Origin of the sequence: Streptomyces sp. NPDC059994, assembly GCF_042737755.1 — a bacterium.
Lineage (GTDB): Bacteria > Actinomycetota > Actinomycetes > Streptomycetales > Streptomycetaceae > Streptomyces.
In genome coordinates this window covers 1-41,670 of sequence record NZ_JBHWUR010000066.1, presented here as the reverse complement: position 1 = coordinate 41,670, position 41,670 = coordinate 1, and the positions used below count along the sequence as shown (strand labels likewise).

Sequence of the window (41,670 nt, the reverse complement as noted above, 5' to 3'; positions counted from 1 at the left end):
CGGGTGTCCCCCGGGCCGCCCGCCTCGGGCGTGCGTGTACGAACGGTCAGACGGACGGCGCGGGTTCGGGCTCCGGGGCCCCGGCCTCCGCGGTCTCGGCGAGCCAGGAGAAGACCCGGTCGTGGAAGAGCGTCATGGAGCCGGAGTGACAGTGCGCCCCCCCGCCCCCGTCCGCGGTGAAGACATGGAGGGTCTTGGGGGAGTTGAGGCCCGTGTACACCTTCTTCGCGTGTTCCAGACCGGCGAAGAACATGTCCTCCTCGGCGTCGAGCACCAGGACCGGACAGCGCACCTGCCCGACCACGTCCGCGAGGCCGAACGCGGGCATCCGGCGCAGCAGTTGGGCCGGGCTCTGGGCCCCGAACGTCCACATCGCCTGCCGCAGCAGCCAGCGCGTGAAGGTCTGCTGGACGGCGATCCCGTACATCACGGGGTTGGCGAAGTCGTCGCAGCCCTGCTCCACCCACTCGTGGACGAACGGCGGCAGCCACACCACGTCCCCGAGCTGCCAGACCGCGTCATGGGCGACGCACCCCGCGAGCCGGTGCTCGAACGCGGCGGCCCGGACGGCGAGCAGCCCGCCGAGGCTGGTCCCCACCAGCGTGACCTGTTCGGGGTCCACCCCGGGCTGCGCCAGCGCGAAGTCCACCACGGGCGTGACCACCTCCTCCCAGTCCGGCCGGAAGGTGAGCCCCTGCTCGCGCAGCACCGAGCCCTGCCCGGGCCCCTCGAAGCAGAGGACGTGGTAGCCGCGCGCCTGGGCGGCGGCCGCGATGAAGAAGTAGCCCTCCTCAAGGGTGGAGTCGATGCCGCCGTGGTGGATCAGGGTCGGGCGCGGCCCCGTGGAGTCGTCCGCGCGGTAGAAGTACCCCGGCAGCGAGCCGTCCCCGTACGGGATGCGGACGAACTCCGGCGGGCGCTCCATGAGCCCGGCCGCCGCGGCGAAGGTCTCCTTGGAGAGCCGCATCAGCCGCGCCGCCTCGGGGTCGTGCAGCGGGTCGTCGCGCAGGAAGAACTCGGCGGTGCGGTAATACGTGTGGGCGCGCAGCAGGGCGCCTCGGGCGTCGACGGTACGGCGCCCGGCGAGCGCGGCCGCGGCGAGGCCGTGGACGCGCTCGGCCAGTGCGGTCCACTCGCGCCGCCAGGCGTCCGTGTCGCCGCCGGGGATGCGCGAGGCGACGGCGATGATCTCGCCGAGCTGGGCGCCGCCGAAGTCGGCGTAGCCGGCCGCCCGTAAGGCCTGGTAGTCGAAGGCGGGGTCGTCGAAGAGGAACTTCATGGTTGCGGCTCCTGGGTGGGGAGGCGGTTCGGTGCCCGTCCGCGCGGCGGACGGGCGGATGGCGCTGCGCTCGCGCGCGGCCGACCAGTGCGTGCGCCCGGCGTCCGGTTTCCCGTTCCGGTGGGCGCGGCCCGTCTACCGGGGTGCGGGGTGGGTCCGGGTGCCGTCGAGGAAGGTGTCCACGATCGCCTCCGCGAACGCGGCGGACTCCACCGGACGCTGACGGAGGATCAGCCGTGCGAGCATCGGCCCCGTCAGCAGCTCGATGGCCTGGTCGACGTCGAGGCCGGGGCGCAGCTCCCCGCTGTCGAGCCCGTCGCGCAGCACCTGCCGCATGGCGTCCCTCCGTGCGGCGACCGCCGTGTCCTCGTACGCCTCCACCAGCTGCGGCCGGTGCACCGCCTCGCCGAGGAGGCCGGCGAGCAGGCGGTGCAGATTGGTGTCCTGGCCGCGGTGGCGGATCTGGTCGACCAGATCCACGAGACGCTCCCGCAGGGGCAGTCCGTCCGAGGGGGTGACGGGGACGTCGAGGCTGCTCAGGGCAGCGAGCACCAGCTCTTCCTTGTTGCGCCAGCGGCGGTAGATGGTGGCGCGGGCGACTCCGGCCCGCTGGGCCACCAGATCCATCGACAGCGCGCTGAAGCTGCATCCCTCGCCGAGCAGGCCCAGGGTGCTCTCCAGGATCGCCCGGTCGGCCGCGGGGTCACGCCGGCGCCCGCCGCGGGCGGTGCGCTGCGCGGGCGGCGCGGGGGCGGGCCCGTCCCCGGTCCCGTGGACGGGCCGGAGGCCGGCGGGCGCGGCGCCCTCGCCCTCCGGTGGAACGGGTGGTGGCATGCTCAGACCTCCGAGGAGTGGCGGACCCTGGCCGCTTCTTCCGCACCGGCGGGTTCGCCGGGCGTACGGGCGGGCAGCAGGAGCAGGCTGACGAGGGCGCCGAGGAAGGTGACCCCGGCGGCGACCAGCGCGGTGAGGTGCATCGCGGAGACGAACGAGTCGACGGCGTGGCCCGCGAGGCCGGCGCCGCGCGGGCCGAGCGCGTCGGCCACGGCGAGGCTGCTCTGCACGGACTCCCCGGCCTTGTCGCGCAGTTGGTCCGGCACGGCTCCCAGGTGGTCCGACATCCGGGAGCGGTACGCGGTGGACAGGACCGAGCCGAGGACCGCGACGCCGAGCGCCCCGCCCACCTGGCGGAAGGTGGTGTTGACGGCCGAGCCGGTGCCCGCGCGCCGACGGGGCAGGGCCGACATGACGGCGGCCGTGGCGGGCGGCATCACACAGGCGATGCCCACGCCCAGGACGAAGAAGACGGATTCGAGCAGCCACAGCGAGGTGTGCTCGTCGACGGTGGCGACGACGACGAACGCCAGGGTGGTCAGCAGCATCCCGGTGGCGCACACCGGGCGGACCCCGATCCGCTTGGCCGCGAGCGTGGCGGGCGGCGAGAACGCCAACTGGGCCACGGCCAGCGGCAGCAGACAGTATCCGGCCTGCAGGGGCGTCCAGCCGCGCACGCTCTGCAGATAGAAGACCAGGAAGAAGGTGGCGCCGAGCAGCGCGAAGAACACCAGGCCGATCACGGTCACGGCGGCCGAGAAGCGCGGGATGCGGAACAGCGCGATGTCGAGGGCCGGGCGCTCGGCCCGCCGTTCCCAGACGACGAACGCCGCCAGCACGGCGAGCCCGCCGAGCATCGTCCCCCACACCCGCCCCGCCGCCCAGTCGTCCGACTCGCCGCCCTGGATCACGCCGTACACCAGCAGGGTCAGACCCGCCACGGACAGGGCGACGCCCACCGGGTCGAAGCCGCCGCGCCCGGGGTCCCTGGACTCCGGCACGACGACCAGCGCGGCGACCGTGCCGATCACCACGATCGGGATGTTGATGAGGAAGACCGAGCCCCACCAGAAGTGCTCCAGGAGCGCGCCGCCGGTGATGGGCCCGACGGCGACCGCCAGACCGGCCGCGCCGGCCCAGATGCCGACGGCCTTGGCGTGTTCGGCGGGCGGGAAGACGTTCATGATGATCGCCAGGGTCGCGGGCATCACCAGCGCGCCGCCGACACCGAGCCCGGCGCGCGCGGCGATCAGTTCGCCGGCGCTGCCCGCGTACGCGGACCAGAGCGAGGCGCCGCCGAAGACGACGAGCCCGGTCACGAGCGTACGTTTGCGGCCCCAGCGGTCGGCCAGCACTCCGGTGCTGAACAGGAGGGCCGCGAAGACGAGGGTGTACGAGTCCACCGACCACTGCAGCGCGCTGGAGGAGGCGCCCAGGCCCTGTGGTGCGGGCTCGGCGAGCGTCTTGAGCGCGACGTTCAGGATCGATGTGTCGAGGACCACGAGCAGGAGGCTCACCACGAGCACGCCCAGTACCCACCAGCGGTGGGCGGCGGCCTGGTGCTGCTCGGCATTGCGATGTTCGAGCTGAGTGGTCACGGGTGCCGCTCCTCGGAAGGAAGAGGGTGTTGCGTGAACTGCCGTCTGCGGCTGTGCGGTTCACGACGCTAGACCCGTCCACCAATCGAGTCAATGCCGTATCGAAACACTGCTGACTCATATCTCGGCCGCGGCAGAGGAGCCCAAGAACCTGCGGCACTGGGTGCCAACTTCTCCTCCGTACAAGTGTGAACACCCCTCACACTCCCCCTCTCCACCGCACCCTGCGGGAAGACCCGAAGCTGCGACGTGCACCTCAAGGCTGCCTTTACACGTCCTTTTCACTTCCCACCAACGATGGGTCAGCAGATGGCACTTGGTGCCGCGCCAGCCCCAACAGACCGACCCGGCCAGACCGACAGGGGAAGAGATGCACAGGACGTTGACCGAGGCCGTACGCGCCGGAGCCGAGCAGCACCCCGACCGGCTCGCGTTCGTGTACCTGCACGAGGACGGCCGGACCATGCGGCCCGAGGAGCTCACCTACGCGGAGCTGGACCGCCGCGCCCGGCTGATCGCCACCCGGCTGCGCCAGGAGTCGCTGGGCGACCCGGCCCGCCCGGTGCTGCTGCTCTACCCGCCCACGCTCGACTTCGTCACCGCGTTCCTCGGCTGCTTCTACGCCGGGCGCACGGCCATCCCGGCCCCGCTGCCGGACGAGCCGGGCGAGCGTCTCGCCCGGGTCAGCGGCATCCTGCGGGACGCCGCAGTGGGCGCGGTCCTGACGCTCCCCGAGCACCGCCAGGGTCTCGCCGCCTGGCTGGCCGCCTCCGGGGAGCAGGACGTGGTGTGCCTGGCGCCCGAGGACGACGGCGAGGACCCCACGCCGTGGTTCCCGCCGCAGGTCCGCGCCGACGACATCGCCTTCCTCCAGTACAGCTCGGGCTCCACCAGCCAGCCCAAGGGCGTCATGGTCACGCACGCCAACCTGGCCGCCAACCAGGAGGCCATCCACCGCGCCATGCTCACCGAGCCCGGCGTCGTCACCGGCAGCTGGCTGCCGCTCTACCACGACATGGGCCTCATCGGGATGACGCTGCACCCGCTGTGGATGGGCGGCACGAGCGTCCAGATGTCGCCCATCTCCTTCATCAAACAGCCGTACCGGTGGCTGCGGATGATCCACGACTACCGCGTCGAGGGCACCGCCTCGCCCGACTTCGGGTACGAGCTCTGCGCCCGCCGCACCACCGACGAGCAGGCCGAGGGGCTCGACCTGTCCAGCCTGCGGGTGGCGCTCAACGGGGCGGAGCCGGTGCGCGCCGCCACCATCCGCACCTTCACCGCGCGCTTCGCCGCCCAGGGGCTGCGCCCCGAGGCGCTGTTCCCCTGCTACGGGCTGGCCGAGAACACCCTGCTCGCCTCCGCCGGGGACACCACCGCCCGGCACGTCGAACTCGCCGTCGACGCGCACCTCCTGGAGCAGCACGAGCTGCGACCCGCCCGCCCCGACCGCACCTCCAGGACCCTGGTCGGCTGCGGCGCGCCGGCCGGGAGCGAGGTGCTCGTGGTCGACCCCATGACGCGCCAGGCGCTGGCGGACGGCCAGGTCGGCGAGATCTGGCTGCGCGGCCCTTCGGTGGCGCGCGGCTACTGGAACCGCCCGGAGGCCACCGACGAGACCTTCCGCGCCGAGACCGCGGACGGCCGCTCCGGCTATCTGCGCACCGGCGACCTCGGCGGTCTGGTCGGCGGGGAGCTCTTCGTCACCGGCCGCATCAAGGAGATGCTCATCCACCACGGCCGCAACCTCTACCCGCAGGACATCGAGCAGGCTGTGCAGGACTCGGGGCCCGCCCTGCGGCGCGGCGGCGGGGCGGTGTTCACCGTCGGGGACGAGGAGGGCGACCGCTCGCACGTCGTGGTGGTGCAGGAGGTCCGCCCGAACAAGCAGGGCGAGTCCGACCTGCCCGGCCTCGCCGCCGCGGTCCAGACGGTGCTGAGCCGCAGATTCCAGCTTCCCGCCGCCAGTGTGGTCCTGGTGCGCCCCGGCGCGGTCCGCAAGACCACCAGCGGCAAGACACAGCGCACCCTGATGCGCCGGCTGTTCATCGACGGCGCCCTGCCCGTACTCCACCAGCGCCTGGAACGGCCGGTCGCGGCACTGGTCGCCCGGTCGGCCGAGGCCGCCGGGCAGTCCGCTCCGCCGGCCACCCTCGGCCGCTGAGCCCGCCCGGCCCTCCGAGCGACGCCCCCAAGGAAGAGGTACCTCATGTCCATCGCCCCCGACACCCGCACCGCGATCCGGCCGCAGACCCCCGTACTGGCCCCCGCGGACCTGGAGAAGTGGCTCACCGACCGGGTGGCCTTCCATCTGCACCGGCCCGTTCGGGAGATCGACCCGACGACCCCGCTCGCCGACTACGGCATCGACTCGGTGGCCGCCATCGGCATCTGCGGCGAGATAGAGGAACGCCACCTCCTGGCGGTCCCGCCGACCCTCGCCTACGACTTCCCGACGGTACGCGCCATCGCCGGGCACCTGGCCGAGCTGCTCGCCGTCGGTGCTGCCGAGGCCGGCTCATGAGCGCACCCGAACCGGTCGCGGTCGTCGGGCTCGACTGCCGCTTCCCCGGGGCCCGGGACGCAGGCGAGTTCTGGAAGCTGCTGATGGAGGGCGGGGACGGCACCCGGCGCGTCCCCGAGGAGCGCTGGGAGGCGGACCGCTACCGGCTCGCCGAGACGGCCGCCCCGGGCGAGGCCCGGACCCCGGGCCGCTCCAACACCGTGCGCGGCGGGTTCATCGACGACCCGGACGCCTTCGACCCCGCCTTCTTCGGGATCTCGCCCCGCGAGGCGGCCGCCATGGACCCGCAGCAGCGGCTGCTGCTCCAGTGCTCGTGGCGCGCCATCGAGGACGCGACGATGGCCCCCGAGGACCTGGCCGGCACGGATACGGGCGTGTTCGTGGGGGTGATGGCCAACGAGTGGGCCCACCTCCAACTGGCCGACTACGACCGGATCACCGCCCGGCACGGCTCCGGCAACGGCTACTTCATGGGCGCCAACCGCGTCTCGTACCACTTGGACCTCAAGGGCCCCAGCCTCGCCGTCGACACGGCCTGCTCGTCCTCGCTCGTCGCCCTGCACCTCGCCTCCGGCGCGCTGCGCGCGGGCGACTGCGACTACGCGCTCGCCGGTGGCACCAACCTGATCATGACGCCGGTCCTCAACATCTTCTACACCCAGGCGGGCCTGTCCGCGCCCGACGGCCGCTGCAAGCCGTTCAGCGCCTCGGCCGACGGCATCGGCCGCGCCGAGGGCGTCGCCGTACTCGTCCTGCGCCGGCTCGCCGACGCCCTCGCCGACCGCCAGCCCGTCTACGCCGTGCTGCGCGGCACCGGCGTCAACCAGGACGGCCGCAGCAACGGGATCACCGCGCCCAACCGCTGGGCCCAGCAGCAGCTCATCGAGCGGGTCTGGCGCTCGGCCGACGTCGGCGCCGACGACATCGGCTTCATCGAGGCGCATGGCACCGGCACCCTCCTCGGCGACATGATGGAGGCCCAGGCGCTCGGCCACCTCACCAGCGGCCGCAGCGGCGGCAGCGTCGCGCTCGGCTCGGTCAAGAGCAACTTCGGGCACGCCGAGGGCGCCGCCGGGATCGCCGGGGTCGTCAAGACCGTCCTCGCGCTGCACCACCGCACCGTGCCGCCCAGCCGCTTCGCCGACGACGAGAACCCGGGGCTCCAACTGCCCGAGCGGCGCCTCACGCTGCTCAAGTCCCCCCTGCGGCTGCCGTCCGGCACCGTGCACGCCGCCGTCAGCAGCTTCGGCATGGGCGGCACCAACGCGCACGCCGTGCTCTCCTCACCGCCGCGCGCGGTCCACCGCTCCGGCGGGAGAGTCCCGGGCGTGTTCACCGTGTCCGCCCGCTCCGCGCGCCAGCTGCGCCCCAATCTGCTGGCGCAGGCCGACGCGCTGGCCCGGCTGCCCGAGGACCGGCTCGCCCAGCTGTGCTGGACCAGCAACCGCGTCAAGTCCCGGCTGCCGCACCGCGTCGCCGTCGCCTCGGGCGATCTGGCGGGTCTGGTGGCCGGGCTGCGCGAGGCGGCCGGACGCACCCGCGACGAGGAGGGCGGGGTGCGGCGCACGGCGCCCACGGTGGCGTTCGCGTTCACCGGGCAGGGCGCCCAGCACCCCGGCATGGCCGCCTCCTGGTACGCCTCCTCCCCCGTCTACGCCCGCCTCTTCGACGAGATCGACGAGCACCTCGCCGTCCACCTCGGCCGCTCGGTGCGCGACGCGGTCCTGGCGGGCGACCCCGGGGTGGACCGCACGGGCCTGGCCCAGCCCGCGCTCTTCGCGGTCGAGTACGCGATCGCGGGCACCCTGGCCGACGCCGGGATCCGGCCCGCCGCCGTCATCGGTCACAGCATCGGCGAGTTCGCCGCCGCGTGCACGGCCGGAGTGCTCGAACCCGCCGACGCGGCCCGCCTCGTCGCCCGCCGGGGCGCGCTCATGGAGGCGCTCCCGGACGGCGGCGGCATGCTCGCCGTACCACTGCCCGAGGCGGAGGTGGAGGCGCTGCTCACCGATCCCGCGCGGGTGTGCGTCGCGGCCGTCAACGGCCCGCGCAGCACCGTGGTCGCCGGTGAGCTCGACGAACTCGCCCTGCTGCGCGCCAGGTTGGCCGACCGGGGCGTCACCGCCCGCCCGCTGACCGTGTCGCACGCCTTCCACTCCCCGCTGATGCGGCCCGCCGTCGAGCCGTTCCGGCGCGAGGGCGCGGACGTGGCGGCGGGCGCCCCCTCGGTGCCGGTCTTCTCGACCGTGTACGGACGGATCATGGGCGGCGAGGAGCGCATGGACGCCGCGTACTGGGCGCGCCAGATCACCGCGCCGGTGCGGTTCGCCGACGCCGCCGCCGAACTGTTCTCGTCCGGTGTCACCCACATCGTGGAGATCGGCCCGCGCGCCGTGCTCACCCCCATGCTCGCCCGGCTCAGGCCGGCCGACGCGGACCCGGTGAGCTGCCTCGCCGCCCACCCGGGCGAGCGCGCGCCCCGCCATCCGCTGCACCATCTGCTCGGGGAGCTGTGGAGCGCCGGGGCCGACCCCACCTGGGACAGCCTGTACCCGGAGGCGGACCGCGTGCCGCGCCGGCTGCCGCCGTACGTCTTCGACGACAGCTTCCGCGCCTGGCGCTCCGCCACCGCCCCCGAACTGCCCGCGCCCCACCTACCCGCCCTGGGCGCGGCAGCCGCGGAACCGCCGACGGCGGACCTCGCGGAAACGTGCCCGCCGGCCCAGGACGGTGGTTCCCCCCACGGGGTGCCCGAGGTGACGCACCGTCTGGTGTGCCGGGTCGGCGGGCACGACCCCTCGGCGGTACGGGCCCACTCCCGCCTCGCCGAGGACCTCGGCTTCGACTCGATCCAGGTCATGGAGCTCAAGACCCGCATCGAGGACGAGCTGCCCGAGCTCGGCAGCCTGCCCGTCGAGGAGCTGCTGGCGAGCCTGGAGACGGTGGGCGACCTCAGCCGCTATCTGGGCGAGCGACTCCTCGTACCGACCGCACCCTCCGCCCCGGAAGGACCGCGCACATGAGCCCGTCATCCGCCCCCGTCGCCCACCTGGTCTCGGTCGGCACCTGCCTGCCGGGGGAACCGGTGGACAACGCCACCCTGGCCAAGCTCGTCGGTGTCGACGAGCAGTGGGCCGAGATGTTCATCGGCAACGTCAGCAGGCACTTCGCCGTCGACCTGGCGACCGGCCAGGTCCGCCACTGCCTCGCGGACATCGCGGCGACCGCGGCGGACCGGGCCCTGGCGGCGGCGGGCCTGGAGGCCGTCGACATCGACTGCGTCGTCATGGGCACCGCGACCCCGGACCAGCTGATGCCCGCCACCGTCAACCTGGTGGCGGACCGCCTCGGCATCGACAACGTCCCCACCTACCAGCTCCAGTCGGGCTGCGCCGGGGCCATACAGGCGCTCGACGTGGCCCGCACCATGCTCCTCGCCGGGCGCTGCTCGACGGTCCTGGTGATCGGCGGCGACGTCTGCGCCAAGCATCTGGAGACGGACTTCGACCCCGGCTCGCGCACCCCCGCCGAGCTGGTCAACTACATCCTGTTCGGCGACGGGGCCGGCGCGGCCGTGCTCAGCGCCGAGTCCTTCGGGCAGCGCGTCGAGATCCGCCAGATCCTCAACCGCCTGGTGGGCCTGGGCAAGGCGCCCGGCCAGGTCATCGACTGGTTCGGCCTGGGCGACCGGCACAGCGACCGGACGGCGATCTCCGAGGACTACAAGGCGATCGAGGCGGCGGTGCCGGTGCTTGCGACCCAGATGTTCTGGGAGCTCATCGGGGACGTGGGCTGGACGGCCGACCAGGTGGACTATCTGCTCCCGCCCCAGCTCTCCGGCCGTATGAGCGACCGCATCTCCGACTCGATGCCCGCCCCGCTCGCCCAGCGCGTCAACGTGGTGCGCACCGTGGGCAACAACGGCAACGCGCTGCCCTTCCTGCAGCTCGCCGAACTGTTCGACAAGTGGCAGGGCGGCGGGCGGGCCGTCACCGTCGCCGTGGAGTCCAGCAAGTGGATCAAGACCGGCATCGCCCTGGAGCGCGCATGACCACGATCGCGACCAATACCCCTCCAAAGGAGGGCAGTTGGCGGGACCCGGAGGCGCTGCGCACCCTGCGCGCCCGGTACGCCGCCGGGCGGCTTGAGGCCGAGTACCCCTCGGTACGGCCCCTGCTCGCCCGCCTCCCGGAGCGGCAACTGCCCGCCGCGGGACAGCTGCTCGCCCGGCTCGACCACGAAGAGGTCGCCCGCCACCACGCCGATGTGCCCGTGGTGACCGTCGCCGTCACCGGCCAGTCCACCGTCGCCCCGCTGGTCGCCCCGCTCACCGCGGAGCTGGCGCGCCACGGGCTGCTGCTCGACCCGGTGGTCTCGCCGTACGGCTCGTACCTGGCGGACCTGCTCGGGCCCGGCGGCTCCGGCACCGGGCCGCGGCCCCGTCTCACGCTGTGCCTGCTGGACGCGCACACCGTCTTCGAGGAGGTGCCGCTGCCCTGGCGGGTCGAGGACGTCGAGGCCGCGGCCCGGTCCCGGCTCGCCCTGATCGGCCGGGCCGTCCGCGCCCATCAGGACGGCGGACGCGGCCCGTTGGTCCTCAACACGGTTCCGCTGCTGCACCGCCATGCCCGTCAGCTGGTCGATCTGCGTTCCCGGGCCCGACTGGGCGTCGTCTGGCGCGAGTTCAACAGCGGACTGCTCACCCTCGCAGCGGAGCACCCCGGCCTGATCGTCGTCGACCTCGACCCGCTGGTCGCCGAGGGGACACCCGCGTACGAGCCGCGCACGGGTCTGTACGCCAAGGCGCGCCTCGCCGAGGGGCTGCTCGCGAGCTACGCCCGCGACGTCGGCCACCTCGTCACGGGGCTGCTCGGCCGGACCCGCAAGTGCCTCGTCCTGGACCTGGACGGGACGCTGTGGGGCGGGGTGCTCGGCGAGGACGGCGTGGACGGCATCGAGCTCGGCAGCGGGTTCCGCGGCGAGGCGTTCGCCGAGTTCCAGCGGGTGGTGGCCCAGCTCGGCTCGCAGGGGGTGCTGCTCGCCGTCAGCAGCAAGAACGACGAGGACAGAGTGCGCGAGGCGCTGCGCGAACACCCCTCGATGCTGCTGCGCGAGGACGACTTCGTCCGCGTCAACGCCAACTGGTCGGCCAAGCACGACAATCTGCGCGACATCGCGGAGCGGCTCGGGATCGGTCTGGACAGCTTCGTCTTCGTCGACGACAGCACCTTCGAGTGCGGTCTGGTCCGCGAGCAGCTGCCGCAGATCGCGGTGGTCCGGGTCGACGAGGAGCCGGCTCTGCACCCGGCCGCGCTGCTCGCGGACGGCTGGTTCGACCTGCCCGTTCTCACCGACGAGGACCGTGAGCGGGCGGGCCGCTACCGCACCGAGGCCAAGCGGCAGGAGTTCCGCGAGGACACCGGCTCGTACCAGGACTATCTGGACGGTCTCGGCATCGAGGTGACGGTGCGCCCGCCGGAGCCCGCGGAGCTGACCCGGGTCTCCCAGCTCACCCTGCGCACCAACCAGTTCCATCTCGCCCCCGAGCGCCTCCAGCTGCCGCAGGTGCGCGAGTGGGCCGAGCGTCCGGACCGCGGTGTGCTGGTGGTGCGCGCCCGCGACCGGTTCGGCGACCACGGCCTGGTCGGCGCGGTGTTCCTGCGCCGCGACGCGGAGGACCTGCACATCGACAACTACGTGCTGAGCTGCCGGGTGTTCTCGCGCGGCATCGAGAGCGCCTGCCTGGCGGCCGTCCTGGAGCACGCGGCGGCGTCCGGCGCGCGCGGCGCGCTCGCCCGCCACCGGCCCACCCCGCGCAACGCCGCCTTCGCCTCCTTCTACATCGACCACGGCTTCGTCCCCACGGGCGTCGCCCCCGACGACCCCACCACCGTCGTCTTCCGCCACGCCCTGCGCGACATCACGCCCGCCCCCGCCCATCTGCGGCTGCACACCGCCTTCGAGGAGAGCTGACCATGACCGCCACCGCCATCGCCGACGCCACCGGGTTCTGCGCGCTCCTGGAGGACGAACTCGGTATCCGCGTCGCCCCCGAGGACCTCGACCGCCCCCTCGACGAAGTGGCCGAGTGGGACTCGGTCCATCTGCTGCGCCTGGTCACCGTGGTGGAGAGCGTCACCGGCCGCCGCATCCCGGTGGCCGACCTCCTGGAGGCCGTGACCTTCCAGCAGATGTACGAGGCGGTACGCGCGTGAGCGGCCCCGCCACGGCCGCCCCGGTGGGCTGCCTCGTCCGGGCGCCGCGCGAGGACGCCCCGCTGCGGCTGTTCTGCTTCCACCACGCGGGCGGCGGGGCGTCGTTCTACGCCCCGTGGCCCGCCCGGGTGATACCCGGAGTCGACGTCCTGCCGGTGCAGTTGCCCGGCCGCGAGTCCCGGTTCCGCGAACCGCGGTTCCACGACGCGGGGACCCTGACCGAAGCCCTGGCCGAGGAGCTCGCCCCGTGGCTGGACCGTCCGTACGCCGTGTACGGGCACAGCATGGGCGCGCTGATCGGCTTCGCGGTGGTGGCGGCCCGGATGCGGGCCGGGGGCCGGGCGCCGCTCGCGATGTTCCTCGGCGCGTACGCGGCCCCGCACCTCACCCCGCCCCTGCCGCCCGCCGATCTGCACGACGACGCCGGCCTCGCCCGCCTCCTGGTGGACATCGGCGGGCTGCACCCGCGGTTCCTGGGCCGCGACGACTGGCTGCGCGCGCTGCTGCCCATCGTCCGGGACGACCTGCGGATCTGCGCCAGCCACCGGGAGGCGGGGCTGCCGGACCCGGACGAGGCGGAGCAGCGGCTGCCGCTCGACATCCGGGCCTTCGCGGGCGCGGACGACGCGCTGGTGGACCCCGGCGCGGTGTACGCCTGGGAGCGGTACGCGCGCGACTTCCGGCTGACCACCGTGCCGGGCGGCCACTTCTTCCCGCGCGACGCCCCCGAGCCGTTCTTCGAGGAGCTCAACCGCTCCCTGGCCGGGCTGCTCACCGAGGCGCGGCGGGCCCCCGCGTGACGGGCCGCCTCACCGCGGGCCCACCACGCGCGGCACCCCGGCCATGCGCCGCCGGGCCTCCTCCGCGTTCTTCTCGTACAGCGTGCGCTGCTCGTCCACGCCGGGCATGACCCACAGCGGGCGCGAGGAGCCGTCGGCGAAGGCGAGCCCTTCGGTGTCGGGCCGCAGCCCCGTCACGGTGAGCGCGAACGGCTCCTGGTAGTCGATGGCGCCTTCGGCGGTGAGGCGGAAGGGGCGGTCGTGGCCCGGGTAGATCACATCGGCCGCCCCGATCACCCGGTCGATGCTGCGGGCCGCGAGACCGGCGTCCCAGAAGACCAGCGGGTTGCGGCGCGTCGTGGCCACGTACGCGAAGTGCAGGGCGTCGCCGGTGATCGCGGCCACTCCGGCGTCGGTGTCGACCAGGACGCCGATGCTGCCGGGCGAGTGCCCGGGCAGGCCGATGACGCGGACGCCGGGCACGATCTCCTCGCCGTCCGCCACCTCCCGGATGGGCAGCTGTTCGAGCAGCAGTCCGGTCCAGGCGGGGGTCGCCCAGTCGTTGGAGTGCGGCGCGTGGGCGTAGCGCCGCTCGTCACCGTGGAGGAGCAGCTCGGCGCGCGGGAACAGGTCGATGTTCTGTACGTGGTCCCAGTGGGCGTGGGTGAGCACCACGGTGTCGATGTCCGCCGCTGTGAGGCCGTGTGCCGCGAGCGCCGCCCACAGATGGGGGCGGCGTCCGACGTGGGCGGCGTCGACGAGGATGGTGCGGGGACGGCCGGTGGCGTCGGCGCCCCGGACGAGGAAGACCCCGCAGAAGGCGGGGTAGCCCTGGTCGGTGTCGATGGCGAAGCCGGGCAGGAGAATGTCGATCGTCGGCATGGAACTCCCTTGTGTGTGGCCGCTGTTGACGCGAGGGCGGCCGTGTTCCGGTGTCAGCCGTCGGCCGCCTCGTGGACGGCGGCGCGCAGCGCTTCGAGGCTGTGCGGGTTGGCGAGGGTGGAGAGGTCGCCGGGCGCGTCCTGGGTGACGCAGTCGCGGATCAGCCGGCGCATCACCTTGCCGGTGCGGGTCCGTGGCAGTTCGGGCAGGGCGACCACACGGCTGGGCCGGAAGGCGGGCCCGAGGGCGTCGGCCACGCGCGCGCGGATCCGGTCGGCCTCCGGCGCGGACAGCGTCCCGTGTGCGGGTACCACGAAGCACCAGAGCGCCTCGCCCTTGACCGGGTGCGGGATCCCGACCGCCGCCGCCTCGGCCACGGCGGGGTCCCCGAGCGCGGCCTCCTCGACCTCGGCGGGGCCGAGCCGTTTGCCCGCCACCTTCATCACGTCGTCGAGGCGGCCGTGCACGAACCACTCCCCGTCGGACCGGGACGCGAGGTCGCCGTGGGACCAGCGGCCGGGCCTGCGGCTGAAGTAGGTGTGGGCGAACCGCTCGGGCGCGCGCCACAGGCCCCGGGTCATACCCGGCCAGGACTGGCGCACCACCAGTTCACCCATCACGCCCTCGCCGGCCTCGGCGCCGTCCGCGTCCTCGATGACCGCGTCGATGCCCAGACAGGGGCCGGTGAAGCCGCACGGCGTCTGGGGGACGGTCGGCGCGGACGCCAGGAGCGAGCCGCCCACCTCCGTGCCGCCGCTGATGTTGATGACGGGGCAGCGGCCGCCGCCGACCTCGTGGAAGTACCAGCGCCAGGCGTCCTCGGTCCAGGGCTCGCCGGTGGAGCCGAGGATCCGCACCCGGGACGCGGCGGACCCGGGCCCTGCGGTGGTCATCATCGCCCGCGCGAGGCTGGGCGAGCTGCCGAAGACGCTGACCCGGTTCTCGTCCAGGAGCCGCCACAGCCGGGCCGGGTCGGGGTGGTCGACGGCGCCTTCGTACGCGAGGACGCAGGCGCCCGCGAGGGTGCAGCCGACGGCGACCAGGGCGAACATGATCCACCCGGGGTCGGTGACCCAGAAGGCCACGTCGTCGGGGCGCACGTCGAGGTTGTAGCGGACCTCGGAGCCGACCTGCACGGGAAACCCGCCGTGGGTGTGGATGGCGCCTTTGGGGCGTCCGGTGGTGCCGGACGTGTAGAGGAGGAGGAAGGGCGCGCTGGCGGGCAGCGGCACGGTCTCGGCGGGCTGCGCCTCGGTGAGCGCCTGCCAGGTGGTGGTGGCCGCGCCGGACGGCGGCGCGCTGTCGGGCGGTTCGTCCGCGACGACCACCAGGTGGCGTACGTCGGGGACCTTGCCGGCCGCCGCGCGGGCGACGGGCAGCATCTCGTACCGCTTGCCGCGCCGGGTCGTGGCCCCGGCCGTCACCAGCACCCGGGCCCCTGCGTCGGCGAGCCGTACCGCCAGCGCCTCGGTGCCGAAGCCGGAGAACATCGGGACGAGGACAGCGCCGATCCGGGCGCAGGCGAAGAGCAGGACGAAGGCCTCGGGACCGGGTGGCAGATAGCCCGCCACCCGGTCCCCCTCCCTCACTCCCAGGCCGCGGAGTCCCGTGGCGACCCGGGCGCTGAGCCGCGCCGTCCCGCGGTAGCCGAGCCGTCCCCGCGTGCCGTCCTCGCGCTCCCAGCGCAGGGCCGTCGCGTCCGGACGGCCGCGGCGCACATGGCGCTCCAGACAGGACTCGACCAGGTTGGTCCGCCCGCCGGGGAACCAGCGCGTGGCGGCGATCCCGCCCCGCCCGTCGCGGGCGCAGAGCGGCTGCTCGTGCCAGACGATGCCCATGTCGCGGGCGGCGCTGGTCCAGTACCACTCGGGGTCCGCGATGGAGCGGCGCTGCAGTTCGCGGTATCCGTCCAGGCCGTGGGCCCGGCAGAACCGGGCGACGTTGCTGTGCTCGGTCAGCTCCCGGCCGGGGTACCAGGCGTACTCGCCCATCAGTACGCCTCCGGGTTCTCGATGAGCGCGGCGATGCCCTGGCCGCCGCCGATGCACAGCGCGACGACCGCGAACCGCGCGCCGGTGCGGCGCAGTTCGTGGGCGGCCTTGAGCAGCAGGATCGTTCCCGTCGCGCCGATCGGGTGGCCGAGCGCGATCGCCCCGCCGTTCGGGTTGACCCGGTCGGGGTCCAGCTTGAGGTCGTCGAGTACGGCGAGGACCTGCGCGGCGAACGCCTCGTTGAGCTCGACCACCGCGATGTCGTCGAGGTCGAGCCCCGCGCGCCGCAGCAGCTTCCTGATGGCGCCGGCGGGCGCGAATCCCATGATCTCCGGCTCCAGGGCGGTGACCACCACATCGCGCAGCAGGCACAGGGGGACGGTGCCCGGGCGCAGATCCGTGGCGCGCGTCATCAGTACGGCGGCGGCCCCGTCGTTGAGCCCGGCCGAGTTCCCGGCGGTGACCGTGCCGTCGGGGGCGAACGCGGGGTCGAGTCGGGCGAGCCGTTCCACGGTGGTGCCGGGGCGCGGGTGTTCGTCCCGCTCGACCGTGCCGTCCGGGGTGAGCACGGGAACGATCTGACCGGCGAACCGTCCCTGCGCCACGGCCTCGGCGGCCCGCTGCTGGCTCCGGGCGGCCCAACTGTCCTGGCGCGCCCGGGAGATGGCGAACCGCGCCGCCACGGCCTCGCCCGTGAGCCCCATCGGGCCGTGCGCGAAGGGGTCGGTGACCAGCGAGAACGTCCCGTCGATACGGGGTGGTCCGGGAAGCTCGTCGGCGGCGCGCTCGCTGTAGTCGAGCAGCGGCTGACGGGTCATCGACTCATTGCCGCCGGCCACCATGACCTGCGCCTCGCCGAGGGCGAGCGTCTGCGCGGCGGACCAGACCGCCTGGAGGCCGGAGCCGCACAGCCGGTTGACGTTGTACGCGCGGACGTCGACCGGAAGTCCTGCGGCCAGCGCCGCGCGGCGCGCGTTGAACGCGTCCGGCCCCACCTGGCCGACGCAGCCCAGGACGACCTCGTCGACTTCGTGCAGGCCGATACCGGCCCGCAGCAGCGCCTCCTGGATCACCAGGGCGCCGAGCCGGTGCGCCGGGACCGACCGCAGCGCCCCCTTGAACCGCCCGACGGGCGTACGCGCCCCGTGGACCACGGCGATGTCGGACAGCATCAGATCCCCCGCTCGTCGAGCCAGTCGAACACCTGCTGGTGGAAGTGGAGGGCCGCGCCCTCCTGGCAGTGCTCACCGGAGCCGTCGGCGGCGGCGAACCGGATGAGGTCCTTCTCGGCGCGCAGCGCGGCGTGGACCCGCTGCGCCTCGCCGCGCGCGACCACGTCGTTCTCGGCGTCCAGGACCAGGGTCGGGCAGGTGATGTGCTCGGCCACGCCGTCGAGGTTGTACGGCATACAGGCGCGCAGGGCCTCGGCCGGGGTCTTGGCCCCGAAGGCCCACATGCCGTGCCGCAGGAACCAGCGCAGCTGGGTGCTGTGGGACATGGCGACCCCCAGGGCGGGCCCGGCCACCTCGTCGCGGCTCTCGGCGACCCATTCGGCCAGGTGCGCCGGGATGCCCGTGAGGGGCAGCCGGTAGAAGTCGTAGATGCCGTTGTGCAGGACGCAGGCCGCGAAGCGCCGTTCGAAGGCGGCGGCCCGGGCGCCGAGGAGCCCGCCGAAGCTGGTGCCGAAGAGGACGAGCCGGCCGGCGTCGACCCCGGGCAGGCTGAGTGCGTGCTCCACCACCGGGGTGACCACCGACTCCCAGTCCGGCCGGAAGGCCAGGCCCTGCTCGCGGCGCACGGACTGCTGGCCGGGCCCCTCGAAGGCGAGGACGTGGTAGCCGCGCCGCAGGGCGCCCGCGCCGACCATGAAGTACAGCTCCTCCAGCGTGGAGTCGTACCCCCCGTGGTGGATCAGCGTCGGCCGGGGCTCGTCCGTGGCCCCGGCCAGGAAGAGGTAACCCGGCAGGGTCGTGCCCTCGTACGGGATGCGCAGAGGGATCACCGGGGTGTCGAACAGCGCGGCGGCGCGGGCGAACGTCTCGCGCGAGTGCAGGGCGAGGCGGTCCGACTCCCGGTCGTGGTCGCGGTCGTCGAGGCGGAAGAAGTCGGCCGTGCGGTAGTAGTTGGAGGCCCGCAGCAGCGCCTCGCGCGCGCTCACCCGGTGCCCGGCGGCCAGTGCGTCGTCGCCGGTGCGGTGCAGCCGTGCGGCGGTGGCCGCCCAGGCGCGGCACCAGGCGGCCTCGTTGCCGTCGGGGACGTCCTGGCAGGTGACGAGCACCTCCCCGAGATCGGCACCGCCGCAGGCGGCGTGTCCCGCCGTGCGCAGCGCCTGGAAGGAGAACGCCTTGTCGTCGAAGAGGAACTTCACCGCGGCCCTCCCGCTGAACCCACTGAACGGAACGGAACCGTTCCGGCTCGTAGGGCGCGAACGTACACCCGCCGCATCACGGAACGCAACCGTTCCGTTCCGTGTTAATCTCCGATCATGGCCAGCCTCCGTGACAGCGAACTGCGGCGCCCGCCCGCCGGCGCGGGCGTCCTGCGCGAGTCCGTGACCGCGACGATCCGCCGGGCGATGTTCGAAGAGCTGGCGGAGTGCGGGTACGCACGGATGTCGATGGAGGCCGTGACCCGCCGCGCGGGCGTCGGCAAGGCGGCGCTCTACCGCCGCTGGCCGTCGAAGGAGGCCATGGTCGTCGAGCTGGTCTCCGAGGCGGCAGCCGCGCACATCCCCACGACGACGGACTCGGGGTCGCTGCACGGCGACGTCGAGCGGTTCGTCCGGGAGACCCTGCGCGCGCTGCGGCACCCCCTGGTGGGCCGGATCATCCCCGACCTGCTTGCCGAGTCGGCGCGCAGCGCCTCACTCCACGACGCGCTCCACCACGCCGTCCTCGCCCCGCGCCGCGCGGCGGTCGCGACCCTCCTGGACCGCGCGACGGTACGGGGCGAGCTGCCGCCCGACATCGACACGGGCCTGGCCACCGACCTGTTCGGCGCGCCGCTGTACTTCCGCATGCTGGCGGCGGGCGGCCCGACGGACGACGCCTATCTCAGGCGGCTGACCCACGCCATCGTCGCGGCGGTCGCCGCGAGCCGCTGACCGCCCCGCGACCGCTCACCCGGGCAGCTGCTCGGCCTCGGCGTCGCAGCACCCGCCGCGCCGCATCAGCCGCCCCACCGAGAGCCACTCGCTGTCGGCGCCCGCGTGCCGCGGCGGCTGCTCGAACGCGGCCACCAACTCCTCGGTCCCGTACGGCACTCCGCCCCGCAGCACCGAGACCGTCCGTACCATCGTGCCGAAGTCCTCGAACGGGTCGCCGTCCACCACGGTCAGGTCGGCGATCTTCCCCTCCTCCACGGTGCCGAGGTGCCGCTCGACCCCGAAGAGGCGGGCCGGGAGCACGGTCGCTGTGCGCAGGGCCGCCGCCGGGGAGAGACCACCCCGGTGCAGCGCGCGCAGGCCCAGGTGCAGGGAGAGGCCGACGGGCACGATCGGCGCGTCCGTCCCGAGAGCGACCAGGCCGCCCGCCGCGAGCACCCGGCGGTAGACGTCGGTCTCCGTGCGCAGCGTGGCCAGTTGGGCCGCCGTCGGCGGCACGCCCGCCGACTGCCGCACCAGCGCGGAGTCCCACGGCGGCATCACCACGGTGACCCGGGGGTCCGCCGCGAGCCCGGGATCGGCCCCGATCAGCGGCGCCGAGGTGAACGGCGTGGCGATGAGCGCGAAGTTGACGCCGCGCGCGGAGTAGACCTCCACCACGTCCTCGTACGCGCGCCCCGACGCGGTGGTGGCGTGCCCGGACTCGGCGCGCTGGGTGGCCTGCAGATGGGTCGTCAGGTCCTGTTCCAGCTGTACACCGGGCGAGAGCAGATGGCTTCCGGCGCGCACCCCGAGGCGTTCGTGCGCGAACCGGGCCGCCTCCTCCATCACCCAGCCCGGCGCCCGCACATAGGTCTTGACGAAGTCCCAGTCGAGCGCGGCAGCCCGCTCAAGCGACCGCCGCAGTCCTTCCCTGGTGCGATGGGCGCGCCCCATGCTGTACGCCACCCGGGAGCCGTCCAGCAGCTCCCCCGTGGTGAGCAGCCGGGGCCCTGCGAGCTGCCCGGCGGCCACCGCCTCACGGATGCGGGCCTGTTCGTACGCGAATCCGCCGAGGGATACGGCCGTGGTGATCCCGTAGGTGAGCTGGCTCGCGGTCTGACGGCCGCCATAGGTGCTCTGCCAGGGGTGGGTGTGGGTGTCCCACAGGCCGGGCACGACCGTACGCTCCGAGGCGTCGATCCGCCGCAGCGCCCCACGGGCGCGGTGCGGCTCGACGGCCGCGATGCGCCCGTCGCGTACGACGATGTCGACGTCGTCGCGGACCTTCTCGCCGGTGCCGTCCCACAGCCGCCCGGCGTGCACCACCGTGTCGGCGGGCGCCGGCCTGTGCGCGTCCAGCGGCACCCGGACGGTGCGCGCGGGCCCGCCGTCGACGCCGATGAGCCGCAGGCGCGAACCGGACAGATACAGCAGTGTCTTGGAGTCGCCCGACCAGGACGGGTGGTCGGCGGGCTCGTCGGTCAGGGTGCGCGGCGGGCCCTGCGGGGTTCCGTCGGGGCCGACGGGCAGCAGACAGAGCGCCGACTCGACGATCACCGCCATCCAGCGTCCGTCGGGCGACCAGACGGGCCCCGAGTCGTACCGGTCGGAGACGGAGACATGCGGCGCCACCGCGTGGAGGCGGGCGGTGCCGGTCTCCGTGTCGACGACCCGGATGAGGTTGTAGCCCTCCCTGAAGCGCGCGTTGAGGCGGTTGCGGTCGCAGAGCGCGAGATGGCGGCCGTCGGGCGACCAGCTGGGGCGGCCGGGCAGCCCGCCGCCGCCGAGGGGCGCCGCCAGGGCGCGTTCGGTGCCGGACGCCAGGTCGCGTACGAGGAGGTGGCCGGTCAGGTCGAGGCAGGCGAGCCGCTTGCCGTCCGGCGAGAGCGCCGGGTGCACACGCCCGCCCGTCGCGAGCGCGCTCTCCTCACCGGTGGCCAGATCTCGACGGTGGATACCGAGCAGCCCGTCGCGGTCGTCGGCATACAGCAGCGCCCGCCCGTCGCGGCTCCAGACGGGACCGAGCAGATAGCGCGTCGGCGCCGACTCGCGCAGCCGCTCGGGCGGCCGGGCGCCCGAAGTGTCCGCCAGCCACAGTGTGTTGAGGGCGGCGAACGCGACGCGCCGCCCGTCGGGCGAGAGCGCGGGCAGATGGATGCCCCGGACCGGCCGCACGCGCCCCTCGCCGAGGTCGTACTCCTTGACCCGGTAGCGCGGCCGCTCCACGGGCAGCACGCCCTCGAACGGGATCGCCTCCGCCTCCCCCGGCCGGTCGGGCCGTACCAGCGTGAAGCGCCCGTCGACGGTCAGCAGCAGCTCGCCGGCCGCCGTCCAGCGCGGGGGTACCGGCGCGATGTCCCCGGCGACGGCGACCGGCTTGCCGTCGACGACGAGCACACAGGAGCCGTTCGGCGCGGCGGTGGTGCGCAGATGGGCGAGCCGACGGCCGTCGGGCGCGAGGACCGGGCACATGACCTGGGCGGCTTCGCTCTCGGTGTACACGACGCCGACGGGGCCATTTCCTTCGGCCGGAACGGCAGCGATGGTCCGCGCTTCCACACCGACCCCGAGGGCGGTGGTGACGACCTTCGCGCGGACGAACAGGATCCTCGCCCCGTCCGGGGACCAGGTGGGGTCGAAGTCCTCCCAGGCCCCGTCCTGGAGCGGCCCGTCCTGGCCGGGAAGCCCGGTGAGCCGGGTGAGCCGCCCCGTCCGCAGGTCCAGTACATGGACGCGGTACGAGCTGCCCGCCACCGGGTCGCCCGCGCGCTCGGACGCGAACGCGATCCGCGTCCCGTCGGGCGACCAGGCCGGCCCCCGGTCGTCCCAGGGGCCCTCGGTTCGCCGCCGCACGTCCGAGCCGTCCGGCCGCATGGTCCATACGTGGTAGCCGCCGCCCTCATAGGCGCAGAAGGCGATGAGCGACCCGTCCGGAGAGTGGACCGGCCGACCGGGTTCCAGCCCCGCCGGGGTGAGCGGCACGGCCCTGCCGCCATGCCGGGGCAGTGACCACAGCACGCTCTGGACCTCGGCGACCACCCGGTCCCCGGCGGGCGCGAGGCTCGCGGAGCCGTTGGTGGCCGCACTGAACGCCAACGAGAGCCCACCGCGCTGCCGGGCCGCCGCCGGCATCGTCCCGACGGCGGTGACGGCCCCGGCCGCACCGGCGGCGGCGAGCAGTTGACGGCGGGAGAGGGAGCTCGCGGCGACGCCGCTCGGGTCACGGTCCATGCCCCCACACGCTGGCGCACCACGCATCTCGTGGGCAACCCTGCCATTCAGGCCAGACGGGTTGGGATGGAGGAGCAGGTGAAGGCGAGCGGTCAGATGCGCCAGGACCGTATCCGGTCGGCCGCGTCGTAGGCGTCGGTGTGGCCCGCGTCTATGTCGCGGGCGAGGTCGATGAGGGCGCCGTACGGGGCGTCCAGGCCCTCGCCCGCCGCGTTCATGTACGCGACCACCACCGCCGCGCCGAAGAGCGCGTTGCGGGCGGGCAGGGGGCGCAGCCGGATGATCGCGTGCATCAGGGCGCCCGCCCGCCAGGAGTTGTCGACGGTCGCCTCGACCCGGGGGGTGTTGACGCGGTGGCGGCCGACGGCGGCCACCAGGCTGGAGAAGTCATGGACCGTGGGCTGCTTGGGCAGCACTTCCGTCTGGCGTTCGAGCAGCCATCGGATGTCGATGTGGAACTCCACCGTCAGGCGGCCCGCCCCGAGGAGTCCCGCTGGTCGGGGGCGTCGTCCGGGAAGGCCGCGTCGAAGGCGTCGCCCTGTTCGGCGATGAAGGAGCGGAAGACCTCCGCCGCGCCTTCGAGCCGTGGATCGCGCACCGCCTCGTACGCGGCCTGCGTGATGAGCGCGGTCACCGTCGACCCCTCGGCCTCCGCGCGCTCCTTCAGCAGCGCGTGCAGCTGGTCGTCGACCCGGATCGTCACTGACTTCGACATGCTTCGACCGTACAGCAGGCCGTACAGCGCGAGACCGCTTCCACCGAAACGGGCCCCACGGCCGTCCTGTCAGGTCACTCGGACACCGAGCGGACCACCACCAACGAGCCCTCGCAGCAGGGCTGCTCGCGCAGCGTGCCGAGGCGCGCGTCCCAGGCGCCGCTGTCCAGGTCGCGGCGCAGGTCGCGGGCGAACCGCTCGCACACCGTCTCGTCCACAAGGCTCCAGGCCGAGCACGCCTGCCGGGCACCGGGGTCGAGCAGCATCTCCGGGCGGGCGTAGTACGCGCCTCGTCGAAGGCCGGTGGCGGAGGCGCCCAGTGGTCAAGCCCCGTACAGGCGTCAGGAGTTCGCCGCATATCGCCAGAAATCCTGCATGGCGACAGGAGGCGGAGTGGGGCCGGTCAGCTCCAGCTGCGTCAGCAGGATCGCCGCCGTGCCGGTGGACGGGACGATGTGCGCCGCCGTTCCGGTGCCGCCCATCCAGCCGAACCGTCCCGGCACGTTCCAGGGCTCGACCGCCTCGACGTCGACCGCTCCGCCGAAGCCCCAGCCCTGCCCCTCCAGGAACAGCCTGCTCGCCTCGCGCTGGGCCGGGGTGAGGTGGTCGGTCGTCATCTGCCGTACGGAGTCGGGCGACAGGACGCGGTGGCCGTCGAGCGTGCCCCCGGCGAGCAGCATCCGGGCGAAGGCGTACAGATCGTCGACGGTCGAGACGAGCCCGCCGGCCCCGGACGGGAACGCGGGCGGGGTGCTCCACTGCCCGTCCTGCGCGTCGACCAGCTCCAGGCCGTCGGAGTCCGGGGCCCCGGCCCGGTAGTAGCCGGTGAAGCGGCCGAGGTCGGCGGCCGGGACCGCGAACCCGGTGTCGGTCATACCCAGCGGCTCGAAGATCCGCTCGGCCAGGAACTCGGGCAGCGGACGCCCGCCGACCCTGGCGATCAGTACGCCCTGGATGTCCGAGCACGCGTTGTACAGCCAGGCCTCGCCGGGCTGGTACAGCAGCGGGATCCGGGCGAGCGCAGCCATCCACGCGTCCGGCGCCGCGACGGCCTGCGGCTGCGGCGGGCCCTGCAGCAGGTCGGTGAAGAGCGGCGCGACCGCCGGGAGCGAGAAGTCGGCCGGGAAGCCGTATCCGGCGCGGAAGGTGAGCAGATCGGCCACCGTGATGGGACGGAGGGCCGGGACCATGTCGTCGACCGGGCTCTCGGGCGTACGGACCACGCTGGGCGCCGCCAGCTCCGGCAGCCACTCCGCCACCGGCGAGTCCAGCGCGATCCGGCCGTCCTCGACCAGCGTCATCACCGCCGCCGCCACGATCGGCTTGGTCAGCGACGCGATACGGAAGATCGAGTCCCGGGCCATGGGCGCGCCGCCCTCGACGTCGGTGTGCCCGACGGCCTCCATCTCCACCCGGTCACCCCGGGCCACCAGGCCCACGGCTCCGGGCGCACAGCCGTCGCCGCCCACGTGCTTCTTGAGGATGTCGTGCAGATCGCTCATCGGTCCACCTTCGGCAGTCGGAAGTCGTCAGCGGTCAGTCGTGAGGAAGACCGGCGGCGGCGCGCGAACTCATCGGTCCCTCAGCCATCGGATCCGCACCGACCCCTCCCACCTGCGCAGACGGCTAAGATCACGAGGATTTTTCACAAACGGGGAAGGAATGCGACCTGTGCGCGTTTGGGGCGGGGGCATCGCGCTGGCGACCGCGGGGGCGGCGCTCGCGGTGATGCTGTCGGGGTGCGGAAGCGGCGAGTCCGAGCAGGACGGTCCGGACGGCGGCGGTGCGAAGGGCGGCACGGGCGCGCCCGAACCGGAGCGGGCCGACGACGAAGGAGCGGCCTCCGGCAAAGGATCCGCGAAAGGGTCCGGCAAAGGAGCGGAGGTCCGCGCCGCGTTGACGGCCGCGGCCAGGAAGACCGGCGAGCAGGCCTCGTACAAGACGCTCCAGACGGGGGCGCCGGGCTCCGGCCGCTCCGAGATGCTGTTCCAGAAGTCGCAGTCCGCGAGCGTCATCAAGTCGTGGAGCAAGCCGTCCTCGGCCCATCCGAGCGGCTTCAGCCAGGTGATCTCGCTCGGCGGGAAGACCTATGTCCACACGGACGAGGTGCCCGGCAAGAGCTGGTACACCATGGACGACACCGCGTACGCGGGCGCCGACAAGGGCTCGGGCGAATCGCGGGCGGCGGGATACGTCCCCGAGTTCGCGGGCGCGCTCGCCGCGTCCCCGTCCACCCGGCGCCTTGGCGAGGAGCGGGTCGGCGGGCGTCCCGCCGACCACTACCGCGGCACGGTGGTCGTGGACGAACTGGCCGCGTACACCGGGCCCGCCATCGACAAGGGCGTCCGCGACAGCTATGTCGCGAGCACCCGGCAGCAGGGCATGAGCTCGGTCGTCATCGACCTGTGGGTCGGCAAGGACGGTCTGGTCCTCAAGTCGCGCGAGGAGGGCCGGGGTTCGAAGGGCCCCGGGCTCGTCGTCGAGGAGTACTCGGACTTCGGCGCGGTCCCGGCGATCACGCCGCCTGCGGCGGACACCGTCGCCAGCTGGGAGGAGTTCGTCGACGGCCTGTCGCAGCGGTCGTAGGCGGTACGGGAGCGCGTGAGGGGTGCTGCCGGGCCCGGCCGGTCCGGCGGCACCCCTCCTCAGTTGCCGCGTCGGGATGTGGTCAGCGGTTGAAGACGCTGGTGCGGCTCCCTTCGACGGCCGCCGTGCCGTCCAGTGGGGTGTGGTTCGCGAGTCCGCACAGCTGCGCGGGTGTCAGGCCCGCCAGCGCCTTGAAGTCGCGGTTCAGATGCGCCTGGTCGTAGTAGCCGCACGCCGCCGCGAGTTCGGCGAGCGACCCGTGCGAGCCGTACGGCAGCGTCAGCGCACGCTGGAACCGCAGGATCCGGGCGACGGACTGCAACGGCAGACCGATCTGCTCCCGGAAGAGCACCTGCAGGCGCCGGCCACCGCGGCCGGTGGCCCCGGCCAGTTCGCCCAGCGTCATCCCGCCGTGGCGTGCGCTCAGCCTGCTCCAGGCCTCGGCGACCACGGGGGACGGCACGGGACCGTCGGCCAGCAGGCTCGCCAGGGCGTCGTCGAGGAGCGCCCAGCGCGCCTCCCAGTCGGGTGCCGCGGCGAGCCGTTCGGTCAGCCTCTCCGTCCATCTCTTGCCCAGCAACTCGTCCGGGTGCACGGTCTCGTTCGCCAGATGGTGCATGGATACGCCCAGGCACATATAGGCGCCGAGCGGGGTGAAATCCACTTCGACGGCTTGTCCGGATCCCCGGTAGCCGCCGAGGACGGGTGACGTCCGCAGACCTCCGACCAGCGAGTACCACGCCCCGCCCGCCGATTCGCTCTCACCGGCGCCGAACAGGTGCAGCGGGTCGCCCCAGCCGACGATCATGGTCACCGTGGCGCCGGGGAGGGTCAGCCTGGCGGGCATCCCTCCCGGTGTGCGCCGGCCCCGGTACTTGACCACCTGGCCCCGCAGCCAGTCGGGTGCCGCCCGTTCCACACTCTCCCCTCGGTCTTCCTCCCCTCGGTCTTCGGTAATCAAGGATGCTTTGGCCTCCACCTGCAACCCTCTCCTCACCATGCGCGTGTTCCGCCGACCGGAATCCGGCAAGGCAGTGCGCCTTCTTACAAGACCAGCGGTCGGCCTCGGCAGCAGTCTGTGATGGCAGAGGCGGTGAAGGCCAGGAACAGCCGAACCCCTGGCCGAATATCGGCCATCGCCAGGATGCCGGGGGCATATGCCTCTGATCTACGGCCAGTCGAGCGGCGGTACGACAGGCCCGAGGGGGGCCGGCTCAGGTCGGTCCGTTTCCCTGTTGTCACCCGCCCACGGGGGTGGCGGGTGACAACAGGAAAGCGGACCGGGACACGGGAAGCGGAACCGCACGGCGGGGCCCGGCGTCCCTTCGGGCATCCGTGTGATCACGATCTGCCCCGGAGGACCTCCACCCATGGCCGGAACGGCTGCCCGCTACCTCTACCTCGCGCGCCACGGCGAGGCCCTGCCGGACGAGAGCGGGCTGACGGAGAACGGGCGGCGCCAGGCCGTCCTGCTCGGCCGACGGCTCCGGGACAGTCCGCTCTCCTCGGTGCTGCACAGTCCGCTCGCGCGCGCGGCGGAGACCGCGCGCCTGATCCACGGTGAACTCGACGGCGTCCCCATGGAACCGTCGGACCTGGCCGGGGACTACATCCCGTACGTGCCCCGCAGGGAGGAGCTGCCGCCCGATTACGCCGACTCGCTGCTCGAACGGCTCGCCCAGTTCCCGGCCGAGATGAGCGAGCTCGGGCGCGAGCGGGCGCCCGCCGCCCTCGCCCGGTTCGCCCGGCCCGTGGAGGGCGACGAGCCCCGCCACGAGCTGGTCGTCACCCACAACTTCCTCATCGGCTGGCTCGTCCGGGCCGCGCTCGACGGTCCGAAGTGGCGCTGGCAGGGCCTCAACCACGCCAACGCGGCACTGACCGTGATCCGGTACGCGCCCGACCGCCCGGCCTCCGTCGTCTTCTTCAACGACATGGGGCATCTGCCCGCGGAACTCCGCTGGACCGGCTTCCCACCGGAGTTCCGCGTCTGAGCGGCCGCCCCCGGCCAGCCGCCGTATCCCGCGAAGATCTTCGAGAACCCGCACCGAAGCGGTAACTCTCGTTCACCGCAGGGTCGTTGTTCTCGAACGGCACGCTCCCGCGGAGACAGCCGAAGGGGCCGTCGAGCCCCGCCGCTGACACTCGGGCGGGCAGCCCGTCCAGCGAGCCGCCGCACCCGGGGCTGCCCGGCACCTGGAGGCCGACCTCGGGACGCGCGTACACATAGGCGTCGACCTGTGGGATCGCATACGTCTGCTCGTACGCGACGTGCGCGGCCATCTCCGGCGAACCGACCGGGAAGGGCGCGTCGTTGGGCAGGGCGACCGCCTGGTACCCGGCGCGCGGGGCGCCGTCGGCCGTGTCCGCCAGGAAGGCGGCGTCGATGACGGGACGGCCGGACCCGCCGAGCTCCACCACGGTGTACGGCGTGCGCTCGCCGTCGAGTTCGGCGAGAATCGCGCCGACGGGCGACAGCGCGCTTCCTCTTGTGGGGCTTTCCAGCATCTTGTGTGACACATGACGTGCACCGGTTGCTCGCGGCCGGCGGGGGCGCGGCGGTACGGATTCCCCGCGGCTGCGCGCCGATGGCGTCTGCCTATGATCGTTCGAGGGTTCGATCGAGGTGCTGGTCGAACCGCACCGCACGCGACCACGGAGGCTGAACGGGCATGGCTGAGCGACAGGTTGTCATCGTCACCGGAGGCGGGACCGGGATCGGCGCCGCCACCGCCCGGCTGCTCGCCGACGCCGGACACCGGGTGGTCGTGTCCGGGCGCCGCCCCGAGCCCCTGCGCGAGATCGCCGAGGAGACCGGCGCGCTGGCCCACCCCTGCGACATCGGCGACCCGGACGCCGTGCGGGGCCTGGTGGACGCGGCGGTCGCGGCGTACGGCCGGCTGGACGGCGTGGTGCTCAACGCCGGGACCGGGCGCAGCGGGGCCGTCGGTGACACCTCGGTGGAGGACTGGGACCTGGTGATGCGCACCAATCTCACCGGCCCGTTCCTGCTGCTGCGCAGCGCGCTGCCGCATCTGGTCGAGGCCCGCGGGTCCGTGGTCGCGGTCGCCTCGGTGTCCGCGCTGCGCAACGGGGTGGGCAACGCCGCGTACGCCACGTCGAAGGCCGCGCTGCTCCAGCTGTGCAGCTCCCTCGCGGTCGACTACGGGCCGAAGGGGCTGCGCGCCAACACCGTGTGCCCGAGCTGGGTGCGTACGGAGATGGCCGACCGGCGCATGGCGCGCTTCGCCGAGGAGGAGGGCCTCGCGGACGTCGACGCGGCGTACGAGACGGCCACCCGGCTGCTGCCCGCCCAGCGCCCTGGTGAGCCGCGTGAAGTCGCCGAGGCCATCGCGTGGCTGCTCTCCCCCGCGGCGTCGTTCGTCAACGGCGCGACGCTCACCGTCGACGGCGGGGTGACGGCGCTCGACCCCGGGACCGTGCCCTTCGGGTTCCACGTCGAGCGCCGCGGGGACGCGACCGGCTGAGGCCGCACCTGACCATCGGTCAGGCAAGCCCGGTGAGCAGCTCCTCGCGGCTGTTGACACCCGTCTTGCGGTGGATCCTCCCGAGGTGGTCGTTGACGTGCGCGGCGGCGGTCGAGCCGGCGGGCGATGCGCTTGGTGGGCAGGCCGTGGAGCACTTCCTGCATGACGGTCCGCTCCCGGGTTGTCGTCCCGTACCGGACGGAGACGGCCGGCAACAGCAGGCCGCCCGGGGCCGGTTTTGCGGCTGTCGACCCGTACATGGCCGTCGCCCGCGTCCTGGAACCGCAACTGCTGGGCGGTGGTCGCGTTGCAGCCGTACTGCTGGACGGCGGCGCCGTCGGCGGTACCGGCCGACGTCGCGCCCACGCACTCGCCGCTGTGCTGGGCGGACACGGTGACCCACCCCGTCGGCAGCGGCGCGGCTTCTGCCCTGGGGCGGCAACGGCACCAGTGGTCAAGGCGGCGGCGAGCGCGCCGACGGCCACCAGCGATGCGGCTCCGCCACGCGCGCTCCGACGGTCGTGTGGAGTGGGGGTTGCGGGAATGGCCATGGCCTCACCCATTCTTCAAGGCGTGAAGTTAGGGCTCCACCATGGACACGTCAATGGTTCAGACCTCGAACATCTGATCCGAACAGGGGCTTGACAGATTGTTGGCTCGCCACTCAAGTCACGTAGTGAAATAAGAGGGTTCCGCTAAGGTGTAGACCAATTCAGCCCGACTTTGGCGCGCTTGCGTTCAATACGTGAACGAACATTCCACCTTTTCCATCACCACGTCGCGTTCCTTGAATGCACTGACCGACGGGCAGACCACATGGACGCCTCCCGACGGGCACTGCCCACCTGAGCTGCGAGACTACAATTCCCCTCCTCGTCAAATTGACGAACCATCAGCAATCGCCCAGCAAAGCAAAAAGCAGCCGTTAGCCCGTTTCACCCCGTATTGCCGGGCAGATTAGGCCCGTCCCGCCCGTATCCGAAAATTCCGTTGTCATCTCGTTAAGGGCTAACTTCTTGACGTCTCCGCAAGGGCAGGGTTGGCTTCCAGCCACCTCGGCCGAAATTTATGCGGCCATGTCAGGGAGGTTGTTTTTAAGTGAGCACGCGTACCGGCCGTGGAGCGATGACCGTGGGTGTCGTCGCGATGGCCGTCACCCTCGCCGCATGCGGCGGCGGGAGCAAGTCCGGCGACGGGTCCAACGGAGCCGCCAAGAAGAGGGACCTCAAGATAGGTCTGCTGCTGCCGGAGAAGCAGGCTGCTCGCTACGAGAAGTCGGACAAACCGCTGATCGAGAAGATGGTCGGCGAGCTGACCAGCGGCAAGGGCCAGGTCGTCTACGCGAACGCGGAGCAGGACGCGGCGCGCCAGAACCAGCAGGTCGACGCCATGATCGCCAAGAAGGTCGACGCGCTCATCATCGACGCGGTGGACTCCAAGGCCATCGGTGGCGCGGTGCAGCGGGCCAAGGACGCGGGCATCCCCGTCGTCGCCTTCGACCGGCTCGCCGAGGGCCCTGTCGACGCGTACGTCTCGTTCGACAACGAGGACGTCGGTCATGTGCAGGCCAGGGCCCTGCTGGACAACCTGGGCGAGAAGGCCAAGGACGGCCAGATCGTGATGATGAACGGTGCCCGCACCGACCCGAACGCCGCCCAGTTCAAGAAGGGCGCGCACAGCGAGCTGGACGGCAAGGTGAACATCGGGAAGGAGTACGACACCAAGGAGTGGAAGCCGGAGAACGCCGCCGCCAACATGCGCAGCGCGATCTCGGCCCTGGGCAAGGACAAGATCATCGGTGTCTACTCCGCCAACGACGGCATGGCCGGCGGCATCATCAGCGCCCTCAAGGCCGCGGGTGTCTCCAAGCTGCCGCCGATCACCGGCCAGGACACCGAACTCGCCGGGGTCCAGCGCATCGTGGCGGGCGAGCAGTACATGAGCGTCTACAAGTCGTACGCGGAGGAGAGCCCGATCGCCGCGCAGATGGCGGTCGCGCTGGCCAAGGGGCAGAGCCTCATCTCCATCGCCAACTCCAAGACCAACAGCCCGACCAAGAGCGACATCCCCACCGCGCTCGTCCCGGTCGTCGCCGTGATCAAGGAGAACATCCGCTCCACCGTCGTCAGCGACGGCCTCTACACCATCGACGAGATCTGCACGGCCAAGTACAAGGCCGCCTGCAAGTCCGCCGGACTGCAGTAACGGGCGCAGCCGCACCGCCCGACCGTAAAGACCTCTGCCCGGCCCGCATGACGCGGGCCGGGCAGAGGTCTTCGGGTCCGTTCTACGGGCCTCCGGGGCGGTCAGCCGCCGTACGCGGCCTTGGGCGGGCGGCGCAGCCGGGGCTCCGGGCGCGCCGCGCCAGAGGCGCACGGCTCGAACCCGAAGGGCGCCAGCAACTCGGCCTGGAAGGACGCGGGAGCCGTGGCGTAGGCCGGCAGGGACGCCTCGTCCACGATGCGCAGGACCGGGTCCAGGACGACTTCGAGGGCCGCCGGGTGGGCGGTCGGGGCGATGCCGACGGCCGCGAGCAGCCAGTGGTCCTCCTCGCCCGGTATCCGTCCGTCGTGGTCGCGCGCGGGCATCAGGGTCGGCCGCAGCCCGTGCAGTCGCAGCAGGGCTCTGTGCTCCTCCTCGTCGATGGAGACACCCGGCGGGATCCACACCGCAGCCGCCTCGGGCGCTCCGGAGCCCGACTCGGCCACCCACACCTTGCCGGTCTCCAGACCGAAATGCGCGAGGATGAGCCGGAGTTGGGCCTGTGAGGCCGAGACGAGAGCGGCGGTCTCGGGCGGCAGCCCGTGGTCGCCGGAGAGCAGGCGCACTATCGCGTTCACATCCTGCAGGGACGCACGCCGAGCGCTGACCCTGTGCGCAAAAGTGAGGGCCATAAGCCGTGCCTTTCGCTGTGGTGCGTGAGGACGACAGTGGCCTCACGCACCTCTTTGGCTTCTCTTTACCGAGGCTACCCGCCCAAGGGTAAGGGCATCGTATGAATCGGGGACCCCTCAGCCGACCGGGAATTGTGCGCCGGAGGAGGCGCCCGGGGCGTGCGGCGGCACCTGGGCGCCATCGCTGCTCGCCGCCGATCCGTCGAACCGGGCGGACTGCCCGGTCCGCACATGCGGTCGGCCCCGGTCCGACCGGCGGCGACCTGCGGCGACGGGCTCCCGGACGGGAATGGCGCCACTCCGCCCCGCTCGTGACGCCAGCATTGACGCCACTTCTGGCGCCATTCATCACTTCGGGTACTTGATATAGCGCCAAGATGGTGCCACTCTGGCGTCATGGACCTTACGCCCTACGTCGACAACCTCCGCCACGAGCTCGCGGTCGCCGCGGATGCCGGTGGGGACGAAGCCCGCGCGCTGGCGGAGCGGCTGACCACCCCGCTGGAGTCGGCCGTCAGGCTCACGCTGCTCAACGCGCTGTCCGCGGCCACGGACGAGATCACCCGGGATCTGGCGCCGGGCTCGGTCGACGTGCGGCTGCGCGGGCTCGACCCCGAGTTCGTGGTCACCGCGCCACCGGTCCTGGAGGCGTACGAGGAGGTCGGGCAGCGGGAAAGCGCGCCGAGCGGGGGGCGGGTGCCCGTGGCGGCCCCGGCCGGCGGCGACGACGGCGGTACGGCTCGGATCAACTTCCGTCTGCCCGCCCACCTCAAGACACGCGTCGAGGACGCCGCCGGCCAGGAGAGCCTCTCGGTCAACGCCTGGCTGGTCCGGGCCGTGGCCACCGCCCTGGAGCCCGGCGACGGCGGCCCCGCCCCCACTCGCAGCCGCCACCGGGGCGGCCAGGGCTTCACCGGCTGGGTGCGCTAGGGCCCGCCCGGAGATCCGGTCGGCTTCGGCACTGGACGCCTTTCGGTGCGAGCAGGCCGGAACCACTTCACCCTTCACCCGTCCGACCGGCGGGACCACACACCAGAGCCAAGAAGACGGGACAGCCATGCCGCACTTCGACACACCCCAACCGATCTCCGTCATCCTCGAATTCGACATCGGCTCGGCCCTGATCACCGCGGGCAAGCGCACGGACACGGTCGTGGAGGTGCTCCCCCGCGACGGTGCCGCCGAGGCCGACGTACGGACCGCGCAGCAGACACAGGTGACCTATTCGGGCGGCAAGCTGGTGGTCAAGGGACCCAAGAAGCGCTCCCTGTTCAGCCGCAGCGGATCGCTCGACATCAGCATCGAGCTCCCCGCCGGTTCCCGGCTCCAAGGGACCGCGCCACTGGGAGACTTCGTCACCGAGGGGCTGCTCGGGGACTGCACCCTCAAGACCTCGGCCGGTGACATCCAGGTCGAGCACGCGGCGGCCGTCCAGCTGAAGACCGCCCACGGCGACATCCGGCTGGGCAGCGCGAGCGGGGACGTCGAGGTCGCCGGTTCGGGCCGGGTGGAGATCGGCGAGGTCGCGGGCACCGCCACGGTGAAGAACGTCAACGGCGAGACCACGATCGGCGAAGTCACCGGCGACGTACGGGCGAACGCGTCCAACGGCCGCATCTCGCTCGGCGTCGCCCACGCCGGAGTCGACGCCAAGTCCGTGAACGGCGGCATCCGGGTCGCCGACGTCAGGCGCGGCCAGATCGTGCTCATGTCGGCCATAGGAGACCTGGAGGTCGGCATCCGGGAGTCCACGGCCGCGTGGCTCGACGTGAACACCCGGATGGGAATCGTTCGCAACTCCCTCGGCACGGCCGACGGCCCCGGCTCGGAGGACCTCACGGTCGAGGTGCGCGCGCGGACCGGCCTCGGCGACATCGTGATCCGGCGCGCCTGACCGCCCGTCGGCCCCGACGTCCTGGCGGGCGCGGCCGTGGAGGCCGAGGCCCTGCCGACGGGCGCCGGCTCCGATTGGTACGAGCCGAGGGATGGCGACTGGCAGGTCCGGCGGTCGCGCCCTCAGAGGCTGTGGGCGACCGGGTGAAGGGGTTGGTAGAAGGCGAGCTCGGCCCCGCTGGGCAGGCGGACCGCCGCGATGCGGCCCCAGGGCTGGTCGGTGACCGGCCGCGTCAACTCGACCCCCTTGGCCGCGAACTCCTCCACCTGGGCGGTGATGTCGTCGCACATCAGATACAGCTCGTGCTTGGGCTCCCTCGTGGTGGGGTGGACGGCCAGTTCTGTCGGCGGGAGCCGGAAGATGAGCCAGCCCTGGCCCGCGTCCACCCCCGGGAAGCCCAGCACGTCCCGGATGAAGGCCCGGTCGGCCTCGGCGTCCGTGCTGTAGAAGATGGCGTGCGCGCCACTGAACATGCTGCCCTCGCTTAGTCGTTCCGTCCGCACCGGCTGGTCCCCGGCATCCTCGCAGCCGGGCAGCGGGCCCCTCGTCGACACGCGCGACCCGGCCGCAACCTACCCGGTCCGGATGCGACGGGAGTCGAGCGCCACTGGAGTGCGCGGACGGCGGACGGCGGACAGGGCCGACGCCGAGACGCGGGCACGTCGAGCACTCCGGCACTCAGGCACTCGACCGTTCGGGCCCGCGTCAGCCGACCATCGCGCCGAGTGCGGACAGCGCCTCCAACTGCCGGGCGCTCAGCCCCCGCACCCCGCGCAGATCGAGCCGCTCGTACACGCGCGGGGCGTGGAACGTACTGACGCAGCGGTCCGCCCCTCCGGTCCACGCCCTGAGCCGGGCCATCTCGTCCTCCCGGCCGAAGATCGCGCCGGTCCGGGCCGCGGTCGCCGTGTCGACGGTGACTCCGGAGATGGCGCCGCGCCGGCGCGGCTGCGCCGGGGTCCGCCGGGTCTCGCTCCTCGCACGCCGGAACTGGTAGTACGCGGTCGCCGGTCCCAGCAGTGCGGAGGGCACGGCCACCAGGGTGGTGAGGGCGGTCACGTCCATGCTCGCTCCGCTGCGTCGTGACTCCGGGTGACGAAACGGTGACGTCGTCCAGGGTGGCACGCGGGATGCGGTCGCGAACTACGTTTGCCGAAGGCCGTGCGCGCGGGGCGCGCACGGAGCCTGAGCACGGGTTACGGCTGAACGGCCGCCGCCCCGCCGGGCTTTCGGCCCCGTACGGCCCAGGCGCGGGCGGTGAGGGCGATCGAGCCGTCCGGCCGTGTCGGTACGGCCTGGCGCAGCGCGGTACGGAGCCGGTCACGGGCGGGTGGGGCGAGTGCTGCCACGTAGCCGGGTGCCGGGCCCTGCCCGCTGAGGAAGGGCTCCCACAGATCCGCGAAGCCGGTGAAGACGGTGTCCACCTCGATCTCGGCGACAGCCGCGTCGACAAGGCCCGCGCCGGTCCACAGGCTTCTCAGCGGATCCGGGCGGCACTGCGGGAACCGGCGGCCCTCGTGCAGCGCGGCGGCCGCCGGGTCCAGGGCGACGGCGGCGTCCCAGAAGTGGCGCAGGAGGTGCATCCCCTCCGCGTAGTCCCATACGTACGCCGCCACCGTCGCGCCGGGCCGTACGACCCGTACCGCCTCGGTGAGCGCGGCGTCGGGTGCGGGCAGGAAGTTGAGCACGAGCCCGCTGACGACGACATCGCAGGAGGCGTCCGGCACCGGCAGCGCACGGGCGTCCGCCACGGCGAACCATGCCCGGTCGGCGGCCTTGGGTGCCCGGGCTGCGGCGGACCGCTCGTGTGCCTCGGTGGCGGCCGCCCGTGCCGAGGCCGCGAACCCGGCGGACCGGTCCACGCCGAGCAGCGCGGCCGGTCCGCACCGAGCCGCCACGGTCGTGGTCAGGGCGCCGGTGCCGCAGCCCACGTCCAGCCACCGCAGCCCGTCCGCGCAGCCCAGCCATGTCACGAACCGCTCGGCGACCGTGCGGCTCCAGCGGCCCATGTACCGCTCGTAGGCGGTCCCGGCCGCCCAGACGTCGAAGCGCCCGTCCCGCGCGATGCGCTCGGCCTGCCCGCCTGCCGTGTCCATGTCTTCACGATCCCGGACGCGGCCTGGCGGCGCGAGGCCGCCGCCTTCAGCCGCCCTCGGGACGGCGTCTGCGTTCTTTCGCCGCTGCGGCGCGCGCCGTTTCCTGCTCCCACAGGCGGGAGAGCTCCTGGGCCTGTTCGTTCAGCTCGATCGGCTCGTCCTCCTCCTTCCAGAGCCCCTGTTCCTTGAGCCGGCGCACCTGGATGTCGACGGGCGGCTCCGGGTCGTAGTCGCAGGGGCGCGGGCCCTCGGGCCCGTCGGGGCCGATCCGGACGAGCCGTTCGACGCGGGTCACCCGGAAGCGCCGCTCGGCGACGCTCAGCGCGTTGCGGCGCTTGTCGTCGAGCCGGTCGGCCGCCTCCGCGTACACCGCGCGGGTGGCCTCGTCCAGCTGGAGCGTGAACGGCGCCATCACCCGCAGCCAGCCCGCCAGGGAGTCCCTGGCGCCCTGGGGCGTCGTGTACGCCGCCCCGGGGTCGTGGGCCCGCCACTTCCCGCCCTCCCGCTCGGAGACCATGAAGACGGCGGGCAGCAGCACCCCGCCGGGGTACCGCTCGACGGCCCGCCGCGCGTCGTCCGTGACCTCGCGGGGCGCGCCGGGGGCGGAGCCGACGAAGCGGACCAGGTCCAGCTTGAGGATGCCGTCGGCCAGGCCGGTTCCGGTGTACGGGTCGATCACGAAGCCCTTGGTGCGCGAGGGCACCCGGTGCGACTCGCCCACCTCGCCCGGGTCCGGGTCGGACGGGCGCGGCGGCTCCGGCCCGCCGGCCCCCATCCGGATGAAGCGCGAGGCCCGGACGATCCGGAACCGCTCCCCCAGGACGCACACGTCGTCGACGACCTCCCGGTCCATGCGCGCGGCCGCCGCCAGCCACTTGCGCCCGGCCTTGTCCTGGCCGGCGCCCGAGGCTTCCCGCGCCCGCCCGCGGAAGCGCGAGCCCAGCGCGTCCCGGGCGCCCTGCGGCGTGTCGCTGCTGCACTCGGGCAACTCCCAGCCGCCCGTCTCGCACTCTCTGGCGTGGAAGAACTCCGGAATCCCCACCCCCAGGATCTCCGGGTACCGCTTCCGTGCCTGCCACGCCTCCTGCTCGGCGAACGCGGCGACCGGGCCTTCCTGCGGCGTCACACGGAACGTCAGAAAGGCCGGCACCTTGTCCTCGTAACCGCTCATGTACCGACTGTGCCCGACCCGGGGACGGCGGTGTGGGGCGAAGCGTGAAATCAACTCATCGCGGGTGACGGGGAATTGATCCGCGGAAACGTACGGGAGCCCGGTCGGGCGTGCGGGGCGCGGGACCGGCGTACCGTGGAATCAAGATCGGGCCGTCACGCCGTGGGCAGGTGCACATGAGTGGTGCGTGGGCGAGCTGGGAGCGTCGCGAGAGCGGGACGGCGGGGGCCCTTGGGAGTGCGCTGCTGCTGCCCGGCGGGATGTGCCGGGCGGGGCAGTACGACGAACTGATGGCCGAGCCCGCGCTGGCCGGGGTGCGGCTGGTGGCGGTGACGCTGCCGGGGCACGGCGGTACGCCCGCGCCCCGCGACACCAGCGTCGAGAACTACGCCCGGCTCGCGGGCGAGTGCGCCGCCGAACTCGGGTGCGATGTGGTGGTGGGGCACAGCATGGGCGCCAACGTCGCGCTGGAGATGGCGGGATCTGGTGTGTTCCCGGGACCGGTGATCCTGCTCGCGCCCAGTTTCTCGCGCCAGGACGAGGCGGTGTTCCTGCGGGCGCTCGACCGGCTCGCGCGCGTGCTCGGGCACCTGCCGTACAGCGCGATGCTGAAACTGGTCGGCGGCATGGCCGGGCAGAGCCCGCTGCCCCCGGACCGCGTCGCCTCGCTCCTCGCGGACCTGCGCCGGAACGACCCGAGCGCCGTGCGCCGCACGGTCCACGACTACCTCCGGTACCTGGACCGCCACGGCACGGTGGCACCACGTCTGTGCCAGGCCGGGGTGCCCGCCTGGGTGGTCCACGGCGAGAGCGGGGACGGCGGGGCGACCGACGCCGAGCGGCGCACGCTGGAGGCGTGCCCGCGGGTCAGCGTGGTCACCATTCCCGGACCGAGCTTCTTCACTCCGAACGAGGAGCCCGCCCTCGTGGCGAAGCTCGTCGTGGAGGCGCTGGCGACGTCCCGATGACGAGGACCCGCCGCTGAATCCCCGCCCGTGAGGTCCCGTACAGCCGGGCCCGCCCCGCCCCGCAGGCCACCCGCGTCACTCAGCTTCACAATGAAACCGTGGAGTGGTTCGTCGCACCCGACTACTGGCTGAGCCGGCTGGTCTTCCAGCGGGCGCTCGCCGCGGTCTACCTCGTCGCGTTCCTGGGCGCGGCTGTGCAGTTCCGGGCGCTGATCGGCGAGCGCGGCATGCTCCCGGTCCCGTGGTACGTCGAGCGGGTGCCGTTCCGCCGGGCGCCGAGCGTCTTCCACTTCCGCTACTCGGACCGGTTCTTCGCCGGCTGGGCCTGGGCAGGGGTCCTGGTCTCGGCGGGACTGCTGGCCGGGGTCGACGCCAGGGTGCCGCTGTGGGGCGCGATGCTGCTGTGGCTGCTGCCCTGGGCGCTGTACCTGTCGATCGTGAACGTGGGCCAGACCTGGTGGTCCTTCGGCTGGGAGTCACTGCTCCTGGAGGTCGGGTTCCTCGCGGTGTTCCTGGGCAACGACGAGGTGGCGCCGCCCATCGTCGTGCTGTTCCTGATGCGCTGGGTGCTGTTCCGCGTCGAGTTCGGTGCGGGGCTCATCAAGATGCGCGGCGACGAGTGCTGGCGCAAGCTGACCTGCCTCGACTACCACCATGAGACACAGCCCATGCCGGGCCCGCTGAGCTGGTTCTTCCACCATCTGCCCCGGCCCTTCCACCGCGTGGAGGTCGCCGCCAACCACGTCACGCAACTGGCCGTCCCGGTCCTGCTGTTCACCCCGCAGCCCGTCGCCACGGCGGCCGCCTCGCTGATGATCCTCACCCAGCTGTGGCTGATCCTGTCGGGCAACTTCTCCTGGCTGAACTGGACGACGGTCGCCCTCGCCGTCACCGCCGTCGACTTCTCCCCGGCCGCCGGCACCCGGCACTTCGCGGCCACCCCGCTCTGGTACGAGGTCGTGGTCCTCGCCGTCGCCGCGTTCCTGCTCGCCCTGAGCTACCGCCCGGCGCGCAACCTGCTCTCGCGCCGCCAGATCATGAACTACTCCTTCGACCCGCTGCACCTGGTCAACACGTACGGCGCGTTCGGCAGCGTCAGCCGGCTGCGGCTCGAAGTCGTCATCGAGGGCACGGCGGACCCGCTCCCGCTCGCCGACTCCGACTGGCGGGAGTACGAGTTCAAGGGCAAGCCCGGGGATCTGCGGCACTGGCCGCGCCAGTTCGCGCCGTACCATCTGCGGCTCGACTGGCTGATGTGGTTCGCCGGTCTCTCCCCGGGCTACGCGCGGCCGTGGTTCGGGCCCCTGGTGGAGCGCCTCCTGGACAACGACCCCGACACGCTGCGCCTGCTCAGGCGCTCCCCGTTCCCGCCCGACAGCCCGCCGCACTACATCCGCGCCCGGCTGTTCCGCTACCAGTACACGACGTGGCGCGAGCTGCGGGCGACGGGCGCGTGCTGGAAGCGGACGTACGTACGCGACTTCCTGCCGCCCACACGGCTTGGGGCGACCGACCGCACCGGATAGCGACGGCGGGCGGGAACGGGCTGCCGGGCGAGGGGAGCGAGGCGCTGGATCAGGCCTGGCAGATACCGCGCTCGTAGTCGAACGTGGCGGTCGCCTGCGAGTACTTCCACTGCGGGGCGAGCAGCTTCGCCTTCAGCTGGGCGGCGGCTTCGGGGCTCTCCACCACGTATCCGAAGTCCTGGAGCCACGAGGGGTACAGGTTCTTGGAGCCGATGTAGAAGGCCGAGTCGTCGACGGAGACCAGCTTGTGGTGCTGGGCGTACGGGTGGCCGTCGGCCCACTTCGGGCTGTCCGAGCTGCGGAAGGTGGCCAGCTGGAGGCTGGAGCACATCTTGGCGCGGGCGGCGCCCTTGTCGCCGGTCAGCAGGGCGAGGCGGTCGCGCAGGGTGTCGCTGACCTCGGAGAGCGACTTGATCTGCGAGTAGCCGCCGCTGCCGACCGCGCCGCGGTTGGCGGGGTCGCTGACGACGATCCGCACCTTGACCCCGGCGGCCATCTTCGCGGCGAGCGCGTCGTAGAGCCGGATGTCGTAGCGCGGCAGCGGCGGGCAGGTGGCGTTGAGGTCCTGCTGGGAGATCTCGATGTGGTCGCGCGCGCTGGAGACGAGCGCGCGCAGGGCACTCTCCTCCGGGTTGACCGTGTCGTAGTCGCGGTCGGCGTTGGTGTTGTCGTGCAGCCCGACGACGCACTTGGTGTCGGCGGCGGTGGGCAGCGTCGGGCGGAACGCCGAGGCCGGGTCGTTGTTCTTGATGCCGACGCCGAGACCGCCCACGGCGATCACGGGGACGTTGCCGTCGGCGGGGGCCGGGCCGGGGGCGTCCCGCGTGAGCGACGGCATACAGCCGGCGCCGTTGGAGGAGGCGAACCAGACGCTGGCGATGTTGGACTTGTTCTGGCAGGTCCAGGCCCACAGTGTGTCGAGGTACTTGCCCGCGGAGCCGGCGGCCGGTCCCGTCAGCGCGAGGTCGACGTCCGACACCGGGTGGGCGGTGTCGAGGTAGTCGTCCTTCCAGCCGTTGATGCCGCCGGTGACGGCCGACCGGTTGTCGACGACCAGCAGCTTGGAGTGGTTCCACGAGAACGCGGTCTTCGAGGTGGTCATCGACGCCACGTTGAGCGTGACGTTCTTCGCCGCCTCGCCCAGCCTGCCGACCAGTTCGTCGCGGTACTTCGAGGGGAGCACGTTGAGGTGGTAGATCGGCGCGGCGCCGACGAGGACACGGACCTTGAGCTTGTTCCCGGCGGCGGCCGAGGCCTTGAGGCCGTCGACGATCGCGTCCTCGAACGCCCCGTTGGGGAACGGCGCGAGCGTGGATATGTCCACCGTGCTCTTGGCCTTGGAGATGTTCTCGGTCATCTTGGCGAGCAGCCGCTTCGTCCCGGGCCGCTCGGCGCACTTGTCGTCGCCCCAGCAGCCGGGGGTCTGGAGCAGCCAGTCCGAGGGGTCGGCGCCCGAGGCGTCGAGCCGGTTGCCCGCGGTGCGCTCCCAGACGGTGCCCTCCAGGCCCGGCGAGACCTGACGCAGGGCCTGTTCGACCGCGTCGAGGTGCGCGGTCGCGCCCGGGCCGGGCGGGGTGTCGCCGGAGTCCGCGAGCGCCGGGGCGGCGGGCAGGACCGCGAGCACGGTGGAGCAGGCCACCAGATGACCGGCGAGGCGGGTGCGGCGGCGAAGCTGACGGTGAGCCAATTCTTTTCGCATTCTGGTCGGGGAGGGCGTTCACGAACGCCCGTGCGGGGTGGGCGAGTCGGAACACCGGGACCGCCCACCAAGATCAACTCACAGAGGTTACCAATCGGCCGGAAGCGGTCGGACCCGACCGGGACGCGGGGAGCCCCCGATGGCCGAGAACCGCTGGTCGACGAACGGCCCGGCGCCCGCGCCCCGGACCGCCCGGCCCGCGGCGACCCGGC

At 73.0% G+C, this 41,670-nt stretch carries 35 protein-coding genes and 2 pseudogenes; 16 read left to right on the top strand and 21 right to left on the bottom strand.

What is annotated here, in order from left to right; all coding sequences use genetic code 11:
- Positions 1-46: 46 nt before the first annotated feature.
- The 3 genes from ACFWA7_RS27120 to ACFWA7_RS27110 all read right to left on the bottom strand — a co-directional run bounded on the left by ACFWA7_RS27120 (position 47) and on the right by ACFWA7_RS27110 (position 3,711).
- Positions 47-1,279, bottom strand: a complete 1,233-nt coding sequence (locus ACFWA7_RS27120; protein WP_385539006.1) for an alpha/beta hydrolase family protein — start codon at positions 1,277-1,279, stop codon at positions 47-49.
- 135 nt (positions 1,280-1,414) lie between these two features.
- Positions 1,415-2,113, bottom strand: a complete 699-nt coding sequence (locus ACFWA7_RS27115) for a TetR/AcrR family transcriptional regulator (protein WP_385539004.1) — start codon at positions 2,111-2,113, stop codon at positions 1,415-1,417.
- Between the two features lie 2 nt (positions 2,114-2,115).
- Positions 2,116-3,711 carry a DHA2 family efflux MFS transporter permease subunit gene (locus ACFWA7_RS27110; protein WP_385539003.1) on the bottom strand — a complete coding sequence of 532 codons (1,596 nt, stop codon included), beginning with the start codon at positions 3,709-3,711 and terminating at the stop codon, positions 2,116-2,118.
- A 370-nt stretch (positions 3,712-4,081) separates the two neighbouring features.
- Here ACFWA7_RS27110 and ACFWA7_RS27105 point away from each other — a divergent pair, with 370 nt between their 5' ends.
- From ACFWA7_RS27105 to ACFWA7_RS27075, 7 genes are read left to right on the top strand one after another with little or no spacing between them, the layout of a single operon-like run.
- On the top strand, positions 4,082-5,878 hold the full coding sequence (locus ACFWA7_RS27105) for a fatty acyl-AMP ligase (RefSeq protein WP_385539002.1): 1,797 nt from the start codon (positions 4,082-4,084) through the stop codon (positions 5,876-5,878).
- Positions 5,879-5,923: 45 nt separating this feature from the next.
- Entirely contained in the window at positions 5,924-6,238 is a 315-nt protein-coding gene (locus ACFWA7_RS27100; protein WP_385825618.1) for an acyl carrier protein, read from the top strand.
- On the top strand, positions 6,235-9,261 hold the full coding sequence (locus tag ACFWA7_RS27095; protein ID WP_385825616.1) for a type I polyketide synthase: 3,027 nt from the start codon (positions 6,235-6,237) through the stop codon (positions 9,259-9,261). The genes ACFWA7_RS27100 and ACFWA7_RS27095 overlap by 4 nt, the downstream gene beginning before the upstream one ends.
- Positions 9,258-10,289, top strand: coding sequence for a 3-oxoacyl-ACP synthase III family protein (locus ACFWA7_RS27090; RefSeq protein WP_385538999.1), 1,032 nt, complete (start codon positions 9,258-9,260; stop codon positions 10,287-10,289). Before ACFWA7_RS27095 ends, ACFWA7_RS27090 begins: the two co-directional genes overlap by 4 nt.
- Positions 10,286-12,211: an HAD-IIIC family phosphatase gene (locus tag ACFWA7_RS27085; RefSeq protein ID WP_385825614.1), complete on the top strand. Its 1,926-nt coding sequence runs from the start codon at positions 10,286-10,288 to the stop codon at positions 12,209-12,211. Before ACFWA7_RS27090 ends, ACFWA7_RS27085 begins: the two co-directional genes overlap by 4 nt.
- 2 nt (positions 12,212-12,213) lie before the next feature.
- Entirely contained in the window at positions 12,214-12,453 is a 240-nt protein-coding gene (locus ACFWA7_RS27080) for an acyl carrier protein (RefSeq protein WP_385538997.1), read from the top strand.
- Positions 12,450-13,253, top strand: coding sequence for a thioesterase II family protein (locus ACFWA7_RS27075; protein WP_385825611.1), 804 nt, complete (start codon positions 12,450-12,452; stop codon positions 13,251-13,253). The genes ACFWA7_RS27080 and ACFWA7_RS27075 overlap by 4 nt, the downstream gene beginning before the upstream one ends.
- Before the next feature lie 9 nt (positions 13,254-13,262).
- Here ACFWA7_RS27075 and ACFWA7_RS27070 read toward each other — a convergent pair whose 3' ends face one another.
- The 4 genes from ACFWA7_RS27070 to ACFWA7_RS27055 are packed head-to-tail and all read right to left on the bottom strand — an operon-like array spanning position 13,263 to position 18,473.
- A complete protein-coding gene (locus ACFWA7_RS27070) occupies positions 13,263-14,114 on the bottom strand; it encodes an MBL fold metallo-hydrolase (RefSeq protein WP_385538994.1) in 852 nt (283 codons plus the stop codon).
- Positions 14,115-14,167: 53 nt separating this feature from the next.
- On the bottom strand, positions 14,168-16,105 hold the full coding sequence (locus tag ACFWA7_RS27065; protein ID WP_385825609.1) for an AMP-binding protein: 1,938 nt from the start codon (positions 16,103-16,105) through the stop codon (positions 14,168-14,170).
- On the bottom strand, positions 16,105-17,277 hold the full coding sequence (locus ACFWA7_RS27060) for a thiolase family protein (protein WP_385825607.1): 1,173 nt from the start codon (positions 17,275-17,277) through the stop codon (positions 16,105-16,107). Before ACFWA7_RS27060 ends, ACFWA7_RS27065 begins: the two co-directional genes overlap by 1 nt.
- Positions 17,277-18,473 (bottom strand): alpha/beta fold hydrolase, encoded by a 1,197-nt coding sequence (locus ACFWA7_RS27055; protein ID WP_385538988.1) that lies wholly within the window; start codon positions 18,471-18,473, stop codon positions 17,277-17,279. Before ACFWA7_RS27055 ends, ACFWA7_RS27060 begins: the two co-directional genes overlap by 1 nt.
- Before the next feature lie 117 nt (positions 18,474-18,590).
- Between ACFWA7_RS27055 and ACFWA7_RS27050 the strand changes: the two genes are divergently transcribed.
- Complete coding sequence (locus tag ACFWA7_RS27050) at positions 18,591-19,208, top strand: TetR/AcrR family transcriptional regulator (protein WP_385538986.1); 618 nt, start codon at positions 18,591-18,593, stop codon at positions 19,206-19,208.
- A gap of 15 nt (positions 19,209-19,223) precedes the next feature.
- Here the strand turns inward: ACFWA7_RS27050 and ACFWA7_RS27045 are convergent, their stop codons facing one another.
- The 5 genes from ACFWA7_RS27045 to ACFWA7_RS27025 form a co-directional block, all read right to left on the bottom strand.
- Positions 19,224-22,421, bottom strand: coding sequence for an amidohydrolase family protein (locus ACFWA7_RS27045; protein WP_385825604.1), 3,198 nt, complete (start codon positions 22,419-22,421; stop codon positions 19,224-19,226).
- A 92-nt stretch (positions 22,422-22,513) separates the two neighbouring features.
- A complete protein-coding gene (locus tag ACFWA7_RS27040) occupies positions 22,514-22,885 on the bottom strand; it encodes a toxin Doc (RefSeq protein WP_079126386.1) in 372 nt (123 codons plus the stop codon).
- Between the two features lie 2 nt (positions 22,886-22,887).
- A complete protein-coding gene (locus tag ACFWA7_RS27035; protein ID WP_101386713.1) occupies positions 22,888-23,136 on the bottom strand; it encodes a ribbon-helix-helix protein, CopG family in 249 nt (82 codons plus the stop codon).
- 74 nt (positions 23,137-23,210) lie between these two features.
- A complete protein-coding gene (locus tag ACFWA7_RS27030; RefSeq protein ID WP_385538982.1) occupies positions 23,211-23,402 on the bottom strand; it encodes a hypothetical protein in 192 nt (63 codons plus the stop codon).
- 75 nt (positions 23,403-23,477) lie between these two features.
- The gene (locus tag ACFWA7_RS27025) at positions 23,478-24,638 is read right to left on the bottom strand and encodes a serine hydrolase domain-containing protein (RefSeq protein WP_385538980.1); all 1,161 of its coding nucleotides are present in this window, start codon (positions 24,636-24,638) and stop codon (positions 23,478-23,480) included.
- A gap of 169 nt (positions 24,639-24,807) precedes the next feature.
- Here ACFWA7_RS27025 and ACFWA7_RS27020 point away from each other — a divergent pair, with 169 nt between their 5' ends.
- On the top strand, positions 24,808-25,722 hold the full coding sequence (locus ACFWA7_RS27020) for a hypothetical protein (RefSeq protein ID WP_385825602.1): 915 nt from the start codon (positions 24,808-24,810) through the stop codon (positions 25,720-25,722).
- 82 nt (positions 25,723-25,804) lie between these two features.
- On the opposite strand, the gene ACFWA7_RS27015 is transcribed toward ACFWA7_RS27020, so the two are convergent.
- The gene (locus ACFWA7_RS27015; protein ID WP_385538976.1) at positions 25,805-26,641 is read right to left on the bottom strand and encodes a helix-turn-helix domain-containing protein; all 837 of its coding nucleotides are present in this window, start codon (positions 26,639-26,641) and stop codon (positions 25,805-25,807) included.
- Between the two features lie 451 nt (positions 26,642-27,092).
- Here ACFWA7_RS27015 and ACFWA7_RS27010 point away from each other — a divergent pair, with 451 nt between their 5' ends.
- A complete protein-coding gene (locus ACFWA7_RS27010) occupies positions 27,093-27,716 on the top strand; it encodes a histidine phosphatase family protein (RefSeq protein WP_385825600.1) in 624 nt (207 codons plus the stop codon).
- Between the two features lie 55 nt (positions 27,717-27,771).
- On the opposite strand, the pseudogene ACFWA7_RS27005 reads toward ACFWA7_RS27010, so the two are convergent.
- Positions 27,772-28,185: pseudogene (locus tag ACFWA7_RS27005) on the bottom strand (hypothetical protein); the annotation flags it as partial.
- Between the two features lie 209 nt (positions 28,186-28,394).
- Here ACFWA7_RS27005 and ACFWA7_RS27000 point away from each other — a divergent pair.
- On the top strand, positions 28,395-29,210 hold the full coding sequence (locus ACFWA7_RS27000; RefSeq protein WP_385825598.1) for an SDR family NAD(P)-dependent oxidoreductase: 816 nt from the start codon (positions 28,395-28,397) through the stop codon (positions 29,208-29,210).
- A gap of 291 nt (positions 29,211-29,501) precedes the next feature.
- Here the strand turns inward: ACFWA7_RS27000 and ACFWA7_RS26995 are convergent.
- Positions 29,502-29,576 (bottom strand): annotated as a pseudogene (locus ACFWA7_RS26995) (hypothetical protein); the annotation flags it as partial.
- A gap of 732 nt (positions 29,577-30,308) precedes the next feature.
- On the opposite strand from ACFWA7_RS26995, the gene ACFWA7_RS26990 reads away from it, so the two are divergent.
- Positions 30,309-31,415, top strand: a complete 1,107-nt coding sequence (locus ACFWA7_RS26990; protein WP_385538971.1) for a sugar ABC transporter substrate-binding protein — start codon at positions 30,309-30,311, stop codon at positions 31,413-31,415.
- 101 nt (positions 31,416-31,516) lie between these two features.
- On the opposite strand, the gene ACFWA7_RS26985 is transcribed toward ACFWA7_RS26990, so the two are convergent.
- Entirely contained in the window at positions 31,517-32,050 is a 534-nt protein-coding gene (locus ACFWA7_RS26985) for a hypothetical protein (RefSeq protein WP_385542262.1), read from the bottom strand.
- Positions 32,051-32,500: 450 nt separating this feature from the next.
- On the opposite strand from ACFWA7_RS26985, the gene ACFWA7_RS26980 reads away from it, so the two are divergent.
- Together ACFWA7_RS26980 and ACFWA7_RS26975 are read left to right on the top strand one after the other, a co-directional pair.
- The gene (locus ACFWA7_RS26980) at positions 32,501-33,034 is read left to right on the top strand and encodes a hypothetical protein (protein WP_385825596.1); all 534 of its coding nucleotides are present in this window, start codon (positions 32,501-32,503) and stop codon (positions 33,032-33,034) included.
- A gap of 127 nt (positions 33,035-33,161) precedes the next feature.
- A complete protein-coding gene (locus ACFWA7_RS26975) occupies positions 33,162-33,998 on the top strand; it encodes a DUF4097 domain-containing protein (RefSeq protein WP_385542259.1) in 837 nt (278 codons plus the stop codon).
- 122 nt (positions 33,999-34,120) lie between these two features.
- On the opposite strand, the gene ACFWA7_RS26970 is transcribed toward ACFWA7_RS26975, so the two are convergent.
- The 4 genes from ACFWA7_RS26970 to ACFWA7_RS26955 all read right to left on the bottom strand — a co-directional run bounded on the left by ACFWA7_RS26970 (position 34,121) and on the right by ACFWA7_RS26955 (position 37,265).
- On the bottom strand, positions 34,121-34,471 hold the full coding sequence (locus tag ACFWA7_RS26970; RefSeq protein WP_385825594.1) for a VOC family protein: 351 nt from the start codon (positions 34,469-34,471) through the stop codon (positions 34,121-34,123).
- A gap of 232 nt (positions 34,472-34,703) precedes the next feature.
- The gene (locus tag ACFWA7_RS26965) at positions 34,704-35,063 is read right to left on the bottom strand and encodes a hypothetical protein (protein WP_385825592.1); all 360 of its coding nucleotides are present in this window, start codon (positions 35,061-35,063) and stop codon (positions 34,704-34,706) included.
- Positions 35,064-35,194: 131 nt separating this feature from the next.
- Entirely contained in the window at positions 35,195-36,094 is a 900-nt protein-coding gene (locus ACFWA7_RS26960) for a class I SAM-dependent methyltransferase (RefSeq protein ID WP_385825590.1), read from the bottom strand.
- A 46-nt stretch (positions 36,095-36,140) separates the two neighbouring features.
- The gene (locus ACFWA7_RS26955; RefSeq protein ID WP_385825588.1) at positions 36,141-37,265 is read right to left on the bottom strand and encodes a DUF5954 family protein; all 1,125 of its coding nucleotides are present in this window, start codon (positions 37,263-37,265) and stop codon (positions 36,141-36,143) included.
- Between the two features lie 176 nt (positions 37,266-37,441).
- On the opposite strand from ACFWA7_RS26955, the gene ACFWA7_RS26950 reads away from it, so the two are divergent.
- Both ACFWA7_RS26950 and ACFWA7_RS26945 read left to right on the top strand, forming a co-directional pair.
- Entirely contained in the window at positions 37,442-38,233 is a 792-nt protein-coding gene (locus ACFWA7_RS26950) for an alpha/beta fold hydrolase (protein WP_385542249.1), read from the top strand.
- A gap of 98 nt (positions 38,234-38,331) precedes the next feature.
- Positions 38,332-39,759 carry a lipase maturation factor family protein gene (locus tag ACFWA7_RS26945; RefSeq protein ID WP_385542247.1) on the top strand — a complete coding sequence of 476 codons (1,428 nt, stop codon included), beginning with the start codon at positions 38,332-38,334 and terminating at the stop codon, positions 39,757-39,759.
- Positions 39,760-39,808: 49 nt separating this feature from the next.
- Here the strand turns inward: ACFWA7_RS26945 and ACFWA7_RS26940 are convergent, their stop codons facing one another.
- On the bottom strand, positions 39,809-41,446 hold the full coding sequence (locus ACFWA7_RS26940; protein ID WP_385825586.1) for a phospholipase D-like domain-containing protein: 1,638 nt from the start codon (positions 41,444-41,446) through the stop codon (positions 39,809-39,811).
- Positions 41,447-41,670 lie beyond the last annotated feature (224 nt).

Excerpts from the sequence above, each read along its gene's own strand:
- ACFWA7_RS27115 (WP_385539004.1), bottom strand. The coding sequence starts at position 2,113 with ATGCCACCACCCGTTCCACCGGAGGGCGAGGGCGCCGCGCCCGCCGGC.
- ACFWA7_RS27000 (WP_385825598.1), top strand. The coding sequence starts at position 28,395 with ATGGCTGAGCGACAGGTTGTCATCGTCACCGGAGGCGGGACCGGGATC.
- ACFWA7_RS26965 (WP_385825592.1), bottom strand. The coding sequence starts at position 35,063 with ATGGACGTGACCGCCCTCACCACCCTGGTGGCCGTGCCCTCCGCACTG.
- ACFWA7_RS27070 (WP_385538994.1), bottom strand. The coding sequence starts at position 14,114 with ATGCCGACGATCGACATTCTCCTGCCCGGCTTCGCCATCGACACCGAC.
- ACFWA7_RS27045 (WP_385825604.1), bottom strand. The coding sequence starts at position 22,421 with ATGGACCGTGACCCGAGCGGCGTCGCCGCGAGCTCCCTCTCCCGCCGT.
- ACFWA7_RS27010 (WP_385825600.1), top strand. The coding sequence starts at position 27,093 with ATGGCCGGAACGGCTGCCCGCTACCTCTACCTCGCGCGCCACGGCGAG.
- ACFWA7_RS27065 (WP_385825609.1), bottom strand. The coding sequence starts at position 16,105 with ATGGGCGAGTACGCCTGGTACCCCGGCCGGGAGCTGACCGAGCACAGC.
- ACFWA7_RS27095 (WP_385825616.1), top strand. The coding sequence starts at position 6,235 with ATGAGCGCACCCGAACCGGTCGCGGTCGTCGGGCTCGACTGCCGCTTC.
- ACFWA7_RS26955 (WP_385825588.1), bottom strand. The coding sequence starts at position 37,265 with ATGAGCGGTTACGAGGACAAGGTGCCGGCCTTTCTGACGTTCCGTGTG.
- ACFWA7_RS26950 (WP_385542249.1), top strand. The coding sequence starts at position 37,442 with ATGAGTGGTGCGTGGGCGAGCTGGGAGCGTCGCGAGAGCGGGACGGCG.
- ACFWA7_RS26960 (WP_385825590.1), bottom strand. The coding sequence starts at position 36,094 with ATGGACACGGCAGGCGGGCAGGCCGAGCGCATCGCGCGGGACGGGCGC.
- ACFWA7_RS26980 (WP_385825596.1), top strand. The coding sequence starts at position 32,501 with ATGGACCTTACGCCCTACGTCGACAACCTCCGCCACGAGCTCGCGGTC.
- ACFWA7_RS27080 (WP_385538997.1), top strand. The coding sequence starts at position 12,214 with ATGACCGCCACCGCCATCGCCGACGCCACCGGGTTCTGCGCGCTCCTG.
- ACFWA7_RS27035 (WP_101386713.1), bottom strand. The coding sequence starts at position 23,136 with ATGTCGAAGTCAGTGACGATCCGGGTCGACGACCAGCTGCACGCGCTG.
- ACFWA7_RS27105 (WP_385539002.1), top strand. The coding sequence starts at position 4,082 with ATGCACAGGACGTTGACCGAGGCCGTACGCGCCGGAGCCGAGCAGCAC.
- ACFWA7_RS27050 (WP_385538986.1), top strand. The coding sequence starts at position 18,591 with ATGGCCAGCCTCCGTGACAGCGAACTGCGGCGCCCGCCCGCCGGCGCG.
- ACFWA7_RS27090 (WP_385538999.1), top strand. The coding sequence starts at position 9,258 with ATGAGCCCGTCATCCGCCCCCGTCGCCCACCTGGTCTCGGTCGGCACC.
- ACFWA7_RS27085 (WP_385825614.1), top strand. The coding sequence starts at position 10,286 with ATGACCACGATCGCGACCAATACCCCTCCAAAGGAGGGCAGTTGGCGG.
- ACFWA7_RS27100 (WP_385825618.1), top strand. The coding sequence starts at position 5,924 with ATGTCCATCGCCCCCGACACCCGCACCGCGATCCGGCCGCAGACCCCC.
- ACFWA7_RS26975 (WP_385542259.1), top strand. The coding sequence starts at position 33,162 with ATGCCGCACTTCGACACACCCCAACCGATCTCCGTCATCCTCGAATTC.
- ACFWA7_RS27030 (WP_385538982.1), bottom strand. The coding sequence starts at position 23,402 with ATGCTGCTCGACCCCGGTGCCCGGCAGGCGTGCTCGGCCTGGAGCCTT.
- ACFWA7_RS27060 (WP_385825607.1), bottom strand. The coding sequence starts at position 17,277 with ATGCTGTCCGACATCGCCGTGGTCCACGGGGCGCGTACGCCCGTCGGG.
- ACFWA7_RS27025 (WP_385538980.1), bottom strand. The coding sequence starts at position 24,638 with ATGAGCGATCTGCACGACATCCTCAAGAAGCACGTGGGCGGCGACGGC.
- ACFWA7_RS27120 (WP_385539006.1), bottom strand. The coding sequence starts at position 1,279 with ATGAAGTTCCTCTTCGACGACCCCGCCTTCGACTACCAGGCCTTACGG.
- ACFWA7_RS26970 (WP_385825594.1), bottom strand. The coding sequence starts at position 34,471 with ATGTTCAGTGGCGCGCACGCCATCTTCTACAGCACGGACGCCGAGGCC.